Source organism: Paenibacillus endophyticus, from assembly GCF_014192395.1.
GTDB classification, from domain to species: Bacteria; Bacillota; Bacilli; order Paenibacillales; family Paenibacillaceae; genus Pristimantibacillus; species Pristimantibacillus endophyticus.
In genome coordinates this window covers 346,029-403,699 of record NZ_JACHXW010000002.1, presented here as the reverse complement: position 1 = coordinate 403,699, position 57,671 = coordinate 346,029, and the positions used below count along the sequence as shown (strand labels likewise).

Genomic DNA, 57,671 nt, shown 5'->3' with positions numbered 1-57,671 from the left:
TAATTGAGAAAGAATTTAGTGGTCTGAATATCAATTATTACGCAACTGGAGATAAAGTTGGTCGTTGTATTGTTGGGAATATTGCAATGGATAGAGCACAAGGCGAGTATTTAAATTTTCTAGATGACGATGATGTCTTATATGCCGATCATGTTGAAACGCTTTGCTATCAATTAGTTAATAATCCTGAAAAAAAAGCAGCTTATGCACATGCTTTCGAAACGCCTATTAAAGTGATTTCAAAAGAGCCATATATATATGAGGAGTTATATCATAATGTTCAACATAGACAACCATTCAATAGATTAGTGCTACTGCATCACAACTATTTTCCTATTCAATGTGTACTATTTTCAAAAGAATTGTATAGCGAGCTTGGTGGAATTGACCCCGAATTGGAAGTACTTGAGGATTGGGATCTTTGGCTGAAATTCGCCTTAAAATATGATTTTCTCTATTTAGAAAAGGTTACATCTGTTTATAGGATTCCTGCTGAAACACAGCATCATCATTCAAGGCAGTTGTTGTTTGATAAATATTTGAAGATTGTTCGTAATAAGTATGCTAGACAACAAACTGATTTGCCTATTGGTAGTTGGTTTAATGACGCTGATCATATACTGAGTAGACCACAAAATGTTATTTATAACATTCAAAAAATGGGTTTTACTATGTTCATGTTTAAAGTTAAAAATAAAATCTACAATCGAATTAAAAAAATATTGGGGTAATGTACAGGAGGATCACGAGTGACTCACTCAAAGCATAAATATAAAAACTTTCTGATTGTTTTAGGAGTGGTTTTACTTGCTGCTATTATAGTATATTGGAATTTTATAACACTGAAAAAGCTCTATATTTTTAATGATACAGGCAGCGATACTTTTGATTCTTACTGGCCTTTTTTATACGATTTAAACTTGAAAATAAAACAAGGCGAAATTCCCTTTTGGTCACATAATATGGGAATGGGAATCAATTATTATGCAACACAAATCTTCCTAGGAGATATTTTTACATATATGTTTTTACTAGTTGGTTTAGACAAACTAGCATATGCGTTTGGATTAATGGCAGTTTTCAAAATTTTGATGACATCTTTTATTTTTTATAAATACGTTAGTTATTTAAAGTTTACGGTTATTCCAATAATTATTACAACTCTAATATATGCTTTTAATGGTTATCTTGTTTTATGGGGCCAACACTATCAATTTATGAATGTTATAGTCTTTGCCCCATTGGTACTTTTAGGTTTCGAGAGGCTCATGAAGCAAAAAAAATGGGGAATATTTACGTTATCAATATTTTTCTTAGCAATTAATTCCTATTACTTTTTGTATGTTTTTTCTTTTTTTCTTTTTTTATATGGTATTTCAAGATACCTTCTAGTTAACAAATTTTCAATTAAAGGAGCAATAGTTCTCTTTTCAAAATCAGCATTCTTTTATTTACTTGGTTTAATTACGGCAAGTTTTATGTTTTTGCCCACTATTTATTACGTTTTAAGTAGTCCGCGTGTCAGTGGCTCATTAAAAATGAATATTTTTCAGCTAGCCGACATTCAGTATTATGTTAGTTTAATTATGAGAGCATTCAGTAATAATTCTATGGGAATAGCAAATAGTTTTCATGGATACATAAATTATTATGAGTCTCCAATTGTTTTCTCTAGTATCATTTGTTTTATACTAATTCCTCAAATATTTTTACATGGGTCAAGAAAAGAAAAAAAAATATATCTAATTACTTATGGGTTATTACTTTCAATGCTGCTCCTCCCATATTTTGCACTGTTATTTAATGTTTTTAGCAAAATTGATTATCGGTGGACTTTCGGAAATATTATCTTTAATATCGTGATATTGGGACATGTTCTACAAAATTGGGTTAAAAATAAGTTCACATTGAATATGCGGATAATGTATATTTCGTTTGGTTTTGTGATTGCTCTAGGCATTATATCTCTCTCAGCAGGGAAGTATTTACTTTCGTGGAGCGTTGAGCAATTCGTATATTCAAAAACATCAATATTAACTGCTATCATCTTTTGTGCATTATATGTTCTCATCTTTAGTATAATTCAATTTGCTAAAACAGATAGAAATAAACGTATTCTTACATTTGTTCTTACTAGTTTGATATTTATTGAAGTTGTTAATGTTTCTTATGTATCTGTAAATGATCGGATGTTGTTAGATTCATCTTATATTACTCAAAAACAAGGCTATTATGACGCCACACAGGAAGCTGTCCGTTCTATACAGAGCAAGGATAAAGAATTTTATCGAATAAGTAAAACCTACAATTCAAGATTTTTAAATGATGCATTAATTCAAGAGTTTAATGGGTTTAAAGAATATAATTCTCTTGTACAGCCTTCAACAATTCAGTTCTTACAAAAAATGAATGTAACTATTGGAGGCAATTATTCACTAGTTTCAGGATTAGATAATAGAGTGAGGTTAGAGACATTATTAAATAATAAATACTATATAACTAATAATGATGAAACTCCATATGGTTATGAATTTTTTCAAAATGTAAACGGATTATATGTTTATAAAAACAAGTTCGCTTTGCCTTTTGGATACACATATGATCACTATATTGAAGCAAGTGATTTTGATCAACTCGATAACATGCAAAAAGAGGAAGCTTTATTTAAAGGGTTTATCATTGAAAATGACGATCTTGAATTTGATAAGTCTGAATACAAAAAATTAGAAATTGATAGTATTAAGTTTACACCAGATGAAACTTTTAATCCTGAGTTACATGCAGTGGTAGAGGATAGTTCTATAATAGAGGCTGATATAGTTGAAACTGTGAATGGTCAGGCTTCTGTGGAGATAATAACTAAGGATTTAATTGTCGAGAATGCAACATTATATTGGAAATCTGATTTTGAAGAGTTTTCTGAAACTAAATCAGTAAAATTTGATGTTAATAAAGAACAGAATAGTACTGAAATCCCTATAGGGTTTGTTCAGAACTTAAGAAGTTTGAAAATCGCTTTACCTGGTACTGATTCTTTTAGTGAAATTATAGAAGTTAAGTTAAACCTAAAGCCTGCTCCATATAACGAAGGTGATATTCTAAAACTTGGAAAAGATAGTTTTATTGCCACATCAATTTCAAATAATAAAATCCAAGGCAATATTCAATTAGAAAAAGCTAGAATGCTTTTCTTCAGTATTCCGTATGATAAAGGTTGGATCGCTAAGATTGATGGGGTTAAACAAGAAATATTTGAATTAAATTATGGATTCATCGGAATTGCCCTAAAAGAAGGAAGCCATATTGTTGAACTAAACTATGTACCTCCAATGTTTAACGTCGGAATAATATTATCTTTAATTGGTGTAATAATTATCTGTATTCTTATTATAAGAGAATTTTATAAAAGGCGAACAGTAAAATGAATGATAAGTAGAAGTGAGGTGTAAATTATGAGAATATTTGAAACAAATTTACCGGATGTAAAACTTATTGAACCAACTATTTACTCTGATAATAGAGGATTTTTTATGGAGAGCTATAACGAACGAACAGCCAAAGAGAAAGGAGTTTTATTTTCTTTTTTACAGGATAATCATTCTTTATCAATTGAGGCAGGAGTAATACGCGGACTTCATTATCAATTAAATCCTAAAGCCCAAACAAAGTTAATAAGAGTTGTGGCAGGCGAAATTTATGATGTTGTTTTAGATATTAGGAATGGATCACCGACATTTGGTCAATGGGAAGGTTTTATATTAACCGCTGAGAATAAAAGGCAACTATTAGTGCCAAAAGGTTTTGCACACGGATTTTGTACGATTGCTAAGAACACTGAAGTTCTTTATAAGGTTGATGAGTATTACTCAGCAGAGCATGATAGGGGGATTGCTTGGGATGATCCATCTTTAGACATAGACTGGCCTATATTAAACCCAATTACATCAGATAAGGATAAAAAACATCCTGTTCTCAGAGATGCGGAAATTAATTTTATTTACTATAGAACAGAGAATAAAGTAATAACTGATTTGAAATAAAATTTAGGTAGGTGTCGACGTGAAAGGAATTATTTTAGCTGGCGGAAGTGGTACAAGATTATATCCATTGACTAAAACTGTATCAAAGCAATTGCTCCCTATATATGATAAACCAATGATATATTACCCATTATCCGTTTTAATGTTAGCTGGCATTAAAGAATTCTTAATTATATCTACGCCAGAAGACACCGAGCGCTTTGAAAAATTGCTAGGTGATGGTAGTGATATTGGAATATCAATCTGTTATGAAATTCAACCATCACCGGATGGGATAGCTCAGGCATTTATAATAGGTGAAAAATTCATTAATAATGACAACGTTGCTTTAATATTAGGAGATAACATTTTCTACGGACAAGGTTTTTCTGAACTACTTTCAAAAGTAGCACAACGTAAAACAGGTGCTACAGTATTTGGTTATCAAGTAAAGGATCCACAGAGATACGGAGTTGTAGAGTTTGATCAACATTATAAAGCAATGTCGATTGAGGAAAAACCTAATAGACCAAAATCAAACTATGCTGTAACTGGATTGTATTTTTATGATCATAATATCGTAAATATAGCTAAAAATATAAAACCATCTCCAAGAGGCGAATTAGAGATCACAGATATTAATTCTGTTTATCTAAAACAAGGTAATTTGAACGTTGAGTTACTAGGTAGAGGGTTTGCGTGGTTAGATACTGGCACTCATGAATCACTAATGCAAGCATCTCACTTTATTGAAACGATAGAGAAGCGACAAGGATTTAAAATAGCATGTATCGAAGAAATAGCTTACTTAAAAAAATATATTGATAAGGATCAATTGTTTAATCTAGGACAAAAACTATCGAAAAACGAATATGGAAAGTATTTATTAGAATTAGCTAATCTGGAGGAATAAGAGTGAATAATAACGAAACAATAAAAAATAATGAAAGCACAGTAATTGAAGTTAATGTATTAGGTGATGAAAGAGGCTTACTAACTGTAATTGAAGAAAATTTAACAATACCTTTTGAAATTAAACGGATTTTTTACATTCATGGAACACGAAAAGATGTTAGAAGAGGTTTTCATGGTCATTATAAAACGAGGCAAGCGTTGATTGCTGTCGCAGGCTCATGTAAAGTCTACTTGGATAATTTAGAGAGGAAGCAAGAAGTTATTTTAGATTCACCGCAAAAAGTGTTATTGCTTGAGCCAAATGATTGGCATGAAATGTATGATTTTTCACCTGATTGTGTGCTGCTAGTGTTAGCTTCTCATTATTACGATCCTGAAGACTATATTCGAGATTATGAGTTGTTTACGGAGGTATATTCTTCGTGTTAGTAAATATAAAACCTTTGTTTAAACTGAATAAAATAGATTGGGTAATTCTATTAATTTGTTCGGTTATCTCAGTACTACAATTTATTTATTTTGTTTCTCAAAATAGTGTTGCTAGCTTTTACGATGAAGTAAGATATTATGAAATTGCAAAAAGTATATTAGCTAATGGTTTGTTTAATATTACTGATGAATTGAGAACATATTTATATCCGTTACTCATTTCTATATTTTATATGTTCACGGATGGGCGTCATGAAAATGTTAAAATGGTTTTCAGTTTTTTTCAGTTTTCCATCTATATTTTCACAATATTACTTATTGCGAAAACAGCATATAATTATCACAATAGCAAAATAATTTACTTCTCTGTAATTGTATTAGGATTTTTAAATTCTTATTTAATACAGTCTACAACACTTTTTTTAACTGACATACTTGCTTCATGTTTTGTTGTTATATCACTATTGTATCTATTAACGACTGATTTAAATAAAATTTTCAATAGTTCAGTTGTTGCTGCTTTACTTTATTGCGCAGTCCTCATTAGACCGTCTAGTGCAGTGTTTATGATATTATTTTTTCTTATTGCACTGTGTAGATTAATAATGATAAAAGATTTTAAGCCATTGAAATTCACAATAATAGGCTTGTTATTTTTAGTTATTTTTTTACCTCAAATTTATATGAATATAACCAAGTTTAATCATTTTACTCCACTAATACATTTAAATCTATTTGAGCAACAATCAATTTGGGCTACTCAATTTTTGAAATATGCTACAGTAGTAATTGATGGAGAAGACCCTGGGCTAAGATATCTTACTCCTTGGACGATAGATAGTAACATAAGTATGCTGAAACTTATGAGCACCAACTTCATAGTATTCGTTGCAGTCTTTGTTACACATATTTTCGGTATACTCGATTGGGGTTATGTTGATACATATATAAGGAATCTTTCAGTATCATCTCGAATAATACCGTCAATATTTTTATATGTTCAATGGTTTATCATTGGTCTAGGGATACTTTGGATGAAATTGCGAAATCAATTAACATTTGTGACTGTATCCTTGTTAGTCACCGCAATAGGATATACGTTTTTTATAGCTACTACTGCAATTGAGTCAAGATTCGGTTATCCTATTTATCTGATCCTATTATTTTTTTCGGGATTCGGAATAAAATTTGTAATAGAATCTTTTAAAACCAAGAAATTAATTATCTTTATATCATTTCTGATGTTACTTGTGATTTGTTTCTCGTTATACTTTAGTTATTATATTGATATTCAATCAAATAGAATATTTTGGTTCAATTGAGATTGAAAATAGTTACTAAAATCAACGTTGTAAAAGGAGAAAATATGATTCCGTTTCTTGACCTAAAAGAAATAAATATGAGGCACGAAGAAGAAATTACACAAAGTATAAAAAGTTTTTTGGATTCAGGCTGGTATATCCTTGGAAAGCAGGTCGAGGAATTTGAAAAACAATTTGCTCAGTATTGTGGAACGAAATTTTGCATTGGTGTGGCCAATGGTTTAGATGCATTGTCTCTAATAATACGTGCTTATGGGATAGGAGAGGGTGATGAAGTAATTGTTCCTTCAAATACATATATAGCAACGATATTGGCTATTTCTGCTAATCATGCATTTCCAATTTTAGTTGAGCCAGAGTTGTTGAGCTACAATATAGACCCAAATAAAATTGAAGAAAAAATTACGCCAAAAACAAAAGCGATTATGGTTGTTCATTTGTATGGTCAGGCTTGTAATATGGATCCAATTAATGCTTTGGCTACTAAGTATAACTTAAAAGTCATAGAAGATTGCGCTCAAGCTCATGGAGCGATTTATAAAGAAAAAAAAGTTGGTAATTTAGGAGATGCTGCTGCATTTAGCTTCTATCCAGGGAAAAATTTAGGAGCATTAGGCGATGGAGGAGCTATCACTTTGAATGATGAAGAAATATATTTGCAGCTAAAAGCTCTTCGCAACTATGGTTCACATAAAAAGTATGAAAATTTATACAAAGGCGTTAATAGTAGATTAGATGAACTGCATGCTGCTGTATTAAAAGTAAAACTTAAGTATCTGGATGAAGATAATCAAATTCGTCGCAGCATAGCTGAATACTATTCTGACAATATCCATAATCCATTAATTATTCTTCCAAATGTTGAACAAGTAGACGGATTATCTCATGCATGGCATCTTTATGTAATTAGAAGTAATAATAGAGCTAATCTTCAGTCATTTCTAACCAATAAAGGTATACAGACTTTAATACATTACCCTATTCCACCTCATAAACAGCAAGCGTATAAGGAGTGGAATAATGAGGAATATCCAATTTCAGAAAAAATTCACAATGAGGTCTTAAGTTTACCAATCAGCCCCGTTATGAGATTAGAAGATGCAGTAAAAGTTGCGGAGGCATTAAATGAATACAAAGAAACTGTTTAGCATTGTCATTCCTATATATTTCAATGAATCAAACATTCCATATACTATTCCTAGATTGAAGAGACTGCAAGAAATTCTCCCTGAGTATGAAATAGAATTTATTTTTGTAGATGATGGCTCGAAAGATAAATCACTTGAGTTATTGCTACTTGAAAGAAAAATTGATAGTAGAATTAAAGTAGTCAAATTGAGTAAGAACTTTGGTTCAATGTCGGCTATTCAAGCAGGTCTCCATTATGCTAAAGGGGATTGTGTGGGTATTATATCTGCAGATTTACAAGATCCCCCGGAGCTATTTGTGAAGATGATAACAAGTTGGGAGAAAGGTAATAAAGTTGTACTAGCTACACGTTCAGGAAGAGACGAAGCATTTTCCCAAAGATTATTTTCAAACTCATATTATTTTTTAATGAGACGTTTTGCTCTTAAAGATTATCCAAATGGTGGTTTTGATTTTGTATTACTGGATAAACAAGTTGTTGTAGAAATAAACAAAATCGGTGAAAAGAATACAAATATAATGAGTTTGATTTATTGGCTTGGATATTCACAAGATACATTATCATATGTTAGACAAGAAAGAGAACATGGAAAATCAAAATGGACACTAAATAAGAAAATAAAGTTGTTTGTAGATTCCTTTGTTAGTTTTTCCTACGCACCAATAAGAGTAATGTCAGTTGTTGGTATATTTACTGCTATTCTTAGTTTTTTATATGGTTTATTTGTGATTTATAATGCGATATTCGGTTTAATACCTTTAGAAGGTTGGGCTACAATAATTGCTCTAATTACATTTTTACTTGGGTTAATAATGGTAATGTTAGGTATCATCGGTGAATATCTTTGGAGAATACTGGATGAAAGTCGCAAGAGACCTGCATTCATTATTGATCAAGCTTATAGTGAGGATGATTAGATGAGTTATTTCAAACATGAGTATGCTTTGGTAGAGACTGATAAAATAGGAGAAGAAACTAGAATTTGGGCCTTCACACACATTCTAAGTGGTGCTGAAATTGGTAGAAATTGTAACATTAATGATCATACCTTTATTGAGAATGATGTCGTACTTGGGGATAATGTTACTGTCAAATCTGGTGTATATATTTGGGATGGCGTAAGAATTAAGGATAATGTTTTTATTGGCCCCAATGTTACATTTACGAACGATCTTAATCCACGATCAAAACAATATCCTAAAGAATTTGAAAAAACAATAATTAATGAGTATGCTTCAATTGGGGCAAATGCAACAATCGTTGCAGGTAATAATGTCGGGAAATATGCAATGGTCGGGGCTGGTTCAGTGGTTACTAAGTCTATTCCAAATCATACACTATGGTACGGTAATCCTGCGAAGATGCAAGGTTATGTATGTATCTGTGGTCAAAAATTGAATAATACTTATAAATGTGTAACTTGCTTGAAAGAATATAAATTTATTGATAATCAAATATCGGAAGTTAAATAAATGAATACTACGGAAAAATCTTTTGTTAATAAAATTATGATTATTATTAAGTTTGGTTTTATAGGTGCTTTGAACACCGCTTTCACATATCTACTTTATTTGGTTCTACTAAACTTTTTTTCATATTCCATTGCATATTCAATATCCTATATTGTTGGAATTGTTTTTTCTTATTTTTTCAACTCGTATTTTGTTTTTAAAATACCAGTTTCATTAAGTAATTTTTTGAGATTTCCAATCGTTTATGTCGTTCAATACTTTTTAAATCTACTTTTGATTTTTGTTTTAGTAGACAAATTATTAATATCTGAGCAGATAGCTCTGTTGATTTCAATTGTTGTGACATTTCCAATTTCTTTTGTTCTCTCTAGATATGTTTTAAAAGGAAAAAAAAATAAATAATGTTTTCAGATGTTGTAATTTATTTAAGTAAGAGTATTATTCTGGTGCTATTTTTGAAGCTGATATTGATAGCAAGAGAGATTCAACAACATTTGGGGAATGGACTGATGTAATAATAATAAGCGTAGAAAATAGACATTAGATTTTAGTGCCAATAGGTTTGGCTCATGGATTTTGCACGTTGTATGTAAAAGACTCAAGTCCTACATAGAGTAGAGGAGAGCTATTCACCAGAGAATAATCGTGGAATATTTTGGAGTGATTCCGGCTTTTGAATTAATTGGCCAGTTTATGAACCCATACTTTCTACTTAATAACCTATTATTATCACACTTAATAAATATTTTTTGACTAAACATGAATTGTTCACCTTAGTTAATCTTTGTATTGTTCAATAGAAAGTTGACGACTTTTATTGCCCTGAGCATGATTATCACACCGTATGGAATGAATGACCACACGGAAATCAACTTTAAATATGAAGGGTGAGTTAGACTCGTGAAAATACTTATTACCGGCGGTGCCGGCTTTATTGGCAGCAACTTTGTTTTATATATGATCAAAAACTATCCGAGTTATGAAATCATAAATGTAGACGCACTGACCTATGCAGGCAACCTTGAAAACTTGCGTACGATTGAGCATCACTCAAATCATAAATTTGTGAAAGCCGACATCGCGAATAGGAGTGAATTGGAGCCGTTATTTGAGCAAGGCTTCGATGCGGTTATTAACTTCGCAGCAGAGTCGCATGTGGACCGGAGCATTCTGCATCCTGAAATTTTCGTTCAGACGAATATTCTTGGCACGCAGACGCTGCTTGATCTGTCTAAGCAATATCATGTTTTGAAGTTCGTGCAAGTATCTACAGATGAGGTATATGGCACACTCGGTGAAACAGGCCTTTTCACAGAAGACACTCCAATAGCACCGAATAGCCCTTATTCAGCTAGCAAAGCAGGAGCAGATTTGCTAGTACGCGCGTATCATGAGACTTTTGGACTTAACGTTAATATTACTCGCTGCTCGAACAACTATGGACCATATCAGTTCCCAGAGAAGCTGATCCCGCTGATGATCCAGAATGCGCTTCAGGATAAGCCGCTTCCCGTTTACGGTGACGGTCTTAATGTGCGTGATTGGCTATATGTAGAGGATCATTGCAGTGCAATTGATTTAGTACTCCATAAAGGCAGCGCCGGTGAGGTTTACAATGTTGGTGGGCGGAATGAACGGAATAACTTGCAAGTTGTCCGTACTATCCTTGAGGAACTAGGCAAGCCAGAATCTCTGATCTCCTACGTCAAGGATCGCTTAGGCCACGATCGACGTTATGCGATTGATGCCGATAAAATCCGACATGAGCTAGGCTGGCAGCCAAAGTTCAATTACGAGGATGGTATCAAAGAAACGATTCGGTGGTATCTAGGCAACACGGAGTGGATGGCGCAGGTGGCATCAGGAACATACCAGCAATACTATGAAACGCAATACAAGGATCGCCTGGAGGCGAACGAATCCAATGTCTAAAATAAAAATGATCATTACGGGCGCAAATGGGCAGCTTGGACGTGAATTGACGGAATGGAAAACGGAAACGGCTGATATCATCGGTTTCGGCCGCAATGAACTGGATATTACGAGCCTTACTGCTTGCCGCAACTTATTTTCGATTCATCGTCCTGATGTCGTCATTCATTGCGCTGCCTATACGGCAGTAGATAAAGCCGAGTCCGAGCCGGACGAGGCTTTTCGTGTGAATGCAGCAGCTACCCGCAATGTTGCGGTTGCAGCTCGCGAGGTTGGTGCGAAGCTTTGTTATATAAGCACGGACTATGTATTCGATGGAACGGGCATAACGCCATACTTTGAATATGACCGGACGAATCCACAAACTGTATATGGAAAATCCAAACTCGCAGGTGAACTTGCGGTGCAGATGCTGCATGATCGATTTTTCATCGTGCGTACTTCTTGGGTGTATGGGAAATACGGCAATAACTTTGTGAAGACGATGCTGAAGATGGCAGGCGAACGTGATCAACTCAAAGTCGTGTCAGATCAAGTCGGCTCGCCGACGTATACATATGATCTGGCTGCCTTTTTACTAGAACTTGTACACACAGATTATTTTGGCGTCTATCATGCATCTAACTCCGGCATCTGCTCCTGGTATGATTTCGCCATAGCTATCTTCGAGGATAGTGCGATTTCTATTCAAGCTGATCCTTGTGCAACGGCTGATTTTCCGAGACCGGCACCAAGGCCTGCCTACTCGGTGTTGGATCATACTGCCATTCGCAGTAACGGTTTTCAACCCCTTCGTCCGTGGAGGGAAGCGTTAAACCACTATCTCAAAGACAGTGAGTGATAATTGGATGGCTACAGCCAGCGTTTGTATCGTTACCTATAATAGTGCAAATGACATAGAAAATTGCATCGAAGCCGTTCTTAGGCAAAGCTTCCCCGTTGAAAGCATTGTCATCATCGATAATGCTTCTATTGATCATACGGCTAAGCGGGTGATGCCCTATGCGGAGCAGAAGCAGGTTCAATTTATAGCGAATAAAGTGAACAACGGGTTTGCTGGTGGCCAGAATCAGGCTATTCGGCAGACCCGTTCGGATTATGTGCTCGTTTTGAATCCGGACGTGACGCTTGACCCTAACTACCTGACTGAGATTATACGTTTTATGGAGCAAAATCCGTCGGTTGGAAGTGCAACCGGGCAGCTTGTTTTTGCGTCTAATACGGAAGTGATGGATAGCGCCGGCCTTGGAATGAAGCATACAAGAAATGCGTATGACCTGGCTGCGGGGGAGCTTGCGGTCAATTGGCAAGAAACTAAGCAGGTGTTTGGCGTTTCCGGTGCAGCGGCTGTTTACCGAAGAGCAATGATCGATGACATCTCCTATTCCGAGCGATTTTTTGACGAGCATTTTTTTGCGTATAAAGAGGATGTAGACGCTGCATGGCGTGCACGCAAGCTCGGTTGGACTGCCTTCTATGTCCCAGCAGCACATGCTCTGCATCATCGAGGCTGGAAGAAGGGCGGACGCACTAATGTGCCATTGTTCGTACGCCAGCATTCCTATCAGAACCGATTTTTTACGCTGATTAAGAATGAGACGTTAGGCTGGCATTCTTTGGTGATAGCACCGTTAATAGCAGCCACGGAAATAATGAAGCTAGGTTACATTGTTCTAAAAGAACCTGGCTTGCTTCGCTGTTGGCCAGAAATTTTTCGCAGTATGCCAAGTATGCTGGCCAAACGGAAATGGCTTATTCAAAAGGCAAAACAGAGGAATCTCCGCTAGAACCATATAAATGAATCTCTATCATCATATGGTATTAAATGGGGTTCTCCTCGCTAGTTATATTTGGTACAATGCAGGTAGAGTCGAAATTTAAGGAAATGCGGGTGAAAACGGCGAATGCTAAGGCAAAACCAACGATTTCTGACGCAATTGTATATGTTGGCGGACTTGTTCTGCACATTGGTCGTATTTATGGCCGCGTATTGGCTTAAATTTTATAGCGGTCTGCTGCCAAGCTATAATTCCGTTTCATTCTCTACCTATTTACTCTGGGGAACCATATATTCATTCTCCGCCGTACTTGTAGGATTTTATTTTCAATTCTATTCACCTAAACGCCGCAAAAACTACTCCTATGAAATATTGCGTATTTTACAGATTCAGACGATCAGCTTTCTCGGGCTGTTAAGCCTTTTCTTCTTCACCCGTGAAGTACATATTTCCCGGGAATTTCTCGCCATATTTTTCGTCATGAATTTCGTAGCCATTACGGCATACCGCTATTGGGTGAAGTCGGTACTCGCTTCGTTGCGCCGCAAAGGCTATAACAAACGCTTTGTGCTGATCGTAGGCGCGGGATCTGTTGGGCGCAGCTTCTATTCCAACTTGCAGCAGCATCCCGATCTCGGCTATGAGGTGGTTGGTTTTCTAGATGATTATCAGAAGGAGCATGCACTGGAGCACCAGAACATGAAACCGATTATCGGCATGCTTAGCGACCTGCAGATGAAGCTGGATAAGGAGCCGATTGATGAGGTCATCATTGCGCTGCCGCTTCAGGCCCATGCGAAGTATGCGGAAATTATTGAGGTATGCGAGCGGACCGGCGTTAAAACGCTGATTATACCTGACTTTTTCGATTTGCTGCCAGCAAAGCCCTTCTTTGATAATTTTGCTGGTATCCCGCTTATTAACGTAAGGGACATTCCGCTAGATGAGCTCAGCAACCGCATTCTTAAACGCTGGTTCGATATTGCTTTTTCGCTGGCAGCCGTTATCTTAACCTCTCCGATTATGTTATTTATCGTAATAGGTCTCAAGCTAACGTCTCCAGGCCCAATTTTGTTCAAGCAGGAGCGCATGGGACTTGACCGCAAAACGTTCTATATGTTCAAGTTTCGCTCGATGCATGTGTCGGATGACTCGGTGTCGAACACGCAGTGGACGGTCGAGAATGACCCGCGACGCACGAAGTTCGGCAGTTTTCTTCGGCGCACGAGCTTAGATGAGCTTCCACAGTTTTTCAATGTGCTGCTGGGACATATGAGCGTGGTTGGACCGCGTCCGGAGCGCCCTTATTTTGTTCATCAGTTCAAAGAGGAAATTCCTAAGTATATGATCAAGCATCAAATTAGGCCAGGCATTACAGGCTGGGCCCAAACGAATGGCCTTAGAGGCGACACTTCCATTAAAGACAGAATCATGTTTGACATTTTTTATATAGAGAACTGGACGTTCTTCTTCGATATCAAAATTATTCTTAAAACAGTTCTGAAGGGCTTGATTAACAAAAATGCTTACTAAGAGCAACCCGGTATGCCGCGTGTCTGTCATTATTCCTACATTAAATGCCGGCCCTGATCTGAATGAGCTGCTTAAACGGCTGAAACAGCAATCTCTGCCTCCCTGCGAATTGATCGTAATTGATTCCAGCTCGAATGATGGAACGGCTGAGCTTGCCCGTGAGGCGGGTGCGTTAGTGATCCCTGTAAAGCGAAGCGAGTTCGATCATGGCGGAACCCGTAATCATGCCGCGATGCTAGCCAAGGGCGATATCTTGATGTTTATGACGCAGGATGCGATGCCGCGCGACGAGAAGCTTATCGAGGAATTGGTTAAGCCGCTGCTAATGACGGAGAAGAACGTATATGCTTACGCCAGGCAGTTAGCGAAGCCGGAAGCAAATGTGCTGGAGCGGCTAGCTAGAGAGCATAACTACCCAGCCGAATCGAAGCTTAAATCCTATGAGGATATTGATCGGCTGGGAATAAAGACGTTTTTCTGCTCCAATGTATGTTCGGCTATTCGTCGAGAGGTTTTTGAAGCAATGGGACGTTTTCAGGAGCCGGTAATTTTTAACGAGGATCTATTTATGGCTGCCAAATGCGTGCTGAGCGGGTATAGCATTGCTTATAGCGCCGAGGCAGCCGTTTACCATTCACATGATTATTCGGCTGTCGAGCAGTTTAAAAGATATTTCGACAACGGCATCTCGATGCGCTGCAACACTTGGATTACGCCATACAGCGCAGTTGGAAAGGCTGGCTCGAATTTAGTGAAGCTGCAGCTCAAACAGCTGCATAAAGAACGTCAATGGCTGCTGGTACCGAAGCTTGCAGTTGAATCGGCAGCGAAGCTGCTCGGCTACAAGCTGGGCATGAATTATCGCTTGCTTCCCTCGTTTCTTACAAGAAAATTAAGCATGCATCGACTCATTCTCACGCATATCGAGAATCAGGCGTCAGGAGTTGCTATGAAGCAATAATTCCATTGATACTATGATTATAAGCTCCGCCGAATTTCAAACTTCGGAGGGCTTTTTTTATTTGCGCCGTATACGTTCCTAACCGACCGCTCAAACTAGACACACCTGTCAGTGCCTGCACGGATGAAGGAAAGAGGTGTTAACCCCATGTGGTCAATATGGATCGCAGCGGCGCTTGCTGTTTATATATTGCAAGTTGCGGTTGTGCTTGTTATGGAGCATCGGCGCCCGGTACAGCTGACCGCGTGGCTTCTCATTGTTCTGGCATGTCCGATCATCGGATTTATGGCTTATCTCATTCTTGGCAAGGATTATGCTAGACGCAGACGAATCCAGCACTTTAAAGAAGAGACGCTTCGCTATGCAGACCAGCTTACTGAGAGAGCTGCTGTGCCCGTAGCGAGAAGAGGCGAGCAGATGAATAAGCAGGAGCAGCTCTTTCGCATGCTGAGCGGCCTAGCTTCGTTTCCTGTTACAACGAACAATAAAACATGCGTATTGACCAATGGCGAGAGTACCTTTGAATCGATTCTAGCGCAGCTGGAGTGTGCAGAGCATCACATACATATGGACTATTATACGATTCGGGACGATGACATTGGCAGACGTTTTCTGAGTGTGCTTACTAGGAAAGCGAAGGCGGGCGTAGAGGTTCGGATTGTGTATGACGGCATAGGAAGCCTTCATTTAAGCCAAACATATATCGAGGAGCTTCACTTTGCTGGCGTGCGGACAAGCTGCTTTTTACCGCCTAAGGTAGCCTTTTTCGATCGAAAGTTGAATTATCGCAACCATCGTAAAATCGTAATTGTCGATGGAAAGGTTGGCTTTGTAGGCGGAATCAACATTGGAGATGAATATTTAGGCAAAGATCCGAAGCTCGGGTTTTGGCGAGATACGCATTTGCGGCTTGAAGGAAATTGTGTGGCCTATTTGCAGGAAGTATTCATGAATGACTGGGCTTTTGCATCCAAAGAAGAGCTTTCGGGATCACGCTATATGCCTAAGCCGCCAGACTGCGGCAAGGAGCGCGTGTTGATCGTATCAAGCAAGCCGGGACAGCATAATCATAAAATCGTTGAGGTTATGTTTGCGGCGATTACAGCAGCATCCACAAGGATCTATATAACGACGCCTTATTTCATTCCTGATCCAAGCTTGACGATGGCACTTAGGACAGCGGCACTCGGAGGCGTTGATGTTCGGTTAATCATTCCGGGTATGGGCGACTCGAAGCTCGTACTGTTGGCGACTTTATCCTACATTCAAGAAATGCTTGATGCTGGCGTTAAGGTTTACCGGTATGAGAAAGGTTTCATTCATGCCAAGGTAATGATTGTTGATCATATGCTTGCTACGGTTGGTACGGCAAATGTTGACCTGAGAAGCTTGCTCAGCAATTTCGAACTCAATGCGGTACTCTTCGAGAAACAGACGATCAATCGATTAGAAGCTGACTTTATAGAGGATTTAAAGCACAGCCGTCAGTTGCATCGCGACTCCTTCTCCAGAAGGCCAAAAGGACAGAAAATGGCGGAATCCGTGCTTCATATGCTATCGCCTTTGTTATGAGTGATGAATGGCATTGCGTATTTTCGGGCATATTTTTCGAGATGGCTGTGGAAAGAGCCAGTCAAGAAAATTGAGCGAAACGTGGGAGGGTAGAACTATGACCGAAGAGGGCAATGATGAAAAACAAGCGGCGTCGGACCCGAAACATGAGGGACGCGATGATTATTTTATGGACATTGACAGAATGGTCAATGAAGGACTTGGCGGAGGAAATGTTACGCTGCAGAACGGCCTAATTGATGAGTCAACAACGGACACGATGGAGCCGGAAAAGAAATAACGGAGCAAAGCCCAGTAATGATGTGATGGCAAAAGGAGGATATGCTTCTGATGGATAAGGCACGCGCAAAGCAAATATATGATTCGGATGAGACTTTTACGGTCCAGCTCGATGCAGATTCTGTATGGATCGAAAATGTCGATGAGGCGAACGGCATGGTAACTGTAACAGTTGGCAATAACCCGGTCAATACAAAAACGGTTTCATGTGATCGGCTGAAGGAAATTGTCAAATAAACTTTAAAAGCAAAAGCATCAAAGTAACCGTATGAGCCATGCCTTCAGCATGGGTTCATATGGTTATTTTTGTACGGAAAAAAATGAAAATTTATCATAGAATGAATCAGGGAATTATTTCTTTCATTATGTGCAAGGTCAAGGAGCCAAAATGGCTGAAGGTATACAAAAACGAGGAATCGGATTTTTTCGAGCAAACATTAACGAGGGATCAGCTTGCATTAATGCTCGTACAAATGCTTGATTACGACAAGCTATCGGTCTTTATGAATAAGGATAAGGACATCACCTCTTTAAAAGACGCTTCATCCATTCAAAATAAAGGGGCCGCTGCTCTCGCTATTAAACTTGGATTGCTGACGTCCTCAGGAGGCAAGTTTCACCCGAATGCTCCCGTGACTAAAGCTCAGGCCAGCGTACTATTGATTCGCCTCGCAAACTTACAGGACAAGCTGGATACCCCGCTTATTTAAAAACGTGGAGTCAAATAAACCTGGCTGCCAATCCGGCAGCCAGGTTTTCTTCGTAAAACACTCAGCCGCCATAAGCGTCACGGAACGCTGCACAGAGCTCAGCGCGGTTAACTTCCCACAGCTCCGCGATCTCCGCACTGACATTGTCGTCCCACCAGTCGGATTGCACCTTGCGGTTGCTTTCATTTTCAACGATCCACTTGAGATTTAGAATGACTTTTTTGAAGTAGATAGCCTCTGCCTGATCCATTTTTTCTTTGGATATCCAAAGCTTCATCCGCTTTACAGTTCGGTACAGCTCGTTGCTGCAGGCCCTGCGGATTTTACGCGCGGTCGGATAGCCGGCATTATGTTTGGGCGCATTTGTTTTCATCGATAACCGACTCCTCTCTATATCCCATATGTATGCGGATCGGGAGGAGTAGGTCACTGCGGAGCCGTTATGCTCGACTGTTAATCATTAACCGTAATATATCCGACCATCGGGCCGCCATGGCGCATATCGGTATGGGTGAGGCAAATAATCGGATAAGTGCCTGCTTTCTCAGCGGTAAAGCGAACGATCGTTGTTTTTCCTTTCGAAACCTCTCCGCGAATGCCAAGGCCTTCTACGACGAACGGATGGGAGTTGCCGTTCACTCCCGTAATGTGCAGCTCAACAGGCTCGCCTTTATTGACGACAATCGAACCGGGGTCCCAGCGGTATACCTCCAGTTCCTTGCCGTCTGCGGTTGTCGTGCTGTATTCGCCAGTTACAAGCTGGAAGATACGCGGCTCTGAAGGCTGTGCGTTAACCTCCCGAGAACGGTCCCAGCTTAAGTAAACACCCGTCAGAATGATCAAGACAGCGACGACAATAAAGAGTTGAATTTGCCGCTTGCTAACAATAAAAACCTTGGCCATGAAACGCTCACCTCATCCATTCGTATCATTTAAGGCTAGTCTATGCAGGGGCTTGTCAGCACATGACAAAAGTGGAAGGCTGTCCTTATCGTATGTTAGAATAGCTTCAGCGTAAGCGTACGACCTATTTGAAGAAGGAAGGCGGATTGAGAGCAGGAATGGATTTTATTCATGAATTATTGGATGGCGTGCTGCAATGGGTGGAGAGCTTAGGTTATTTCGGTATTTTAATTGGACTATTAATTGAAGTCATTCCAAGTGAAATCGTATTGGGCTTTGGCGGATATCTCGTATGGAAAGGAGATATTTCCTTCTGGGGCGCGGTTTTTTTCGGAACGCTCGGCGCAATCGGCCAGAACTGGATTTTGTACTGGATCGGCCGATACGGCGGACGCCCAATTGTTGAAAAGTACGGCAAGTACATTAAGATCAAGAAAAAGCATGTTGATATTTCCGAGCAATGGTTTATTAAATACGGAGCGGGCATTGTGTTCACCGCGCGTTTCGTTCCTGTAATGAGACAGGTTATTTCGATTCCTGCAGGCATGGCGCGAATGAATTTTGGCTTATTCACGCTGCTCACAGCATTGGCATCGCTGCCGTGGTCCATATTGTTTGTGTATTTGGGCAGATCACTTGGCGAGAATTGGGACAAAATCGACGAGAAAGCCGCTCCCTATGTCCAGCCGGCCATATTGATTGCGATCGCATTGCTGATCGTCTATGTGTTATTCAAATTTGTACGCTCGCGCCGTAAATCGGTATAATGAAGAGTGTAAGCATACTTTTTATTTTGCGTAACCTTAAATAATAGATGAAAGAGGGATTCTGATGAGCAAGAGCATAGCAGATAAGCTGGGCAAAGGCATTAGCCCACAGCAATTTATCGACGGCATGACTAAAAACAAGGAACAATTCCTGGATTGGTCCGAGAAGTTTGTCTGGTCCGATGAAAACGATAAGGAGTATTTCGAATCGTTGAACAACCGTGATGATCTTCGCGTATTGATTTTAATGGCAGATTGGTGCGGTGATGTGGTTCGCAACATCCCTGTCGTGTTCAAAGCGCTAGAGAATAGCGGCGTTCCAACGGAGGTTCTGATCATGGAGGAGCATTTGGATACGATGGATCAGTTTTTGACAATGGGCGGACGCTCGGTCCCAGTCGTTATCATTGCTGATACAGGCGGAGCCGTTCTTGGTCAATGGGGACCTCGCCCAACGCATGTTCAGGAAGCGATGGTCGCATTCAAGAAAGAAAATCCGGATCGCGATGCGGCTGATTACCAAGACAACCTTGCTGTGACTAGGCAAGAAATTGGTCGCCGTTATGGCGAAGGTACAGGTTACCAAAGCGTTATAGTGAAAGAGCTTCGCACTTTGCTGGAGTCATTCTAAGATCGCGATGACAACGACGATGCGAATTGAAACCTTCACACTAGGACCGATTCAAACGAACGCTTATCTCATATCCGTAACCGAGCCTGCGGCAAACGAAAACGAAAAACCGAAGGAGCGGGCGATTGTCATCGATCCAGGCATGAATCCCAAAAAGCTGCTTGAGCGGCTTGAAGGCGTACAGGTGGAAGCCATTCTGCTGACGCATGCCCACTTTGACCATATGGGCGGAGTAGACGAGCTGCGCAAAGCGGCAGGCTGTCCTGTCTACATACATGATCTGGAAGCGGATTGGCTGACAGATCCGCGTAAAAACGGTTCGATGCGATGGCAGGACGTCACGCCTCCTTTATCGACCGATCCGGCCGAATATGCGCTTGCGGAGGGACAAACCTTGAAGCTGCTCGGCTTATCCTTCCGAGTCATGCATACGCCGGGGCATTCGCCGGGAAGCGTCAGCTTTCTCTGCGATAACCATCTTTTCTCAGGAGATGTGCTGTTCAAGATGTCTGTAGGCCGTACAGACCTGCCCGGCGGGCGCGAGAGGGATTTATATGATTCCATTCGCTTGAAGCTTTACAAGCTAAGCCCGGAGGTTATCGTGTATCCAGGGCATGGCGGACGTACGACAATTGGCTTTGAAATGGCCAATAACCCTTATACGGGAGCATGATGGATAGGAAGGGGCATGACGTTTGACGGATACGAAGGTTCAGCCATATATAGAGGATGCTGAAGACGGAACAGGAAAGCAGAAGCTGACAACGGAGCAAAAGACGGCTGAGAGTCAACGTATCATAGCCGGTATTGCCGCACAGCTAGCGATTCCCACCAGTAAAGTGAAATCGGCGGTCAGCCTGTTAGATGAAGGCAATACGATACCGTTTATCGCGCGTTACCGCAAGGAAATGACTGGCGAGCTCGATGAAAATGACCTGCGGTCTATTGAAGAGAAGCTGCAGTATATGCGGAATCTTGAGGAACGCAAGCGCGAGGTCATTCGGTTGATCGATGAGCAAGGCAAGCTCACGGACACTCTCCGCGCTGATATCAACAAGTCAGTGAAGCTGCAGGAGATCGAGGATCTCTACCGGCCTTATCGGCAAAAACGTAAAACAAGGGCAAGCGTGGCAAAGGAGAGAGGTCTCGAGCCGCTGGCGGATTGGCTGTGGTCGCAGCCTCGGAGCGGTGACCCGCTCACGGAAGCAGCACGTTACGTGAATGATGAGAAGACCGTTCCTACGGCTCAAGATGCCCTTAATGGCGCAATGGACATCCTTGCAGAGAACATTGCTGATGATGCGTCAATCAGAGCCTGGGTCAGAAAGTTCACCTTCGATCAAGCCCTGCTCAAAACGGATGCCAAAAACCCCTCCGAGGAAACGGTTTACGAGATGTATTACAGCTATCAAGAGCCGGTACGCAAGCTTCCTCCCCACAGGGTGCTGGCGATTAACCGCGCAGAGCGCGAGGACGTGCTTCGCGTGAACTTTGATTTGCCGTCTGAGCGCATACATGAGCATATCCAGCGGAGGCTGCTTCGCAACGGCACCGCACAAGGCGTACGTGACGTTCTAACGGCTGTTATTGAAGACTCTTATAAACGACTGATATCCCCTTCTATCGAACGGGAGGTGCGCGGTGAGCTGACCGAGAAGGCAGAGGAGCATGCGATCTCGATTTTCTCCGAGAATCTGCGCAATTTGCTTCTGCAGCCGCCGGTTCGCGGAAATGTTGTACTAGGCGTCGATCCCGCTTTTCGGACGGGCTGCAAGCTTGCTGTCATTGACGACATTGGCAAGCTGCTGGAGGTAGCCGTATCGTACCCTACGCCTCCTAACAATAAGGTAGCTGAAGCAGAAAAATTGATTAACGGGTTAATTGACAAGTACAAGGTCGAGCTGATCGTAATCGGCAATGGCACCGCGTCCCGTGAGACCGAACAGTTTATTGCAACCTTGATTGGCAAGCGCAAAGCAGCAGGAGCAGGCGGTCCTGAGCTGAAATATATCATCGTAAATGAAGCAGGAGCTAGCGTGTATTCAGCCTCTAAGCTTGCACAAGAGGAGTTTCCGTCTCTTGACGTGGCGGAGCGGAGCGCGGTTTCGATTGCACGAAGGCTGCAGGATCCGCTCGCTGAGCTCGTGAAGATCGAGCCGAAGGCAATCGGAGTCGGCCAATACCAGCATGACGTTAGCCAGAAGCGCTTGGATGAAACGCTGGGCGGCGTAGTCGAGTCAGCGGTCAACCATGTTGGCGTTGATGTCAATACGGCATCAGCGTCGCTGCTCTCCTATGTAGCTGGAATTAATGCGACAATCGCCAAAAACATCGTAAAGTACCGCGATGAGAACGGTAGATTCGTGAAGCGTAACCAATTGCAAAAGGTGCCTAGGCTTGGCGCCAAGTCCTACGAGCAATGCATAGGCTTCTTAAGAATTGCGGAGCCTGTCAATCCATTAGACAGTACGCCGATCCATCCGGAGTCGTACGATGTGGTAGACAAGTTGTTTAATGAGCTCGGTCTTAAGCTGAAGCAGCTCGGCTCTGATGAGCTGAAAGCAAAGCTTGCGGAGCTGGACGCAGACCGCATTGCCCCTACGCTTGGCGTGGGTGTTCCGACGCTGCGCGACATCATGGACAGCTTGCTTCGGCCAGGCCGTGACCCGCGAGAGGAGCTGCCTCCACCGATCTTCCATACGGACGTGCTGAACATCGAGGATTTGTCCCCAGGGATGGAGCTGCACGGAACGGTGCGCAATGTCATCGACTTTGGCGCTTTCGTGGATATCGGCATCAAAAACGACGGACTCGTCCATATTTCCCAATTGAGCGATAAGTTTGTCAAAAGGCCGATGGACGTCGTATCCGTCGGTGATACGGTTACGGTGTGGGTGCTTAGCGTGGATCTCAAAAAAGGCCGCGTAAGCTTAACCATGCGCAAGCCTAACTAACAAAGTATAAAAAGGGTTTGCCTGATTGCTGGCAAACCCTTTATACTTTAAGGAATGCATGGGCATCGCAAACTACCCCACAAGAGGAGTGAGATGACTATGAAAGCAGACCGGCTAACCAGCTCGGCACAGCCCAAATGGTTCGGGCTGGCGCTGCAAGCACTCGTCGTTCTTTCGCATAAATCAGAGGTATACCCGAGCGCGGCGATAGCCGACCGGTTGGAATCAGAGGCTACGCTACTGCGCAAAGTTCTGGCGAAGCTGGCGGCCGCACAGCTCATTGAAACGCGGGAAGGCCGTGACGGTGGATATCGGCTTAAGCGGTCTCCAGAGCATATCTCGCTTGCTGATGTTTATAGAGCTCTTAAAGTCGGGGAACCGCTATGCAGCGGCATGTTGGACACCATTGGCTGCCGGGATTCGAATGCGCATATGCAGTCTGCATTCGTTGACATTGCAAAGGAAGTTGAAGAGAAGACCCTTGAAACCTTGCAGCAGCATACCATTGCCCAGCTTGCGCAGAGAACGCTGCTTCACTCTTCTTAATCAATTAAAATTTTACGAATTCACCTAATTGACAAATGCGTAAATTGCAACGTATACTGTGTATATAAATGTTACAGTTCATTTCGCTGTTTACTGTGCAGCAACAGACACAGTATTATTTTTGAGAATAACTGAGTAAATTGATGCACAGATAAAAATAATCCTTTGGAGGGAAACCCAATGTCTAACTCGCAAACAGCTTCACAAATAATTGCTCAAAACAATGACGGTACTACTGCTCCTAATTTTTACACCGTGCTTGACGAACGCCGTTCTGTTCGTAAATACGACAGCAGCGTAGTTATTTCCGATGCTGAAATTAATGAGATTCTAGAAATTGCAACAAAAGCTCCGTCTGGCTCGAACATGCAACCTTGGCGCTTCCTTGTCATTACGGATGCTGAGCTTAAGCAAAAGCTTCTTCCGATCGCATTCAATCAACAGCAGGTTGTTGAAGCTTCAGCGATCGTTGTAATACTTGCCGATACGGAAATGTATTCCTTGTCTGAACAAATATACGGAGCTGCAGTAAAAGCAGGCTACATGACTGAAGAAGTGGCGAACAACTTTATCACGAACTCCACCAACATGTACTCGAGCTTGCCTGCTGAGCGCTTGAAGGATATCGTTATTTTCGATACGGGCCTTGTCGCAATGCAAATTATGCTTGCTGCACGTGCTAAAGGCTACGATACCGTTCCAATGGGCGGTTACAATAAGGATCAATTGAAAGAGCTGTTCAACATCTCGGACCGTTACGTGCCAACCTTGGTTCTGCCAATCGGAAAAGCTGCCGCTGCAGGACACCCAACGACGCGTTTGCCGCTCGAAGACATCGTTTCATATAACGCCTTCAAAGCTTAATGCCGCAAGAATAGCTATGCAAATAAAAACCGGCCCTGCGATTGCGCTGAGGCCGGTTTTGCTTTGACAATATAAGCAGTTATTCGCTCACATGTATAACTTCACTTATATTTACTGCAAGCGCATATACCCTTGCTTTATGATAGGAATCGCATGCAGTTATGTGCTTCCTGTGGGATTTTTATTGGAACTCGGTGCCGTTGCTGATTTCCTTCGGACTTTGTTTATTACGGTAGAAATACCAGCAGTCATTAAGCAGCTTGATTTGTCTGCGATCCTTTTTCTGAAAAGCGCGCATGAGTTGATTGCACAGCCACTGTGGCATACGTATCGTCCTCCTCCCGGCCTAACTTGTTGTAATACTACAATATGGGGGAGGGCGAGTGTCCGTGCAGGTCCAACCTAAATGCTCTGTTCCTCTTCGTATTCCTCATACCACTGTTCGAGCTGTGCCTGCAAAGCGCGTATTTCTGTCAGCAGCGAGATGAGCGGATACGACTTTTCTTGCACGCCGGCAAAATCCTTCTCCAGACTATTGATGTAATCAAGCCCGGAAATGATTTGGATTGACGAATCATGAAGATCGACATTGCTGCATTCCGCAACCGCGTATGGCAAGATCGGAACATGATCGGCCGTCAGCTTGTCGATTTCCTTATGAAGACGAAGGTTAAGCGCGCTTAGCTGGTAAGCATGCGAATCGGGCATTTCAACAAAAAGAATGGTATCCTCTTGTTTCAATAAGACATAGCGCATCGTTGCCATAATAGTTGTTGTTCTCCCCTCGGTATGCATCCGTACGTATTTATGATCTATTTATTATTTCCTACTTGACAGTGTAGCCTATCGCGGCTTTAAAATTCAAGTAGTTGGGGGAGAATAATCGATGAACAATGAGGCTTTGCAGCAATGGGTTGAGCAAGTGTCGATCACCTATTTCGGACGTCCTTTCCTGCATATCGCGACGTTCAATGCCCGCTTGAAGGCAACGGGCGGACGTTACTTCACGCGATCGCATAATATTGAGATCAGTCCGCATCAGCTTGCCGCATTCGGGCATGAGGAAACCGAAAAAATTATTAAGCATGAGCTATGCCATTATCATTTGCATATTATGAAGCGGGGCTACCAGCATAGAGATTCGGATTTCAAAACCTTGCTGGCTCACGTTGGGGGCTCGAGATACTGTCAGACGCTTCCTGAACGAGCACAACGGAAGCAGCAGCCGTTTCGATACAAGCTCATATGCATCAAATGCGGAATGGAATATTTGCGGAAGAGAAAGATCGATCCATCCAAATACGCTTGTGGAAAATGCCGCGGAAAATTAAAGCTTAAAGTGATTGACAATCAAACTGCTACATGATATATTATTACTTGTCACTTTTACTTTTCCCTGATAGCTCAGTTGGTAGAGCACTCGACTGTTAATCGAGTTGTCACAGGTTCGAGTCCTGTTCGGGGAGCCAGATTTGGAGAGATACCCAAGTGGCTCAAGGGGACCCTCTGCTAAGGGGTTAGACTGCGTAAGTGGTGCGAGGGTTCGAATCCCTCTCTCTCCGCCACCATTTTTCACATTATTTTGCAACGGCAGGACCGTTCATCCGGTCTTTTTTATTTGCCACATAGGCTGCAGGTTTTGTGTAATGGCTTTAGAGTAGTGAATGAACGGCCCGTTGGTCAAGTGGTTAAGACACCTCCCTTTCACGGAGGTAACAGGGGTTCGAGTCCCCTACGGGTCACCAATTTTGCAAAGTGTACGAGCTCTAAGGAGTTCAAGTGCAAATAACAGCGAGAGCCATTAGCTCAGTTGGTAGAGCACCTGACTTTTAATCAGGGTGTCGAAGGTTCGAGTCCTTCATGGCTCACCATTTCTTAGCACGACTAAGCGAATGTGAGTGAAGGATAACAACATATAAATGTGCGGTAGTGGTGGAACGGCAGACACGCTATCTTGAGGGGGTAGTGTCCCATGGACGTGCAGGTTCAAATCCTGTCTACCGCACCATAACTTACTTCTTGCCGATGTATATAGGTGAACTTAGAGGGTGTCATTTCATGAGCACTTTTCTGATAGATGATGCCACTTTATATTCAGATCATAAAATCTGACTAGAGAGTGGTTTTTTCGTTATAAGTTACTCGAACCGTCCAAACAGATGCATCATTAGAGATGAGGAGCTGTAAACATGAAAATAAACTTAAACTTTACGAACAAGGGTCAAGCGGCGATTGGGAAATTTAATAATGAGGAATTGCTCGAGATTTTTGGAAGGTACAGCAACACCTTGATGAAAAAATATTCCATTGAAGTTACCGTTCCCGCTGAAGGCAATGAAGCCATTATTGAAAAAGGCGTATTGTCCGTTTATGTTGATAAAATTGAATGCGACGTAGAGACGTTCTTCAAGGAACTCGGAAGAGATGTTAAAGTTCCGCTCAAAAAGAGACTTACTCCTGAAGACAAACTGGATAACGTATTTAAAGCGGAAACGATTGAAGCTTAATCTAACTGCTTGGAATAACAGTTGAAAATAATGCTTGTACTTCAGTTGAATAGCTGATATAATCATTTTTGTTGTCTCAGATAACATTTATGATCTGTAAGAATGGCCCGTTGGTCAAGTGGTTAAGACACCTCCCTTTCACGGAGGTAACAGGGGTTCGAGTCCCCTACGGGTCACCAATAATCCTCAATGTGTATCAGCTCTAATGAGCTCGGATCACGTCACAGTGAGAGCCATTAGCTCAGTTGGTAGAGCACCTGACTTTTAATCAGGGTGTCGAAGGTTCGAGTCCTTCATGGCTCACCATTTACTCAGCTTGCAAGAGCGGGAGTAAGGGAACCTTCAACATTTCAAATGTGCGGTAGTGGTGGAACGGCAGACACGCTATCTTGAGGGGGTAGTGTCCAATGGACGTGCAGGTTCAAATCCTGTCTACCGCACCATACTTTATTAACATTGCGGCTCTAGCCATAGAGTCGCTTTTTTGCGTAAATAAGCTGTTTTCGCACAGATATAGTTAGCCAACAGAGCGAGTTATTGTTAAAAGACGGCAATATTTATAAAATGGAGGTGTGGTATGCCGGGGGTTCATAGCAACTTAAAGGAATTGATGAGAGCCAAGGACCCGACCTTGTCGATTCGTCAGCTGGCCAAGGATATCGATTATCACTTCGATTCTGTACGTAAAATGTACAAGGATGAGATGGTGCAATATCCGCGTGATCTCATATGGCGGTTATGCAAGTATTTCGATGCAACTCCAGGAGAGTTTATCGTAGTCATGCATGAGGATGCAAATGAGCATGGTCAATAAAAGGAACCCTGTACGGGAAGTACAGGGTTCCTTTGCTATCTATAGCGTATGCTTGTCAATTAAGCGACTATTTCTTCCGCATGTGTTTGTGAAACACGGATTAGCACTGCCCCTGAATCGGACAAGACCTCAATGCCTTCGTGGAAAGCCAAATCGGATACATGAAGCTGATCGCCAATTCCAAGTCCGCTTATATCTACCTCGAATGCGCTAAGCAGATTGTCAGGCATGCAGCGTACTTCTACCTCGTACATTTCTACTTGCAGAATCCCTCCTGCTTTTACTCCTGCCGGTTCGCCGGAGAAATGAATCGTTACTTTGGAGTCCAGGCTCTCATTCATGTTCAGTTGGTAGAAATCGACATGAACGATTTTGTTGCTGATCGGATCTCTTTGAATATTTTGAATCAGCACGGGTTTGTTTCCTTGTGCTGGAATCGCTGCGATGAGAATGGCACGCTGGTTATTTTTGACCGCTGCAAGGATTTCTTTCTCGTTTACAATGACGGAGATGCTGCCTACATCCTTGCCATACACGATTGCAGGGATTTGACCTTGCTTTCTAAGTACATTAATTTGAGATTTGGTAAGATTGACCCGTTCGTTTAACTGGATAGAGTTGCTCATTTTTGTTGCCTCCTAATCGAATGGGTTGCTATGAAACGAAAATAAAAAAAGACGGATTAGCAATAGAATGTCTAATCAGTCCGCTAACGACCATATTTTCTTGTCATATGTTAATTTTATCACAAGTTTCCTCGTTGTCAAATAAGAGGCAGTTTCCGTTCAATTGACAAGAAAATATGGTCGTGTTAAGGTTTAAGCAGCAGACAGGAGCGGATTATCAAGCAAGGGCTGTAACTAGAAGCAGCCAAATACCGATAACGGAATGACCACAAGCCAATAACATAGGGACGGATAGGGGAATAAAGATATCTTTATTTCTTTTTTTTGTACCCATATGGAATAAAATTAAAATTATGGGAGTGATTTCTACGAAGAATGCATTGGTAAAGCATAACGTGGCTTTCCTTGGAACAAGTTTGCCAAGAGAATGCGGTTTGGCTACCTTCTCGCAGGATATGATGAATGAACTCGAACGGATTCAAGACTTCAATAAACCGAGAATGATTGCGGTCAACAATAACAAAACGTATGCCTATTCCAATCAAGTAATGGGGCAAATCGAGCAGAAAAACCGTGCGGATTACAGCAGGACAGCGGTGGGGCTCAATCAATCGAACATCGAGCTTCTGACCATCCAGCATGAATTCGGCATATATGGCGGAGAAAGCGGAGAATACATTCTCGATTTGGCTGAGAAACTAACTATCCCCTTTATCGTTATCTTCCATACCGTATTAGTTGAGCCAAGTATGAAGCAGCTCGCGATTATGAAGCGGCTTGCAGAGCTGAGCATCAAGGTTGTTACAATGGCCCAGACTAAAATCATAGATTTGCAAGAGGTTTATGGCATTGCGATGAATAAAATCGAAATGTTTCATCATGGCGTGCCTGTCGTAGCTACGGCGACCCGATTGGAGTTGAAAGCTACATTTGGCTACGAGAATCGGCAAATTTTATCCACGTTCGGCTTTTTGAGCCCGGGAAAAGGCATTGAATACGCGATAAAGGCGATGAAAGGCGTTGTCGCGAAGCATCCGAATGCCCTATACATGATTTGGGGGAAGACGCATCCCGTTGTGAAGCAAGAGTCAGGCGAAGTGTATCGGCAGCAGCTGATTGATCTTGTCGCAAGCCTTGGCCTCGATAAGCATGTTGCGTTTGTCGATAAGCATCTGACGCAAGAGGAAGTCGTGCAATCACTGGTGCTCTCGGATATCTACATGACCCCTTACCTTGGAAAAGACCAAGCGGTGAGCGGAACGCTTGCTTTTGGCATCGGTTATGGCAGGGTCATTATCTCAACCCCTTACCGTTATGCCGTTGAGATGCTTGCAGATGGAAGAGGATTGCTTGCGGAGTTCCGCGATGCGGATTCGCTTGAAACGCATATCGTAAACGTGCTTGATGATCCGGGATTGAAAGCTGAGATGGAAAACAAGACGCTTGCTCTTGGAAGCACGATGATGTGGGACGAAGTGGCGAAGTCCTACGCGGTTCTTTTCCGCAAGATTATAGCTCAAAGCTATGCGCTAAAAGGGAGTGCCGTGTAATGCAGAAATCAGTGGCACGCCCGCTCATTATGGACTATTTGAAAAGCCTGACGGATGATACAGGCATATTCCAGCATACGAAATTCGGCATTCCAGACAGAAGCCATGGATATACGTCGGACGATAATGCCCGGGCGCTTATCGCTGCTGTCATGCTTTACAAAAGCAGCAAGGATCAGGGATCGCTTGCGCTGGTTAGGACATATTTGGCATTTATCTATCATGCTCAGAATGACGATGGCGGCTTTCGCAATTTCATGGGCTACAACCGCGAATTTCTGGAGAATACGGGCTCCGAGGATTGCTTGGGACGATGCATGTGGGCGCTTGGCTATATGCTTGCGGAGCCAGCCATTCCTCAAAACTTGCGGAACACATGCAGGTATATGATCAACCAAGCCCTTCCGAGAATGCGGGAGCTGAGCTCGCCGCGAGCTATCGCTTATGGGTTGATCGGATTCACCGCTATGCTGGAATCTGGGGAAGCATTGAGCTATAGCTTGCCATTTTCGAATAAAGAGGATGTAGACCCGGGTTTTCTGCCCCGGGCAGAAATGGAAGCAATAATAGAAGAATTGGCATTGCGTCTGCACATGCAGTATGAAAGCAACAAAGGAACGGGCTGGCATTGGTTTGAGAATAGCATCACGTACGGCAACGCGATGCTTCCATGGGCGATGCTGGAAGCTTCCGCGTTGTCGCATACGGAGATGTTTCGGCAAACGGCTAAGGAAAGCCTCGACTTTTTGGCAGCGGCCACATTCTCGAAGGAAGGTTTTTATAAGCCGATTGGAAGCCATGGCTGGTTAGAGAGGGGAGGAGCCGCTGCATTGTTCGACGAGCAGCCAATCGAAGCCTGCGAGATGCTGCTGGCATGCATGTCTGCTTACAAAAGGTTCGGAAATCATACGTATCTCGTCTATGCATCTTCCTGTTATGATTGGTTTCATGGTCGAAATTCGCTTTCGGTATCGCTTATCGACGAACAGACAGGTGCATGCTACGATGGCATACACGCCACAGGCCTTAATTTAAACCAGGGCTCCGAAAATATCGTTTCGTATTGCATGGCGCATATGGTGATGCAAAATGAATAAATTCGCGACGATATTAGCTGGCGGCGGCGGGACGCGATTCTGGCCGCTATCGAGGCAGGAGCTGCCGAAGCAGCTCATCAATATTAGCGGCAACGATATCATGCTTAACGATACCGTCCAGCGTTTCAATGGCGTTATACCCATGGAGAACACCATCGTTGTAACGAACCGCTCGCAGGCCGTGCTGCTGGAGAGCATGATGCACAAAAGCGTTCAGCCTATTAATATTTTGGTAGAGCCCGTTGCTAAAAATACGGCAGCAAGCATACTGCTGGCAGCGTTATTCATTGAGAAAAACCACGGCGACTCCTTGATGGCTGTATTCCCTTCCGACCACCATATTACGGAGGAGGATACGTTCAAGCAGACATTGGAGCATGCATGCGAAGTGGCGATGAAGACCGACAAAATCGTTACGATCGGCATCAAGCCTACGTTTCCATCTACTGGATACGGCTATATTTCATGCAAAAGCGAGCCGTTGCTAACCGTGCCTTGCGGCGTGTTTGAAGTGGCTGAATTCGTGGAGAAGCCCAACTTCTTGAAGGCGCAATCCTACTTGCAATCGGGCCATTACTTATGGAACAGCGGCATGTTTATATGGAAAACGTCCTGTATTATCGATAATTTCAAAAGATTTCTTCCTAGGCTGTATAAAACGATGTTTCCTTTGATGGCCTATATAGGCACGGCGCTTGAAGAAGAGATGATAAATGAAATCTATCCACAGCTGCAGAACATTTCGATCGATTACGGCATTTTGGAGCGCTGCGACGAGGTAGTCGTGCTGGAGGGCGATTTCGGCTGGAACGATATAGGCAGCTGGGATGCGCTTGGCGCTATATTTCCCCCCGATGAGCATGGCAATATCGTCAAGGCCAATTACGTCGGCATGGATACGATCAATTCTATTATTTATGGGGAAGACCGGCTCATTACGACGATTGGGATTGATGGGCTCATCATAGCGGATACTAAAGATGCGCTGCTCATCTGCGCGAAGGACAAAGCGCAGGAGGTCAAGGAGATCGTTAGGATGCTGAAGGATAAGGGTATGCAGGAATACGCGTAGGGAAGGCAGAATGGACCTCATGATGAAGCTGGAATGGACAACAAAGACGTGCAGGGAGCTGCTGCTAGACTATGAGCCGGCCTCTGTTAAAGGTTCAAAACTGAAGTTTGATGGCGTTGGCGAACGAGATGTATATAATATTACAGCACCTTTCTGGGACGAAGGGGAGCTGTATATCGCGGGACGCGTCGAGGAGCGGCATTCGGAGGACTCTGAAATTATTTTTTTCACATGCGTGGACGGCACTTGGCTGCCTAAGCCGGGCTTGCCCCAATTTCAGCTTCAGGATCCCTTTATAACGAGGATAAATGGGGAGTGGTTGTTCGGCGGCGTTCATCTTTATTTCGCATCAGAAGAAGCGGAAGCGTCTAAGGTGATCATCGGCTGGAAAACGGTGCTGTATCGCGGAGCAAATCTACAAAACCTTGTGCATGCGGCTACAGGCCCATGGAATATGAAGGATATTCGGTTAGCGGAACTCTCCGACGGCAAGCTGGGCGTTTTCTCCCGGCCATTTGGAATTGAAGGGACTAGAGCGGTTATCGGATTTAGTATACTCGATTCTTTCGATGACCTGTCGGAAACAGCGATTATAAAGGCTCCGCTGTTTCGCGATCAGTTTCTGAAGGACGAGTGGGGCGGTGCTAACGAGATTCATTTGCTGAAGAATGGGTTTCTTGGCGTTCTAGGCCACATTTCTTATACTGATGAGGCCAATCAGCTGCATTATCATGCGATGTCCTTTGTGCTCAATCCGTTGACTAGGGAGAAATCGCCGATTAAAATTATCGCAACGAGAGGCGACTTTCCCGTTGGCCCCGCGAAGCGGCCGGATTTAAAGGATGTCATTTTCAGCGGGGGATTGCTGCGGGAAGCAAACAATCGTGCAGTGCTGTATGTCGGTGCGAGCGACGCGGAAGCGTATTGTTTGCCAATTGCGGATCCGTTCTCGGAATATGAAGATATCGCTTAAGCTAAATACGCGCAAATCCGAATGGGATAAAGAACTCCAGATATGCTGGAGTTCTTTTTTTTGGCTATCAAAACCGCAAAGTAGCGTTATTTTTGCACAAACTATGCATACATTTGGCAGCGCTTCCTTGGTAAGCTGATCTTATGAACGAAAAGGAGGTAGAAGCTTTGCTTAAAGTAGCCATTATTGGATCAGGAGCTATATCGAATGCCCATATCGAGGCATATTTGATGTTTCCGGAACGCTGCCAGGTCGTCGCCATCAGTGACATTTATACGGATAAAGCGGAGGATCGCATCAGACAGCATCAATTAGACGCACGAGCCGTATCTGATTATAAGGAACTTCTGCAGCAGGGGCTGGATATCGTTTCGATTTGCACACCGCCTTACACCCATGCGGAGATTGCTGTCGCTTTTCTTGAGGCAGGCGTACACGTACTCGTTGAGAAACCGATGGCTTCGTCGCTAGAGGAGTGCGATGCCATGAACGAGGCGTCTCGAAAAAGCGGGAAGCTGCTGTCGATCGTAGCTCAGAACCGCTTCAAGACACCGATGATGAAGCTGAAATCGGTGATCGACAGCGGATTAGCCGGTACAATTGTACATGCCCAGATTGATTCGCATTGGTGGCGCGGTCACAGCTATTATGATTTGTGGTGGCGGGGAACGTGGGAGAAGGAAGGCGGCGGCTGTACGCTTAACCATGCTGTTCATCATATCGATGCATTGATATGGATGATGGGCCGGCCAGCCGAGGTGCAGGCATTTATGACGAACGGGGCGCATGACAATGCGGAGGTAGAGGATTTGTCGATCGGCATATTGCGATACGGAGAAGGTGCTCTCGCTCAGGTTACGAGCTCGGTCGTGCATCATGGAGAGGATCAGCAGCTTGTTTTCCAAGGGACGAAAGCCCGAATCTCGGCACCTTGGCGAGTGATTGCGTCCACCTCGCGCGAGAATGGTTTTCCTGAGCCTAATACGCAGCTTGAAGAAGAACTGGAGCAGCTATACGAGGCTTTGCCTGAGGTTTCTTATGAGGGGCATGCGGGACAGATCGATAATGTACTGGCCGCCATCGAAAGCGGGACTCCGCTGCTCATAGACGGCGAGTGCGGGCGACAGACGTTAGAGGTCATCGTTGGCATTTACAAGGCGGCAAGTACAAGGCAGCTTGTCTCCTTCCCGATCGAGGCGGACGATCCGTTTTATTCGCGAAGCGGCATGCAAGCAAACGCAACTCATTTCTATGAGAAAACCGGCTCGGTAGAGAGCTTCACGGATATGCCAATAACGGTAGGCAGCAATTACAAGACGCCAAGCTAACGTGGCATCGGATAACGCTTGCTTCGGAATTGCTTCCGATATTGATGCGGCGTGATACCGAGCTGTGCTTTAAATAACTTGCAGAAGTAAGAGCTGTTTGTTAGTCCAATCTCTTCACCGATGCGAGAGATGGAATAATCGGATGCGGTTAGCAGCAGGATGGCTTGCTGTATTTTTTTTGCGGCAACGTAGTCGGTTATGCTGCTCCCCGTACACGCCTTGAACAAATGAGAGAGATGGTGGGGAGACAAGTGCAGCTCGCTCGCCATTTGTTCCAGCCGCAGCGGCTCTTTGTAATGCTCCTGGAGCCATTCCAGCATTCTCTCGGCTTGGTGAGGCACTCTCGAAGCCGATTGGGAGGCAGAAGGCTTTTGCTTCTGCTCCCAAAGATGCTTGAAGATTCGAAGGAAGGCAACAAGAAATAAGGAGTACTCCTCGTAGATATCGCTTTTAGACAATAACGGCAAAGTCCGCTCCCAGTTACCGAGCAAGCTATCAAGAGGTTCCGCAGCCCCTGTATCATACACGCACTGCTCTCCTAGGCTTCCCATATGAATATGTTTATAGAAAGATTGAAGACTTGGCCATTTCTCCATATAAGCTTCGAATAAAGTAGGCTCGTAATGTACAATGGAGCGAATAAAAGGTGTGCTCTCGCTCAAATCGACTTGAATATGATGGAGCTGATAAGGCTGGAAAATGCATAACATGCCTGGCGCAAGCTTATAGCTTTTTTGCTCGATGATTAGGGTGCCTGTGCCCTCGTGTACGATTAGGATCTCAACGCCTTGGTGGGCATGAAAAGTCCCTTGATAATGGTCGGCTTTATCGTTTATGCGTTTGTATGTGAAGTAAAGAGGGAGGTCTCGTAGGTTGAGGCTATGAATATCTGACACGGCAGGCACATCCTCGCTTCAAGAAATAGCTTTGTCTCATTAGTGTATCATAATAAGCCTTGTCTATTGAGGCGGAATTATCAACTATGGCCTAATGGTAACACGCGTATTAATCGGTACAATTCTGGAGAGGGCGACGACATCCTCATTGTACATACGTATGCATCCATGCGATACCAAATGGCCGATGGATGCGGGATCGTTGGTGCCATGAATGCCGTAATGCGGCTTCGATAGTCCCATCCAGAAGGCGCCGAACGGACCTCCGGGGTTGGCTTGTTTATTGATGATAAAAAATTCGCCGGTAGGGGTTTGTGTTACCATTCGTCCAATGCCTACCGGAAACGAGCGGATAACGATGTTGCTGTCAAGCAGGTGAAGCATCCGGTCAGAAAGATCGACAATTATGCGGTAGTCAGGCATAGGATTCACTCCTTTTCCTTATCGTATGATGCGGGACAGGCGATGGTTTCATCGAGGATGAAAAAAGGATAAGCCGCAGCGGCGGATTTCAGAAGTAAGTTGGAGCGATTTTATTAAAACCGGCTTGAAGATATGATAAGCTGGTGATGACACCTCCTAATTAAATAGTGGGAAGTATAATAGAAAATAGTTGTTTTTTATCGTTAGAGTGTGAATCAGGTGAATGAGTGTCAGTTTAAAGTACATGGAGATAGCGGTATTTAGGGGGAAACAGCAGTCCAAGTTGGGGTCGCGCAATAGTGAATCCGAAGAATACAAGCAAGGTTTTACCTACTGGAAGAGGCTATTATTTATGGCTGCAAAAGCGGCGAATGTTATACAAGAAGCTGGTGATCGGCCGATCGGTTTCGTGCATGATCATATTATGTAGGAATAAGAAACGCATTCTGGCGAGAAAAGAGGTGCAGTCGATGATCGTCGTAAGTGCTTGTCTCGCTGGATTCGAGGTGAGATATAACGGAACGCACAGCTTGAATGAAACCGTGCGGGAATTGCTGGAGCAGAAAAAAGCGGTTTCGGTATGCCCGGAATTGCTTGGAGGCTTTATAACGCCGAGAGAGCCGGCAGAGATCATTGGCGGCGACGGGGATGATGTGCTTGATGGTGCTGCTAAGGTTGTCGAGATATCGGGTCGGGATGTGACGGAGCTTTATGTGAACGGTGCTCATTTGACGCTTATGAAAGCCCAAGAAGTGGGAGCAGCGGTGGTCGTTTTGAAAGAATACAGTCCATCCTGCGGAAGCGCTATGATCTATAATGGCGAATTCAAAGGAGTGAAGGCGGTTGGGAACGGCGTAACCACCGCTTTGCTAAGAAAAAACGGCATAAAGGTGATTTCGGAGGAAGAGCTGGGCGATTATTTGGCACTGGCACAGATCAAAGTTTGAGGATATTGCGTTAATGAACAAAGGGTGCTTGCATATTATGCAGGCACCCTTTACTCCGTTAATGACCAGAGGATTCAAAGTCATTGGACAGTTTCATAACTTCAAATAGCTTAAACAGCAGGCTGAGCACAATCGCGACGACGGTGGCAAGCGCCATGCCTGTCAGTGAGAAGTCGCCAATCGTTAGTTTTACTCCGCTAAGTCCCGTTACAAGCACAACAGTCGTCAGAAACAAGTTGGTCGGCTTGCTGTAATCGACCTTGGATTCCACGAGCATCCGGAAGCCTGATGCAGCGATAACACCGAACAGCAGCAGCGATACGCCTCCCATAACAGGAGCGGGAATACCGGAGATCAGGGCTGAGAACTTGCCCGAGAACGAGAGCACGATCGCAATTACAGCGGCGCCGCCGATTACAAAGGTGGAATAAACCTTCGTAATGGCGAGTACGCCGATATTTTCACCGTAGGTCGTATTAGGCGTTGAACCGGCGAAGCCCGACAAGATGGTGGAAATGCCGTTTCCTAGCATGGAGCGATGCAGCCCTGGGTCTTTGGACAGATCCTTGTCCACGATGTTGCCTGTCACGACGAGGTGACCGATATGCTCGGCGATTACGACTAACGAAGCAGGCGCTATCGCGATGATCGCCGTCCATTCGAAAGCAGGGAAGGTGAAGTGCGGCAATTGAATGAAGCCGTTCTCCGCAAGCTTGCTGAAATCGGTAAAGCCCATGAAATAAGCGAGCACATATCCTGTAGCGATCCCGATTAGAATCGGAATGATGCGCATGAAGCCGCGGAACAGCACGGAGCCAAGCACGGTAACGGCGAGCGTTACGGTGGAGAGCGTAACGATTTGGGGATCCATGGACCACGCGGCAGCGGCAGCGGGCTCCAAATCTGTCGGCATGATCCAGCCGGCCATGCGTGCGGCAACAGGGATAAGCTCTAGGCCGATAATCGCGACAATGGCTCCCATTGCGGCCGGAGGAAATACGACGTTAATCCAGCCCGTGCCTGCAGCTTGGATAATGAGCGCGACGATTGTGAATATAACGCCGGATATAATAAAGCCGCCAAGCGCAGCTGCGTAATTACCGCCTCCGGCAGCATGATCGCCAATGACGGCGCCAGCGGGTGCAAGGAAAGCAAAGCTGGAGCCAAGGTACGCCGGGATTTTATTTTGGCATATCCATAGGTAAAGCAAGGTGCCGATTCCGTTCATTAGCAGGCAGATCGCCGGATCGACGCCGAGAATATTCGGAACGAGCACGGTTGAACCGAACATAGCGAATAGATGCTGTAAACTGAGCAGAAAGCTTTGCAACGCTGGCGGCCGATCTAAGACCCCAATTGCATTTTTCATGATGTAATTGCCTCCAATTATATGTAGTTTGAAAAAAGACCCTTGATGATTCTACATATTCAGTATCGGTTTGGCAAGTGTTTTCTTAATCATAGGATGGATCTAGACGAATATATTAAGGAAGAAGGGCGGTGACGGCATGGAGCTTTGGGCTATCTGGCTTGTGCTTGCAGGTATTTTGCTGGTCGTTGAAATGCTTACGCTTACTTTTTATTTGCTATGGCTGGGCATTGGCGCCGTAGTAGCAGCGGTCATTGATTGGATATGGCCCGGCTCGCTGGAGCTGGAACTGGTGGCGGGCTGCCTGGTGGTGCTCGTGCTGACAATTTTTACGAAGCCGCTGACTCGTCGTTTTCATGCCGTTGCGGAGTATAAGGATGCCGTTGACGACTTGGTCGGGAAACATGGGCTTGTGCTGGAGGCTGTGGGAGCCGATTCGCCGGGCATCGTGAGGGTAGGCAACGAAACATGGAGCGCGCTGTCTACGGCAAGGCTGGAAAAGGGTGAAACGGTTGTTGTCGTGAGTCGCGGGAGCGCGGTGCTCCATGTGCAAAAATGGGGAGGTTAGCGGCATATGGGTATAATCGTTGCGATTATATTATTGGTTATCGTCATCGTATTTGTGGCTTTATCGGTCAAAATCGTACCGCAGCAAAGGATAGGCGTAGTGGAACGCCTCGGGAAGTTCAATCGTCTGCTGACGCCTGGTGTCAATATTCTAATTCCGATCATCGATCATGTACGCACGTATCACGACCTGCGTATTCAGCAGGCTAATGTACCGCCGCAAACGGTCATCACGAAGGATAACGTTCAGGTGAAAATCGACACGATCATCTTCTATCAGGTGACGGGCCCTGAGCAGGCTACATACGGCATCTCCGATTATGTGTACGGTGTGCGCAACATCAGTACGGCGACGATGCGGCAAATTATCGGTAAAATGGAGCTGGATGAGACGTTGTCTGGACGGGAAAAAATATCGTCGGACATTCGGAATGCACTCGATGAAGCGACGGAGAAATGGGGCGTGCGCATCGAGCGGGTAGAGGTGATCGATATTCAGCCGCCGGTTGATATTCAGGATGCGATGGATAAACAGATGAAAGCCGAGCGAAGCAAGCGGGCAATGGTGCTTGATGCGGAAGCGGCGAAGCAGGATATGATCCTGCGGGCGGAAGGCGACAAGCAGAGCAAAATATTGAAGGCCGAAGGGGATAAGGAAGCACGTATTCGCCAAGCGGAAGGCCAGCGCCACGCACAGGAGCTTGAGGCGCTTGGGGAGGCGAAAGCGATCCAGTCGATTGCCGAGGCGGAGAAAAGCCGGATTGAGCTCATCCGATCAGCTGGGTTGGACGACAATATTCTCACATACCGTTCGCTAGAAGCGCTTGCAGAAATAGCCAAAGGACCGGCAAACAAAATATTCATACCTACCCGGGCAGTAGATACGCTGGGCAGCATCGGCGCGATGGGAGAGATGCTGAAGGCAAGCAAGGAGTAAGCGGCTGGCATATCCGATAGTAGAGAACAGCGGGACAGAGGGAAACCTCTTTGTCCCGCTGTTCTTTTGTTTGAAGCGGGGACGAACCATCGGGAGATGATTGTTTGTATCCAGCTAAATTCAATATTTGGATGGGATTGACATCATTAGCGTATTACGTGCATAATACACTTATGATGTATTAACCGCTTGGTACGTACAAACGTTCGGAATGGGAGGGAATGCGATGAACACAATTGAAGGCTGGTCGGAAGTCGCTTTCAACAATAGGGATCCCGTGTACTTGCAGGTAGTTAGGCATTTCAAGGAGCGGATCGCAACGGGCCGCTCCTCGGCAGGACAGATTATTCCATCACGCAGAGAGCTTGGCGCATTCATGAAGATTAACCCGAATACGGTGCAGAAAGCTTATAAGGAAATGGAGGACCAGCAATTGATTATTACGGAGGGCAATTCTCCCAGTAGGATTACGAACGATACGCGATTATTGAACCAAATCCGAGAGGAGCTGCTTGGCGATGCGGTTCGGGATTTCTGGGGAAAAGTAAAAAATATCGATGTCCCGATCGAAGAACTGCTGCTCCTGGTAGAGCGCCATTTCAGAGAAGAGGGGGAAAAGAAGTGATTGAAGTAACCGGTATCCGTAAACGCTACCGCGGCAGAGATGTGCTGAATGACGTTTCCTTTACGGCAGAGAAGGGAGAGCTCACCTGTCTTATCGGCGTGAACGGGGCAGGAAAGTCGACTATTCTGAAGCTGATCATGGGGCTGACTCCGTTAACTGGCGGGACGATTCGAATAGACGGACAAGCGTTGGAGCCGAAGCTGTACGAGAAGATCGCTTTCGTGCCGGATCACTTGACGATGCCCTCCGGCATGAGGCTGTCGGAGGCGCTCCGATTTATGGCTGATTTCTATGAAAGCTGGAATGAGAAACGGGCAGACGAGCTGATGCGGTTTTTCCAGCTGGAGCATTCGGCGAGAATCGGCAGCCTGTCGAAAGGAATAGCGGCTAAGTTTAATTTATTGCTCGGTTTTGCCCAGGATTCCGATTATCTGCTGCTGGACGAGCCATTCTCCGGCATTGATCTGTTCAGCAGGGAAGCCATTACGGAGGTGTTCACCAGTGATTTGATGGAGCATCGCGGCGTCCTGCTTACGACGCATGAAATTGGGGAAATGGAGCATCTCGTTGACAAAGCGGTTTTATTGAAGGGTGGCAAGGTAAGCCTTTCATTTCATTGCGAGGAGATGCGCAGTGAGAAAGGAAAATCAGTCATTGATGTCATGAGAGAGGTGTACGGGGCATGAACCGTTATTTAAAGCTGGTCCATATGGAGATTTATCGCTTTCGCATCGTGCTCTTGGTATTGATGGGGATAACGGCGCTTTGCCAGATGAGCGCTTTAATCTGGATGCTGAAGAAGGCGCTTAGCGATTTGCGAGGCGAGCATCCGGAAGCGGGCGCTTATTTCTCGCCGATTCCTCTTCGAATTTCGTTTGAATGGGCCATGTTTAATACGCAAATGTGGTTTATTATACCGGTGCTGCTTTGTATTTCCGTGCTCTCATTGTATGTTTTCTTTATATGGTATCGGGATTGGATCGGACGCAATGCCTTTATTTATCGGTTGTTAATGCTTCCTACGGCAAGGCGAAATATTTATCTGGCGAAAATAACCGCGTTGCTGCTGTTCGTTTTGTCGATTGTCTCTTTCCAGCTCGCATTGCTCCCTGTACTTGAGCTTGTCATCAGGCTTGTCGTGCCTGCAGAGCTGAGGGCTGACTCCCATATCATAGATATCATCAGCAGCAATCAAGCGCTAGTCGAGCTTATCCCTCGTCAGTTCGAGCAGTTTTTTTATATGTATGGCGCAGGGGCAGTCATTGTAGCCGCTGTGTTTACGGCTATTTTGCTGGAACGCAGCTATCGCCGTCTGGGCATTTTGTATGGGCTGCTTTATTTGTCAGGCTGCGGGTTGGTAGTGGCATCTCCAATACTGTTATTTGGCACTAATGAGAGCGTGATTTATTTGTACCCTACGGAAATCTACCTGATGTTATTGCTGCTATTCTTGCTCGTAGCCAGCGCATCCGTGTGGCTTGGCATGAGACTGATCGCCAAAAAGATTACGGTGTAAGGAGAATGTACATGAGGCGTTACTGGTTTTCCATACTGATCGTTCTGCTTGCAGCGGGCGGTATCGGCACTTATTACTTGATTGGCATTCGAGGCCATTTGCCCGAATATATCATCGAAACCGTCCAGGGCGATACCAAGGAAGGCGCGGCGGTCGTATTGTCAGGTTCCCATTATGGAGCGATGCGGTCAGAGCCTTTAGACGTTACTACAGAAGGCAGCAATTATTTGGGGAGAAACTTACATTTGCGAGAACGCTTGGCGGATGCAGGTACATGGTTTTATCAAGATCTAAACATACAACAGCTACTGAAGGACCATAAAGCCTTTATGCGAGGCAAAAATAATAGCGGTGGTTTTTACCGCGACGCGGAAATGGTGATTTATGCCGAGCTGTCCACAAGCACGCGTCATACGAATGCGCCTTACGCCAAGCTGGAGCTGTCCATGCTCGACGAGGAAACGGGGAAAGTCGCCACGTTCAAGTCGATTGCGCTCGATGAGCCGGAACAGATCTATAACATCATGAACGTGCAGCGCCTCGATAACGAGGTGCACATTCTATTCCGTAAATATGAGAGCCATACATCCAATCTAGCGGTATACGCCTTTGATAGCGGCACCGGGAAACAGCTTCGCCGGATTGATTTGAAAAACCAGCTAAAGAGCAAGGCAACGGAATATAATCTGAACTTGATCGCTAACGAGAGCGTGAGCAAACCGAGTGATTTGATCTATTTTACTTATAGCGAAGGCAGCGAGGCGCTTAACCGAAAGAATTATGCCTACTCCTATCGGACAGGGAAGCTGTCCGAATTAAGCGAGACGTTGTGGGGACCGGACATCGGCGGCTTTTTTACGTACAGCTTGCAGCAGGATCAATTTTATTATGCGGAAATTGCGCCGGACGAGGTGGTCCTGTCTTTGTATCATACGAAGACGAAAGCGAGAAAGCGCGCATATGCCACAGTAACCGCGAAGCAGCTTGGCGTGGATGAGATCCAATCCGCACAGATTCAAAAGGATCGAGTATACCTTGGATTAGAGAAGGCGGGCGTGAAGGGAGCTGCAGTGCTTCGGCTTGAAGACGGCAAGCTGCTGTTCGAGGGGTTCGCCGTACAAGCAAGCGGGAATGGGCAGACGGACGAGGAAATGAAGAGAAGGCTTCATTTGAATAATTTAGTAATTGAACATAAGCTCAAAGACTAAGGATATCGGAGAGTATGATGACAAATGCTATTTCTTTTCAACAAAGATTGCAGAAGCTTAGAGCATTGGAGCCGTATGCCTATCAGGTTGCGCATTATCTATTGCAAGATGATGCCGCTGCGGCTGAGGCTTCTCAAACGGCATTATTGGAAATTAGCCAACAGGATTCATTTCAGACCGAAACGCCAGAGCAGCTACGCAGCCTCATGAAAAAACTCGTTATTCGCACGTCGTTAGCTAAGTCGCCGCGAATGGCGCAGATTTGATTGAAACGTCCATTCTATTCGGCATAGATTCCGTATAAAGGAATACATGCCATCTGCATGCTGCTCTACATGCAGAGAGCTGCCCCAATAGCTGTACAACCTAGCCTTTAATTCCGCCTAAAAGCGGCGTTAAAGGCTTGTTATTGCGTTGTGCAATAATGGCGGAGGAAGCAAAGTGTGTTATTTTCGAGTACGAATCGTAACATTCTTGGCTAGTACGGCAGAGGCTACAGCTTTACACTTAGAAAAGTAAGCGCTTTATAAATTAGTGCGAAGAGGAGGAATAAATGATGAACAAAATGAAATATGGAAGAGGCATTGGCATGCTTGTGGCATTGCTGCTCCTGTTTCAAACCGCTGCATTTGCTCCAATGGCGATTGCGGAAGCGGATGCAGCGGTCTCGAGTGAAACGGTCTATGCCTTTGAAGCGGAGGCGGCAATCAACACGCTTACCGGCAAGGCAGAGGTGAAACCATGCGAGGCGGGAGCCGGCTGCTCAGGCAATCAACTGGTTGGAAGCCTATGGGGCGGCTCAACCCTTCAATTCAATGATGTGAATGTACCGTCCGCAGGCGTGTATAAGATGACGGTGCATTACATATCAGGCGATCCAAGATCGTTTGCTGTTAGCGTGAACGGCGGACCAAGCGACCTCTATGCGCTGCCCAAAACAGCGGATTGGAATACAATCGGCACTTACGAGCTTGAGCTTGAGCTTGCGCAAGGCGCAAACACAATCCTATTCGATGACGAAGGCGGCTACTCGCCGGATATTGATCTCATTGAGCTACAGGCTGCTGAACCCGGAACGGATCCGAATGAGCCGCCGGGAAGCGGACAAGTATATGAGGCGGAAGCGAGCGTCAATGCTTTAACCGGAAATGCGGGCATCCGTGCTTGCAAAGCGGAAACGGCATGCTCAGGCAATCAAAAGGTAGGCGATATTTGGGGCGGCTCGAAGCTGCAATTCAACCAGATTGAAGCCGCAGCTGAAGGCAACTACAAGCTTGTAGTCAGCTACATCTCGGGAGATCCCCGTTCCGTATCGATTAAAGTAAACGATGGCGAGCCTGAGCCTTATTCACTCCCGGCAACGTCGAGCTGGGACACGCTTGGCGTGTTCGCAATGGATGTGAAACTGCAAGCAGGCAGCAATACGATCACGTTCGACGATAACGGAGGATGGTCGCCGGATGTGGACAAAATTGAGCTCATTCGTTCAGAGGCGCCGGGAGAAAATCCGGATGACGTGGATGGAATCGCTAATATTGGAGCGCAAGTTGCCGCAGCCAAATTCGGTTCGATAAAAGTAGCGCAGCACAAGGCAGGCTTGACGTTGTCGAACGGCACCTATCAAATTACGTATAATACCGATTCCGGGCTTGCCGCTTACGATTGGAACGGAAAGACGGTTGCCAAGGGCATATACAGCAGCATTCAACTTGACTCGCAGCTTGATAGCAAAAAATACGCAGAGCATGTATTCACCATGAAAAGTGTAGAGAAGATCAAGGATGGTCATGGCAAAGGCGTACGAGTGACGATTGAGAACCGTCAAAGCGGACTGCCGACGATGACGCAGATGTATCAAATCTATGAAGGCAAGCCTTATTTTCTGATTAGCCAGCAGGTGAAGGGTCAGCAGACGCTGACCACGAATGAAATGTCTCCACTCGTGCTAAACGCTGTTGGGGGAATCGATATCGGCAGTTATGGCGACAACCGCGTACTGGTTGCTCCATTCGATAACGATGCATGGTCCAGATACCAAGCTCGAACGATCAACACGAATTTGAACACGAATAATTATATCAGCTCGGAGCTGACCGCGATTTATGACAATACGAGCCGCGGAGGTTTGGTCATCGGTTCGGTAACCCATGACCAGTGGAAAACGGGTGTGTCTTGGAGCGGCTCGAATGACCGCTTGAACAAGCTGAAGGTTTACGGCGGCTTTACTTCGCCAAGCTCGACGCATGATACGCTTCCGCATGGGAAAATAACGGGCATGACTTTGACATCGCCGCAAATTCTGGTGGGCTATTATGCGGATTACCGCGATGGTCTCGAGAGTTTCGGGGGAGCGAATGCGGTCGTTGCGCCGCCGCTGGCCTTTAAGCATGACGTTCCGAAAGGCGTGCCCGTAGGCTGGAACAGCTGGGGCGCTTACGAGAGCAGCTTGAGCTATGACAAGGTTGTTGCCGTTTCCGACTTCTTTAAGGAAAATTTGCAGAAATCCTCTTTTGCAAACAAAGGCAATGTTTATATTAATATGGACTCCTACTGGGACAATCTATCCGAGCAGCAATTGAAGCAGGCTGTAAAGGTCATCAACAAAAATGGTCAAAAAGCAGGCATCTACTACGGACCATTCGTATATTGGGGAGAAAATATGGAGCAGCCCGTAGAGGGCACGAATGGGAAATATACGTATGGCGATATTATTCTGCGGGACGGTAGCGGCAATCCGCTGCCTAAAGTGGACGGCGCCTACGCCGTAGACCCGACCCATCCGGGCGCCAAGCAAAGAATGGACTATTACTTCAAGCGTTTCTTAGATTACGGCTTCGAATATATTAAGATTGATTTCTTGAGCCACGGCTCATTCGAAGGCGTTCATTATGATCCAAAGGTACAGACAGGCATTCAAGCTTACAATCAAGGCATGGCGTACATGAACAAGTCGCTAGGCGGCAAAATGTTTATCAGCGCATCGATCGCGCCGTTATTCCCGAGCCAATACGCGCATGCTAGGCGGATATCCTGCGATATCGACGGTACGCTTGGCAGAACTGAATACCAATTGAACAATTTGACTTACGGCTGGTGGCAGAACGGAACGATCTATCCATATACCGATCCGGATTATATGTCTCTTGTAAAAGGCGGCTCTTATGCGGCATCGCAGAGCAGAGTCAATTCGGCCGTCATCTCGGGTACGGTATTCCTAAACTCGGATGACGTTAACGATCCGGCAGCCCAGGAGCTGATGAAGCAGCTGCTGACGAATAAGCAGGTGAACGAGGTTGCGCTGAAGGGCAAAGCCTTTAAACCGGTCGAAGGCAATACGGGAACGGCATCAGCAGATGTATTCGTCTTGAAGGACGGCAAGGACTATTATGTCGCCGTATTCAACTTTACGAACGAAGCTGCCGTCAAATCCGTTGATTTCGCGCGTGCCGGCCTGCCGCATGCATCGAAAGTAAAAGTGACGGATCTTTGGACCAATGAGACCACTCAAGCGACGGGATCCTTGCAAGTGGATTTGCTAGGCGCACAGTCCAAGCTATTCAAAATAACGGTGAAATAGCAAGAATTATGCACCGCCATTAAACGAACAACCCCCTTCGGCAGTTGTATGCCGAAGGGGGTTGTTTGGTTATTTTGGTCATCGCATCCATGCCTACCGCCCTGGAATACGGATCGTTACAGTAGTGCCGATGCCGAGCCTGCTGTATACCGATACGCCATAGGAATCGCCGTACAGCAACTTGATTCGGTTATCGACATTGCGGATGCCGTAGCCCGATAATGCGTCGCCTCTTGCCGGAAATTCCTGAGGAGGGCATTCCTGCATGCGCATGCCCATCCCGTCATCAATGACCTTGAGTATGATATCCGAGCCTTCCCGGTAAGCTTTGATCATAATGCTGATGCCGAGCTTATCGTCCCAAATGGCATGGTTCATCGCATTCTCTACGAAGGGCTGCAGCGTCAGCTTGACGATCGGGCAGGGCAAGACGGAATCGTCGATCTGATAATGAACGCGAATAAGCTCGGCGAAGCGAATCTGCTGAATCGCTACGTAATAGCGGGTAAGCTGCACCTCCTCGTGAATCGATATTGTGTTTTTCCCTTTGTTCAAGGAGATCCGGTAAAACTTAGCGAGATCGGTTACCATCTTATTCATTCTAGGATCTGAATTGCGGATGGCAAGCGATGAGATGGAAGCGAGCGTGTTGTATAGGAAATGCGGGTTTATCTGGGCTTGCAGCACATTCATCTCCGCTTCCTTTTTATCGATTTCCTTCTTGTAGACATCAGAGATGAGATTGCTCAGCCGCTGGGACATTTTGCGCAGCACATTTCCCAGCTGTCCAATCTCGTCGCGGCCGAGCGGACGGATGTCAATATGCTCGAATTCTTCCCGTTCGATGCGGCGAATGATGCCGACTAAATATTCGACGCGCTTGGTGAACAATCTGGCTGTGACATAGATAAGGAGTGCCATGACGCTGAAGCTAATTAGCGCATAAAGCAGTATTCGCTTTGCCGTGTTGTTGGCTTTGGATAGGAAGCTGCTATAGGGAACGAGTGAGACGCTTTTCCAGCCGAACTTGGTCGTGTTGTAGACGACCAGCATTTTCTCGCCGTTGAAGGTGCTGTCGAAGCGGCCTTCCGCGCTGTCCGGGAATTCAGTCGTTATAAATTGCTGCAAAGGACGGTTCAGCATTTTTTTGTCCTTTGTGGACATTATGATGCCTCGCTCGTTAACGATCAGTACGGTTTTGTCCGCAGACTCCTTCTCCATCAATCGGAAAATATCCGATTCCAGGATGTTGATCGTTAAAATGCCGTATACCGTATCGAGCTTGCCGATATTCAGCATGCGCGAGAGCGTGAACATCGACGGCTGGTCGATGACTGGCGGCGTGGATATGAACCGAACGTTTCCATAGGTGTTGAGCAGCGAGCGGTAAATGCTCGTTTTGCGGAAATCATCATCCATTCTTCGGATATATATATCATCCGTTGGAAGCGAGTCGTTGTTAATATAAACCGAAATCGATTTGATATCCGGATTGGTTGTCAGCATGTTGGAGAAGGTGCTGTTGATGTATTGATAGGCATCCACGTACAAAGAAGGGTCCATGGAATAATCGTTCGTCAAGTAAGCACGGAGTGTGCTATTTAAATACAGCGTCGCCGACAGCTTCGTGTAGGTATCCAGCTTGTTCTCTAAGTTTGAGTTGATCTGGGCGACTGACGATACGGAATTCGTGTACATCTGGTCAGAAAGCTCGCTTTTGACCGTTTGATAGGAATAGGAAACAAAAAAGAGCATGGGAATGATTGCACCGAGTAAAAACATGAGAAACAGCTTTTCTCTTAGCCGTAAATTATTAAAGGGCTTGGTCAGCCAGCTCGTTAGACGTTTCATGGTTGCTCACTCCAGCCTAGAAATACATTTTCCGAAATTCGTTTGGGGTACTGCCCTTATGCTTGTGGAAGACCGAGCAAAAATAGGAGACATTCTCATATCCGACGCTATGAGCCACCTCGCGCACCTTTAGCGCTTTATCCTTCAGCAGCTCGGCAGCGTGGTTTATCCTGATCTTCGTCAAATAATCAAGAATGGTCTCGCCCATCTTTTCTTTGAAAATCGTGCGGATATAGTTCGGCGAGAGGTATACCTCCTTGGCAATCTCTTCAACCGTTAGCGGCAAATGATGCCGTTCGGCGATGATCCTGACGATTTGCTCGGCGATCGCTTGATTGCGGTCGATCTCCCTTTCACTGGAGGCCTTTCTCATCTCATCGCAGAAATGAAGAACATAGGCCTGGATATGCGCCGCAGTGGGCATCATTGAAATCGCTTTCCAATGATCCGCCAGCAGCAGCTCCTTAAGCGAGCCTGCAAGCAGCATCGAGAAATGCTGCTCCAATGCGGTCAATAAACGAATAACTGCACGTATAGCAAAATTCCGATCCATCCGTTCTTTTTGAATGCGTGCTAATAAAGAGTCAAGCTCTATTCGAATTTGTTCCATGTCGCCACCCTGAATAAAAGAAGCCAGCTTCGCGGCGGTCTGCTCGACATCCTCATCGGTTTGCACGGTTGGTTTAAGATCATTAGGGACTATAATTCCGCCGCCTGTTCGGTAAAACTTCTCTTCATTGCAGGAGCGGGCCTGCACATAGGCATCCCAAATCCGATCAAGCTCCGACATCGGCGAAGACAAGCCAATCGTGACCTCAAATCCGAGGGAGACGGACAGCTGCGCTTGAAAGCTATCCCAGAAGTCAGCGCTCCATTCGGGTGTGCGTTGTTCTTCCTTCCATTGATGAAGTATAAACAACGCATGCGGCGCAGCCTCCACGATTGTATAAGATGCCCATGATTGACTAGCAAAGGCCCGAACGAATTCGGTTCGGTCGGCGGGTACAGCTGCAGATGCTTGAGGGGCGGGATAGGCCGCTGGCGAGTCAAAGGTCACATAGGCGGCTGTAAACGGCCTGCCATGCACAAAGTCTGCCGCACTTTGCTCCCACCGCCTGATCCATTCCGACCGGGCAGCCGGATCCGGCTCGCTAATCATTCGCATCATCAGCTTCTCGCGAACCCAATCTCCGCTTTGATCCGCCAATTGATCCTCTTCGCACTTTTTCTTCACCTTCTCAAGAAGAGCAAGCAGCTCTTCCATATCAATCGGCTTCAATAAGTAGCCAGTCGCTTCAATATTGAGCGCAGCCTTAATATATTGAAACTCGTTATGGCCGCTTAGATAGATGATCTTGACGTTTTTGTCGATTTGCTTCGCCCTTCTGCCGAACTCAAGACCGTCCATGATCGGCATGCGGACATCCGTCAAAATAATATCGGGCTTCAGCTCGGCCAGCTTGCCAAGCGCTTCCTTGCCGTTGCGCGCGGTACCGGCCACGGTTATGCCGATTTTGTCCCACGGGACATAATGCTCAATCGTCTCGAGCTCTATCGCTTCGTCATCCACTAATAAAATACTAAACATGCCTGTCCCCACCTTTATCTCATGTAACGGGATGTTTAACTAGTTTATCCGCTATGACGCATTTCAACAATGGAGCATTTGGAAGTGTGTCGCTTTGGGTTACAAATCGGTAAATGCTTGTATAGAATGAGCCGTCCGTCAGACCTATAATGAAAACACAAAGCAACGCAAGACTGGCAGGAGGCTACCACATGGAATCAATAATGAAAGCGGAACCAAGCAAATCCGTACCCCCTAAAGGGAAACGCGGCATAAGTAAGACAAGTGTATGGGCGAGACTGAAGGAGCAGCGGCTGTTGTATGTGCTCATGCTGCCGGCTTTAATCGTCACACTGTTATTCTCGTACGTCCCGATGTTCGGTTTGTACATGGCATTTATCAATTATTCGCCTGGCGGAGGTTCCTTCTTCGGACAGTTTTTCACGACAGAATTCGTCGGACTGGAATGGTTCAATTATTTCTTTACGAATGGCGACTTCTACCGAGTTATGCGGAACACGCTGGCTCAAAGCTTCCTATCCTTGCTGTTTGGCTTTCCGATGCCGATCATACTGGCTCTGATGATCAACGAGCTGAGGAACGGCTGGTTTAAGAAAACCTTTCAAACGGTGTCCTATATGCCTCACTTTATTTCGTGGGTAATCGCAGCAAATATCATCATTACAGTACTCTCTTCCGGAGGCGTCCTCAATAATATACTGACAGGTCTCGGATTTATTGATGAACCGATACAATTTATGCAGAAGGGACCTTTGTTCTGGTGGATTATAGCGATATCGAACACCTGGAAGGATATGGGCTTTAACGCCATTATGTACTTGGCCGCCATATCGGCTATCAACCCAGAGCTATATGAAGTAGCAAGGGTTGACGGAGCAAGCCGCTTGAAGCAGATACTTCACATTACTTTGCCATCGATAAAACCTACGGTCATCATTCTTGCTATTTTGGCTGTTGGAGGCATTTTGAACGCAGGTTTCGATCAACAATTTTTGCTGCAAAACAATACCGTGCTCCAATATTCCGAAGTTATCGATACGTATACGTATAAATACGGTTTGCAAAACGGGATGTTCTCTTACGGTGCAGCTGTCGGTTTGTTCAAATCGGTCGTCGCTTTCATCCTGGTCCTAAGCGTCAATACGATGGCCAAAAAAATGAATGAGCAGTCGTTGTTCTAGTAAAAAAGAAAGAGGAGATCACGCTATGATCAAGTCCAAAAATGACTTTCTGTTTATGTCCGGCGTTTACTTATTCATCATCGCCGTATTTATCGTAACCTTCTATCCGTTTTGGAATATTTTCATTATTTCATTGAATAGCGCCGAGGATACGCTGCGAGGCAATTTGTATCTGTGGCCGAGAGACTTCAGCTTGGCGAGCTATAAGCAAATTTTATCCGACAGCGAGATCTGGACGGCCATTAAAGTAACCGTGCTGCGAACGGTCGTCGGTACGCCGCTGGCAGTCGTCGTCATCAGCATGCTGGCCTTCTCGCTCAGCAAGAAAGAGCTGGTCGGCAATCGCTTCTGGTCCTTGTACTTTGTATTTACGATGTATTTTGGCGGCGGGCTGATTCCTTATTACATGGTGCTTAAGAGCTTGCACCTGATCGACAATTTTATGGTCTTTATATTGCCAAGCATGATGAACGTCTTCTACATGATTATCGTGCGGACCTTCATGCAGCAGCTTCCTCAGGAGCTCGACGAGTCGGCCAAAATGGATGGCGCCAATTATATGCAAATTTTCTTTAAAATCATTTTGCCGCTGACGACGCCCGTGCTTGCAACCATCGGGATGTTCACGGCGATCATGCACTGGAATTCGTGGTTCGATTCCTATGTCTTCACCTACAGCTCAGATCTGAAAACGCTGCAGGCGGTGCTTGTTAAAATTCTGAATCAATACCAGACGGGGGCCATGGTTGGCGATGCGCAGCAGCTTGCCGATGCATCCAAACGGATGGCGGTATCGCCGGATACGATTCGGATGGCCGCGACTATGGTTGCAACACTGCCGATCTTGATGGTTTATCCATTCCTTCAAAAGTATTTCGTGAAAGGCATGACGCTGGGCGCTGTTAAGAGCTAGCCATGCGAAGCACTATTAGTGGAGGTGATGCGATCGCTAAGGCGCAATGTTTTTTATTGAAAATGTACTATAATAAGATCACGAACAAGGGGGATTTATACGATGAAAATGAAAAAATGGCTAGTTATGTTTCTAAGCGCTATCGTTGTGATTTCGGTGTTATCCGCTTGCGGCTCCAATAATAATTCAAAAAATAACGGCAATTCTCCGGCCGAGGGGAATGCTGCTTCTGGGAATGCGGATGCTAATGAGCCGTTGACCATTACTTTTTTCGATAAAAATACGGGCGATAAATTCAGCAATGCCGTTGCGGCGGAAATTACGAAGCGTACGGGCATTACGGTTGAAATCCAGCAGCCGACGGGCAATCCAGCGGAGAAGCTTAACCTGATGCTGGCGAGCGACGATTTGCCGGACATGATTTTGTTTGACCGCAGAAGCGATCTCGTTAATAAATATATCGAATCAGGCGCCATTATCCCATTAAATGATCTTATCGATGAGTATGGCCCTGACGTAACGACGATGTATGGCGATGTATTGAACAAAACACGCTACAAGGACGGGAAAAACTACTACCTATCCAATTGGTACGGCGTGGAAAATGAACCGGTTTACAGCTTCAATATCCGTAAAGATATTTTGAAGGAGCTTGCTCCGGATAAGGCAGAGGGCGGCGTGCCGTTCACCGCTTCCGAGTTCAAGCAGCTGCTGCAAGATTTTAAAGCAAAATACCCGACGATCGAAGGCAAGGAAACGACAGCGCTTACGATGGATGGCGAAAACTTTGGCGGATCGTTCGGCACGTTCAAGGGAATGTTTGGCTTGAAACAATTCTACGAAAACAACGGCCAAATCCAATTTGATGTCAAAGATCCTAAATACCGCGACATGGTTATGTATATGAATGACTTGTACCGCAGCGGCCTGCTCGACAAGGAATGGGCGATTAACAAGAAGCAGGTATGGGAGCAAAAGCTAGCTACGGGCAACGTTTTCTCAACGACCGGCTCCTACTGGGATCCAGGCGCGGCAAATACGATCTTATTGAAGGATCGCGGCGAGCAGTCGCAGCTATTCCCGTATAAAGTGGTTGCCGATGGCGTAGATCCGGGCAAAACGACGTACGGCGGACGCAGCTCGCTGGGCTGGGACGCGATTACGATCACGAAGAAAAACAAAAATCCAGAGCGCACGATGAAATTTATGAACTTCCTTGCTAGCGAGGAAGGGCAGTACCTCTTGATGTGGGGCGTCGAAGGCGTTCACTGGGATATGAAGGATGGCAAACGCACGCCTCGCCCTGAAGTACTGGCAGGCTTTAAAAATGATTTCAACAACTATGCGAAGTCTACTGGTATCCGCAAATGGACTTGGTTTATCAAGAACGGCAAAGGCACAGACGGAACGCCTTATGACCTTGCTGGCCGTTACGAGCGTGGAGTTGTCGACCAAATGGCGATCAAGAACTTGTCTGATTCCGTTTACGATACCGTCCTCTATGACGCATTGGGGCCGCAGGGCGGAACACCCGAAGCATTGAATGAGCAGAAGGTGAACGACATTACGAAACAAGCATTGACGAAAGCGATTATGGCTAAGACCGCTGAGGATGCAGGCACGATCTATGACAAAATGCTGAGCGACATGAAAGCAGCCGGCGACGAGAAGGTTGAAGCTATCTTTACGACAAACTACAAAGAACGCGTGGAGCTTTGGAAATAATCCAAACGGCGCAAAGGGGGCCGGCTCAGCCGGCCTCCTTTCATTTTATTAGAGGAGCTGATGAAGATGGAAATCGGAACATTCAAAATCGAGCACGGACAAGGTGAATTTATAGTGGCTAATGGGGTTGTTCAGGCAACCGCAAACCTCGCGAGCGGCGAGCTTACGCTGAACTGGAGCAGCGGCGAAGCCTTGAACGGCCTTTATGCAGAAGCACGCTATGGGCTGGCGCAGCTGCGTACTGCCTTTTACAGCAAACATCTCGTTCATGAGTCCAAGATTCAACCAATCGAGGACGGGTTTGGCAAAGGCTTGCGCTGGAGCTTTGAACATGAGGAACCTGGCAAGCCGACGCTGCGCCAGCATTTCCGGATGTACGAGCAGCTGCCGTATTTGCTGACAGAGCTTGAGGCCGAAAGTGAATTCGAATGGGAGACGAATGAACTGACGCCGCTTGCCGCTTATTTGAACGATGGAAGCGTAGCTGAATTCGGCGATAGCACGGGGCCGGTTGAGGAGATCAGAACGCTGTTCATTCCCTTCGATAACGATAAATGGGTGCGCTTTGCTTCCCACGCGATACCTTGCAGCGTCCAGAGCTACGAGACGACAGCGATATACCGTTCGCAAAGCAGGAACGGTTTTGTCATTGGATCGGTTACGCATGACAGCTGGAAAACGGGTATCGTCGTAGAAGGCACCTTTGCAGAAGCAGTCGGACGGCTGCGCGTCTTTGGCGGCGCAGCCGACATGCAGACGAGAGACACATTGGCGCACGGGGCTCTTCGCGGGAAAAGCATCGTATCGCCGACGATCTTCGTAGGCGCGTTCGCCGATTATCGCGACGGGCTTGAGCAATACGGCAAGGCCAATGCTGTGCTTACACCGGCACTTCCTTGGGTAGGCGGAATTCCGATGGGCTGGAACAGCTGGTCGGCCGTTATGAGCAAGCTGGATTACGACGTGTACACGCATACCTCCGATTTCTTTGCCAAGGAGCTGCAGCAAAACGGCTTCGCCGACGACAATGACAGCTTGTACGTGAATTTTGACGCATTTTGGAACAGCCTGCCCGAGGAACAGCTTAGAGATGCCGTTCGAAGGGTGAAAGGGAACGGTCAGAAGCCAGGCATCTATTATACGCCGTTCGCGTTCTGGGGGAGCAACCCGGATTCACCTGTGGAAGGAACGGATGGCCGCGTGCTCTACCGTGATATTCTCATCAAGGACCAGGCTGGGCAGCCGCTTCCGAAGCTGGATGGCGCGTTCCCGATCGATCCGACGCATCCGGAAGCGCAGGAGCGGATCAAGAGAAGCCTGGACAGCTTCGTAGAGCTCGGATTTGACTACGTGAAGCTCGACTTCCTGACGCATGGCGCAATGGAAGGAATTTTCCATGATGAGAGCGTTCGGACGGGTATTCAGGCCTATAACATAGGGATGGCGATTGTTAGGGATACGCTTGCCCCAGAGCGGGTCGGTCGTCCGTTCTTGATCAATTTGTCCATCGCTCCGCTGTTCCCGCATGGCTATGCGCACAGCCGCCGCGTATCCTGCGACGCTTTCGGAATGATTAGCGATACCGAATATATGCTTAATGCGTTAACTTACGGATGGTGGATTAACGACAACCTCTATCGGTACAACGACCCGGATCACGTGGTGCTGTACAAGAGCGACAACCAGCGCGCAACCACCGAGCATGAGGGTAGAAGCCGCTTGAACAGCGCCGTAATTGCAGGCACGTCCTTGCTGCTCGGCGATGATTACCGCGAGCCGGAGGCGGCAAGGCGGGCGAAGGAATGGATGACGAACCGCGAGGTTATGGCACTTGCGCGCAGGGGGCAAACCTTTAAGCCCGTTGAGGGAAGAAGCGGCAGCAAGGGAGAGAATTTGTTCGCGCTTCATACCGAGAACGGCGTGTATGCGGCCGCATTTAACTTCGACGGAGATGCGGGAAGCACAATCCTTGCATCATTTGCGAGACTTGGCATAGATTCCTCTAAGGGGATAGTTGTTCGAGATTTGTGGAGCGGGCAAGAGCTTAATTTGGAAGCGGGAATCGGCGAGCATGGCATCGAGCTGGCGCCTGCCGAGTCGAGGCTGCTGCTGTTTAAACAAGCTTAATCGAAGGATAAGCAGCTTAAATCGTAGAAAAACGAAGAGAAATGATTGTTTATTCATAAAAACCATACAATTTGCGAAAAATCCGTGACCTTTGGCTTACTTTCCCGTATTATCCCCTATAGCGATTTCTGATCGCATATCTAAGAGATGCTTGAAAGGGGAGAGATGTCATTGAGTTTCATGGATCAGAACCAGAACCAGCCGCAGAATCATAGCATGGGCGGCGGACGGCGGCCGCCAGAGCTGAAACCGGGTACATTAAAGAAAATTATATTCGGAGCAGTTGCCGCAGTCGTCGTTATTTACGTAGGATCAACTTCCTTCTACACGGTGCAGGAGCAGGAGAGAGCAGCTATCCTTACGTTCGGGAAGTATTCCAACGAAACTTCAGCGGGGCTGCATTTCAAATGGCCTTATCCGATTCAGCAGGTCATCACCGTTCCGGCGGAGCTGACGCAGCGCATTCATATCGGCTACCGGCAAGAGGGCTCGGAATCCATCCCAGTGGATGAGGAAGCGATGATGATTACGGGCGATGAGAATATCGTGTCGGCAGATGCGGTTGTGCAGTGGAAAATTAGCAATATTCATGATTACTTATACAATATCTCGGATGCAGAGCAGTTTTTGCGCAATGCGGCCAGCTCTTCGATCCGTGCAGTAATCGGTTCGGAGAAGCTGGATTATGCGATTACCGATGGTAAAACGGTCATTCAGGATAAAGTTAGGGAAAAGCTGATCGAGCTGCAGGCCAAGTATAAAACGGGCATTCAAATTATCGATATTAAATTTCAGGATATCGAGCCTCCGAGCGGCCAAGTAGCGGAAGCGTTCCGCGAAGTAACGAATGCTCGCGAGGAAAAGAATACCAAGATCAACAATGCCGCGAAGTATGAGAACGACCGCATACCGAAAGCGCGCGGTGAAGCGCAGGCTCTACTTGAGAACGCGGAAGGCCAGAAGAAATCGCGTATCCTGAACGCGGAGGGCGATGTCGCCAAATTCAATGCGATATTCGGCGAATACAAAAACAACCCGAACGTTACCCAAAGCCGCTTGGTGCTGGAGACGCTCGAGAAAATATTGCCGAGCGCCAAAATTTTCATTACGAATTCAAACAGCGATACCGTCAACTACCTTCCTTTGAATGAGCTGCTGAAGAGCGGCAGTGGCAGCACAGTTTCGCCGCCTGCCACAACGCCGCCTGCCACAACGCCGCCTGCTTCGGAAGCTCCCCAAGGAGGTGACGCGCAATGAAAAGAAACCATTGGATAACCATAATCATTGTGCTGGCCGTCGTTATTCTAGGCTCAGGCTCGATGTTTATCGTGAAGGAAGGCGAATACAAGGTTGTGCTGCGGTTCGGAGAAGCGATGCGAGCCGTTCCCGATCCAGGCTTGAAGTTCAAGCTGCCGTTCATTGAAAACGTGTCGACGCTGCCGAAATATCAAATGACCTATGAGAGCAGCCCGACGACCATACTGACTAAGGACCAGAAGCCAATCGTGGTAGATAAC

Annotated in this window: 58 protein-coding genes and 8 tRNA genes (2 of these 66 cut by a window edge); 56 read left to right on the top strand and 10 right to left on the bottom strand. The window is 45.4% G+C overall.

Annotated features, from left to right (window positions below):
* The 19 genes from FHS16_RS04520 to FHS16_RS04430 form a co-directional block, all read left to right on the top strand.
* A protein-coding gene (locus tag FHS16_RS04520; protein ID WP_183559266.1) for a glycosyltransferase family 2 protein crosses the window boundary here: on the top strand, nucleotides 1-731 show its 3' end. The gene continues 1,084 nt to the left of window position 1, outside the view; the window shows 731 of its 1,815 coding nt (coding positions 1,085-1,815); its start codon lies off the left edge, out of view; the stop codon is at nucleotides 729-731.
* An 18-nt stretch (nucleotides 732-749) separates the two neighbouring features.
* On the top strand, nucleotides 750-3,425 hold the full coding sequence (locus FHS16_RS04515; protein WP_183559264.1) for a YfhO family protein: 2,676 nt from the start codon (nucleotides 750-752) through the stop codon (nucleotides 3,423-3,425).
* Between the two features lie 27 nt (nucleotides 3,426-3,452).
* Nucleotides 3,453-4,040, top strand: a complete 588-nt coding sequence (gene rfbC, locus FHS16_RS04510; protein WP_183559262.1) for a dTDP-4-dehydrorhamnose 3,5-epimerase — start codon at nucleotides 3,453-3,455, stop codon at nucleotides 4,038-4,040.
* Nucleotides 4,041-4,059: 19 nt separating this feature from the next.
* Nucleotides 4,060-4,932: a glucose-1-phosphate thymidylyltransferase RfbA gene (gene rfbA, locus FHS16_RS04505; RefSeq protein WP_183559260.1), complete on the top strand. Its 873-nt coding sequence runs from the start codon at nucleotides 4,060-4,062 to the stop codon at nucleotides 4,930-4,932.
* A gap of 2 nt (nucleotides 4,933-4,934) precedes the next feature.
* Nucleotides 4,935-5,363 carry a sugar 3,4-ketoisomerase gene (locus FHS16_RS04500; RefSeq protein WP_312890772.1) on the top strand — a complete coding sequence of 143 codons (429 nt, stop codon included), beginning with the start codon at nucleotides 4,935-4,937 and terminating at the stop codon, nucleotides 5,361-5,363.
* Nucleotides 5,357-6,685: a hypothetical protein gene (locus tag FHS16_RS04495; protein WP_183559257.1), complete on the top strand. Its 1,329-nt coding sequence runs from the start codon at nucleotides 5,357-5,359 to the stop codon at nucleotides 6,683-6,685. Before FHS16_RS04500 ends, FHS16_RS04495 begins: the two co-directional genes overlap by 7 nt.
* Nucleotides 6,686-6,729: 44 nt before the next feature.
* Nucleotides 6,730-7,833 (top strand): DegT/DnrJ/EryC1/StrS family aminotransferase, encoded by a 1,104-nt coding sequence (locus FHS16_RS04490; RefSeq protein WP_183559255.1) that lies wholly within the window; start codon nucleotides 6,730-6,732, stop codon nucleotides 7,831-7,833.
* Nucleotides 7,811-8,752 (top strand): glycosyltransferase family 2 protein, encoded by a 942-nt coding sequence (locus FHS16_RS04485; protein WP_183559253.1) that lies wholly within the window; start codon nucleotides 7,811-7,813, stop codon nucleotides 8,750-8,752. The genes FHS16_RS04490 and FHS16_RS04485 overlap by 23 nt, the downstream gene beginning before the upstream one ends.
* Nucleotides 8,753-9,307 (top strand): acyltransferase, encoded by a 555-nt coding sequence (locus tag FHS16_RS04480; RefSeq protein WP_183559251.1) that lies wholly within the window; start codon nucleotides 8,753-8,755, stop codon nucleotides 9,305-9,307.
* On the top strand, nucleotides 9,308-9,709 hold the full coding sequence (locus tag FHS16_RS32580) for a GtrA family protein (protein ID WP_183559249.1): 402 nt from the start codon (nucleotides 9,308-9,310) through the stop codon (nucleotides 9,707-9,709).
* 498 nt (nucleotides 9,710-10,207) lie between these two features.
* Nucleotides 10,208-11,239: a dTDP-glucose 4,6-dehydratase gene (gene rfbB, locus FHS16_RS04470; protein WP_183559247.1), complete on the top strand. Its 1,032-nt coding sequence runs from the start codon at nucleotides 10,208-10,210 to the stop codon at nucleotides 11,237-11,239.
* 1 nt (nucleotide 11,240) lies between these two features.
* Nucleotides 11,241-12,080: a dTDP-4-dehydrorhamnose reductase gene (gene rfbD / locus FHS16_RS04465; RefSeq protein WP_183559711.1), complete on the top strand. Its 840-nt coding sequence runs from the start codon at nucleotides 11,241-11,243 to the stop codon at nucleotides 12,078-12,080.
* 7 nt (nucleotides 12,081-12,087) lie between these two features.
* Nucleotides 12,088-13,026, top strand: a complete 939-nt coding sequence (locus tag FHS16_RS04460; protein WP_183559245.1) for a glycosyltransferase family 2 protein — start codon at nucleotides 12,088-12,090, stop codon at nucleotides 13,024-13,026.
* 117 nt (nucleotides 13,027-13,143) lie between these two features.
* Nucleotides 13,144-14,550: an undecaprenyl-phosphate glucose phosphotransferase gene (locus FHS16_RS04455; protein ID WP_183559243.1), complete on the top strand. Its 1,407-nt coding sequence runs from the start codon at nucleotides 13,144-13,146 to the stop codon at nucleotides 14,548-14,550.
* Entirely contained in the window at nucleotides 14,540-15,511 is a 972-nt protein-coding gene (locus FHS16_RS04450; protein ID WP_221226254.1) for a glycosyltransferase family 2 protein, read from the top strand. Before FHS16_RS04455 ends, FHS16_RS04450 begins: the two co-directional genes overlap by 11 nt.
* A 147-nt stretch (nucleotides 15,512-15,658) precedes the next feature.
* Entirely contained in the window at nucleotides 15,659-17,083 is a 1,425-nt protein-coding gene (gene cls / locus FHS16_RS04445; protein ID WP_183559241.1) for a cardiolipin synthase, read from the top strand.
* 97 nt (nucleotides 17,084-17,180) lie between these two features.
* A complete protein-coding gene (locus FHS16_RS04440) occupies nucleotides 17,181-17,363 on the top strand; it encodes a hypothetical protein (protein ID WP_183559239.1) in 183 nt (60 codons plus the stop codon).
* Between the two features lie 50 nt (nucleotides 17,364-17,413).
* The gene (locus tag FHS16_RS04435; protein ID WP_183559238.1) at nucleotides 17,414-17,599 is read left to right on the top strand and encodes an H-type small acid-soluble spore protein; all 186 of its coding nucleotides are present in this window, start codon (nucleotides 17,414-17,416) and stop codon (nucleotides 17,597-17,599) included.
* A 128-nt stretch (nucleotides 17,600-17,727) separates the two neighbouring features.
* Entirely contained in the window at nucleotides 17,728-18,072 is a 345-nt protein-coding gene (locus tag FHS16_RS04430; RefSeq protein ID WP_183559236.1) for an S-layer homology domain-containing protein, read from the top strand.
* A gap of 61 nt (nucleotides 18,073-18,133) precedes the next feature.
* Here FHS16_RS04430 and FHS16_RS04425 read toward each other — a convergent pair whose 3' ends face one another.
* Nucleotides 18,134-18,445: a dehydrogenase gene (locus tag FHS16_RS04425; protein WP_183559234.1), complete on the bottom strand. Its 312-nt coding sequence runs from the start codon at nucleotides 18,443-18,445 to the stop codon at nucleotides 18,134-18,136.
* 80 nt (nucleotides 18,446-18,525) lie between these two features.
* On the bottom strand, nucleotides 18,526-18,975 hold the full coding sequence (locus FHS16_RS04420; RefSeq protein ID WP_183559232.1) for a cupredoxin domain-containing protein: 450 nt from the start codon (nucleotides 18,973-18,975) through the stop codon (nucleotides 18,526-18,528).
* A 158-nt stretch (nucleotides 18,976-19,133) separates the two neighbouring features.
* Here FHS16_RS04420 and uptA point away from each other — a divergent pair, with 158 nt between their 5' ends.
* The 6 genes from uptA to FHS16_RS04390 all read left to right on the top strand — a co-directional run bounded on the left by uptA (nucleotide 19,134) and on the right by FHS16_RS04390 (nucleotide 24,737).
* Nucleotides 19,134-19,742 (top strand): undecaprenyl phosphate transporter UptA, encoded by a 609-nt coding sequence (gene uptA, locus FHS16_RS04415; RefSeq protein WP_183559707.1) that lies wholly within the window; start codon nucleotides 19,134-19,136, stop codon nucleotides 19,740-19,742.
* A gap of 64 nt (nucleotides 19,743-19,806) precedes the next feature.
* Nucleotides 19,807-20,373 (top strand): thioredoxin family protein, encoded by a 567-nt coding sequence (locus FHS16_RS04410; protein WP_183559230.1) that lies wholly within the window; start codon nucleotides 19,807-19,809, stop codon nucleotides 20,371-20,373.
* A 7-nt stretch (nucleotides 20,374-20,380) separates the two neighbouring features.
* Complete coding sequence (locus tag FHS16_RS04405) at nucleotides 20,381-21,046, top strand: MBL fold metallo-hydrolase (RefSeq protein WP_246431590.1); 666 nt, start codon at nucleotides 20,381-20,383, stop codon at nucleotides 21,044-21,046.
* Between the two features lie 22 nt (nucleotides 21,047-21,068).
* On the top strand, nucleotides 21,069-23,327 hold the full coding sequence (locus FHS16_RS04400) for a Tex family protein (RefSeq protein ID WP_183559225.1): 2,259 nt from the start codon (nucleotides 21,069-21,071) through the stop codon (nucleotides 23,325-23,327).
* A gap of 93 nt (nucleotides 23,328-23,420) precedes the next feature.
* Nucleotides 23,421-23,873, top strand: a complete 453-nt coding sequence (locus FHS16_RS04395; RefSeq protein WP_246431589.1) for an RrF2 family transcriptional regulator — start codon at nucleotides 23,421-23,423, stop codon at nucleotides 23,871-23,873.
* Between the two features lie 180 nt (nucleotides 23,874-24,053).
* The gene (locus tag FHS16_RS04390) at nucleotides 24,054-24,737 is read left to right on the top strand and encodes a nitroreductase family protein (RefSeq protein WP_183559223.1); all 684 of its coding nucleotides are present in this window, start codon (nucleotides 24,054-24,056) and stop codon (nucleotides 24,735-24,737) included.
* Between the two features lie 181 nt (nucleotides 24,738-24,918).
* On the opposite strand, the gene cmpA is transcribed toward FHS16_RS04390, so the two are convergent.
* On the bottom strand, nucleotides 24,919-25,062 hold the full coding sequence (gene cmpA, locus FHS16_RS04385) for a cortex morphogenetic protein CmpA (RefSeq protein WP_138755216.1): 144 nt from the start codon (nucleotides 25,060-25,062) through the stop codon (nucleotides 24,919-24,921).
* A gap of 77 nt (nucleotides 25,063-25,139) precedes the next feature.
* Nucleotides 25,140-25,502: a hydrolase/acyltransferase gene (locus FHS16_RS04380; protein WP_183559221.1), complete on the bottom strand. Its 363-nt coding sequence runs from the start codon at nucleotides 25,500-25,502 to the stop codon at nucleotides 25,140-25,142.
* Nucleotides 25,503-25,623: 121 nt separating this feature from the next.
* On the opposite strand from FHS16_RS04380, the gene FHS16_RS04375 reads away from it, so the two are divergent.
* From FHS16_RS04375 to FHS16_RS04325, 11 genes are all read left to right on the top strand, one after another.
* Entirely contained in the window at nucleotides 25,624-26,103 is a 480-nt protein-coding gene (locus FHS16_RS04375) for a SprT family protein (protein WP_183559219.1), read from the top strand.
* Nucleotides 26,104-26,130: 27 nt separating this feature from the next.
* Nucleotides 26,131-26,206: transfer RNA gene (locus tag FHS16_RS04370), tRNA-Asn, on the top strand.
* Nucleotides 26,207-26,211: 5 nt separating this feature from the next.
* Nucleotides 26,212-26,302: transfer RNA gene (locus FHS16_RS04365), tRNA-Ser, on the top strand.
* 105 nt (nucleotides 26,303-26,407) lie between these two features.
* Nucleotides 26,408-26,482, top strand: a tRNA-Glu gene (locus FHS16_RS04360).
* A 50-nt stretch (nucleotides 26,483-26,532) separates the two neighbouring features.
* Nucleotides 26,533-26,608: transfer RNA gene (locus tag FHS16_RS04355), tRNA-Lys, on the top strand.
* 52 nt (nucleotides 26,609-26,660) lie between these two features.
* Nucleotides 26,661-26,745 (top strand) — tRNA-Leu (locus FHS16_RS04350).
* A gap of 181 nt (nucleotides 26,746-26,926) precedes the next feature.
* The gene (locus FHS16_RS04345; protein WP_183559217.1) at nucleotides 26,927-27,244 is read left to right on the top strand and encodes a hypothetical protein; all 318 of its coding nucleotides are present in this window, start codon (nucleotides 26,927-26,929) and stop codon (nucleotides 27,242-27,244) included.
* A 104-nt stretch (nucleotides 27,245-27,348) separates the two neighbouring features.
* Nucleotides 27,349-27,423: transfer RNA gene (locus FHS16_RS04340), tRNA-Glu, on the top strand.
* Nucleotides 27,424-27,474: 51 nt separating this feature from the next.
* Nucleotides 27,475-27,550 (top strand) — tRNA-Lys (locus tag FHS16_RS04335).
* 52 nt (nucleotides 27,551-27,602) lie between these two features.
* Nucleotides 27,603-27,687 (top strand) — tRNA-Leu (locus tag FHS16_RS04330).
* 134 nt (nucleotides 27,688-27,821) lie between these two features.
* Entirely contained in the window at nucleotides 27,822-28,058 is a 237-nt protein-coding gene (locus tag FHS16_RS04325) for a helix-turn-helix domain-containing protein (protein ID WP_183559215.1), read from the top strand.
* 59 nt (nucleotides 28,059-28,117) lie between these two features.
* On the opposite strand, the gene FHS16_RS04320 is transcribed toward FHS16_RS04325, so the two are convergent.
* Entirely contained in the window at nucleotides 28,118-28,684 is a 567-nt protein-coding gene (locus FHS16_RS04320) for a 50S ribosomal protein L25 (RefSeq protein WP_183559212.1), read from the bottom strand.
* Between the two features lie 434 nt (nucleotides 28,685-29,118).
* Here FHS16_RS04320 and FHS16_RS04315 point away from each other — a divergent pair, with 434 nt between their 5' ends.
* From FHS16_RS04315 to FHS16_RS04295, 5 genes are all read left to right on the top strand, one after another.
* Nucleotides 29,119-30,234: a glycosyltransferase family 4 protein gene (locus FHS16_RS04315; RefSeq protein WP_246431588.1), complete on the top strand. Its 1,116-nt coding sequence runs from the start codon at nucleotides 29,119-29,121 to the stop codon at nucleotides 30,232-30,234.
* Nucleotides 30,234-31,331, top strand: a complete 1,098-nt coding sequence (locus tag FHS16_RS04310) for a glycosyltransferase (RefSeq protein ID WP_183559208.1) — start codon at nucleotides 30,234-30,236, stop codon at nucleotides 31,329-31,331. Before FHS16_RS04315 ends, FHS16_RS04310 begins: the two co-directional genes overlap by 1 nt.
* Nucleotides 31,324-32,403, top strand: coding sequence for a mannose-1-phosphate guanylyltransferase (locus tag FHS16_RS04305; RefSeq protein WP_183559206.1), 1,080 nt, complete (start codon nucleotides 31,324-31,326; stop codon nucleotides 32,401-32,403). The genes FHS16_RS04310 and FHS16_RS04305 overlap by 8 nt, the downstream gene beginning before the upstream one ends.
* A 19-nt stretch (nucleotides 32,404-32,422) precedes the next feature.
* Nucleotides 32,423-33,376 carry a DUF1861 family protein gene (locus FHS16_RS04300; RefSeq protein WP_183559703.1) on the top strand — a complete coding sequence of 318 codons (954 nt, stop codon included), beginning with the start codon at nucleotides 32,423-32,425 and terminating at the stop codon, nucleotides 33,374-33,376.
* A gap of 167 nt (nucleotides 33,377-33,543) precedes the next feature.
* Nucleotides 33,544-34,704: a Gfo/Idh/MocA family protein gene (locus FHS16_RS04295; protein WP_183559204.1), complete on the top strand. Its 1,161-nt coding sequence runs from the start codon at nucleotides 33,544-33,546 to the stop codon at nucleotides 34,702-34,704.
* Here the strand turns inward: FHS16_RS04295 and FHS16_RS32395 are convergent.
* A complete protein-coding gene (locus FHS16_RS32395) occupies nucleotides 34,701-35,600 on the bottom strand; it encodes an AraC family transcriptional regulator (protein ID WP_312890771.1) in 900 nt (299 codons plus the stop codon). The genes FHS16_RS04295 and FHS16_RS32395 overlap by 4 nt on opposite strands.
* An 84-nt stretch (nucleotides 35,601-35,684) precedes the next feature.
* On the bottom strand, nucleotides 35,685-36,023 hold the full coding sequence (locus tag FHS16_RS04285) for a L,D-transpeptidase (protein WP_183559202.1): 339 nt from the start codon (nucleotides 36,021-36,023) through the stop codon (nucleotides 35,685-35,687).
* Between the two features lie 470 nt (nucleotides 36,024-36,493).
* Here FHS16_RS04285 and FHS16_RS04280 point away from each other — a divergent pair, with 470 nt between their 5' ends.
* Nucleotides 36,494-36,970: a 2-thiouracil desulfurase family protein gene (locus tag FHS16_RS04280; protein WP_183559699.1), complete on the top strand. Its 477-nt coding sequence runs from the start codon at nucleotides 36,494-36,496 to the stop codon at nucleotides 36,968-36,970.
* A gap of 58 nt (nucleotides 36,971-37,028) precedes the next feature.
* Here the strand turns inward: FHS16_RS04280 and uraA are convergent, their stop codons facing one another.
* Nucleotides 37,029-38,339, bottom strand: a complete 1,311-nt coding sequence (gene uraA, locus FHS16_RS04275) for a uracil permease (protein WP_183559200.1) — start codon at nucleotides 38,337-38,339, stop codon at nucleotides 37,029-37,031.
* Nucleotides 38,340-38,478: 139 nt separating this feature from the next.
* Here uraA and FHS16_RS04270 point away from each other — a divergent pair, with 139 nt between their 5' ends.
* The 8 genes from FHS16_RS04270 to FHS16_RS04235 all read left to right on the top strand — a co-directional run bounded on the left by FHS16_RS04270 (nucleotide 38,479) and on the right by FHS16_RS04235 (nucleotide 46,769).
* Complete coding sequence (locus tag FHS16_RS04270) at nucleotides 38,479-38,907, top strand: NfeD family protein (protein ID WP_183559198.1); 429 nt, start codon at nucleotides 38,479-38,481, stop codon at nucleotides 38,905-38,907.
* 6 nt (nucleotides 38,908-38,913) lie between these two features.
* Nucleotides 38,914-39,843, top strand: a complete 930-nt coding sequence (locus tag FHS16_RS04265; RefSeq protein ID WP_183559196.1) for an SPFH domain-containing protein — start codon at nucleotides 38,914-38,916, stop codon at nucleotides 39,841-39,843.
* 226 nt (nucleotides 39,844-40,069) lie between these two features.
* A complete protein-coding gene (locus FHS16_RS04260; protein WP_183559194.1) occupies nucleotides 40,070-40,468 on the top strand; it encodes a GntR family transcriptional regulator in 399 nt (132 codons plus the stop codon).
* Nucleotides 40,465-41,154 (top strand): ABC transporter ATP-binding protein, encoded by a 690-nt coding sequence (locus FHS16_RS04255; protein ID WP_183559192.1) that lies wholly within the window; start codon nucleotides 40,465-40,467, stop codon nucleotides 41,152-41,154. The genes FHS16_RS04260 and FHS16_RS04255 overlap by 4 nt, the downstream gene beginning before the upstream one ends.
* A complete protein-coding gene (locus FHS16_RS04250) occupies nucleotides 41,151-41,984 on the top strand; it encodes a hypothetical protein (RefSeq protein WP_183559190.1) in 834 nt (277 codons plus the stop codon). The genes FHS16_RS04255 and FHS16_RS04250 overlap by 4 nt, the downstream gene beginning before the upstream one ends.
* A gap of 11 nt (nucleotides 41,985-41,995) precedes the next feature.
* Complete coding sequence (locus tag FHS16_RS04245) at nucleotides 41,996-43,192, top strand: hypothetical protein (RefSeq protein ID WP_183559188.1); 1,197 nt, start codon at nucleotides 41,996-41,998, stop codon at nucleotides 43,190-43,192.
* Nucleotides 43,193-43,206: 14 nt separating this feature from the next.
* A complete protein-coding gene (locus tag FHS16_RS04240) occupies nucleotides 43,207-43,458 on the top strand; it encodes a hypothetical protein (RefSeq protein WP_183559186.1) in 252 nt (83 codons plus the stop codon).
* A gap of 287 nt (nucleotides 43,459-43,745) precedes the next feature.
* A complete protein-coding gene (locus tag FHS16_RS04235) occupies nucleotides 43,746-46,769 on the top strand; it encodes a carbohydrate-binding protein (RefSeq protein WP_246431587.1) in 3,024 nt (1,007 codons plus the stop codon).
* Nucleotides 46,770-46,862: 93 nt separating this feature from the next.
* Here the strand turns inward: FHS16_RS04235 and FHS16_RS04230 are convergent, their stop codons facing one another.
* Nucleotides 46,863-48,620 carry a sensor histidine kinase gene (locus FHS16_RS04230; protein ID WP_183559184.1) on the bottom strand — a complete coding sequence of 586 codons (1,758 nt, stop codon included), beginning with the start codon at nucleotides 48,618-48,620 and terminating at the stop codon, nucleotides 46,863-46,865.
* Between the two features lie 16 nt (nucleotides 48,621-48,636).
* Entirely contained in the window at nucleotides 48,637-50,208 is a 1,572-nt protein-coding gene (locus FHS16_RS04225) for a response regulator (RefSeq protein WP_183559182.1), read from the bottom strand.
* 191 nt (nucleotides 50,209-50,399) lie between these two features.
* Between FHS16_RS04225 and FHS16_RS04220 the strand changes: the two genes are divergently transcribed.
* From FHS16_RS04220 to hflC, 6 genes are all read left to right on the top strand, one after another.
* A complete protein-coding gene (locus FHS16_RS04220; RefSeq protein ID WP_246431586.1) occupies nucleotides 50,400-51,389 on the top strand; it encodes an ABC transporter permease in 990 nt (329 codons plus the stop codon).
* A 25-nt stretch (nucleotides 51,390-51,414) separates the two neighbouring features.
* Nucleotides 51,415-52,302, top strand: a complete 888-nt coding sequence (locus FHS16_RS04215) for a carbohydrate ABC transporter permease (protein ID WP_183559180.1) — start codon at nucleotides 51,415-51,417, stop codon at nucleotides 52,300-52,302.
* 102 nt (nucleotides 52,303-52,404) lie between these two features.
* Nucleotides 52,405-54,027, top strand: a complete 1,623-nt coding sequence (locus tag FHS16_RS04210) for an extracellular solute-binding protein (protein WP_312890769.1) — start codon at nucleotides 52,405-52,407, stop codon at nucleotides 54,025-54,027.
* Nucleotides 54,028-54,093: 66 nt separating this feature from the next.
* A complete protein-coding gene (locus FHS16_RS04205) occupies nucleotides 54,094-56,154 on the top strand; it encodes an alpha-galactosidase (protein ID WP_183559177.1) in 2,061 nt (686 codons plus the stop codon).
* Between the two features lie 180 nt (nucleotides 56,155-56,334).
* On the top strand, nucleotides 56,335-57,411 hold the full coding sequence (gene hflK, locus FHS16_RS04200) for an FtsH protease activity modulator HflK (protein WP_246431611.1): 1,077 nt from the start codon (nucleotides 56,335-56,337) through the stop codon (nucleotides 57,409-57,411).
* On the top strand, nucleotides 57,408-57,671 hold the 5' portion of the coding sequence (gene hflC, locus FHS16_RS04195) for a protease modulator HflC (RefSeq protein ID WP_183559175.1). Its footprint extends 603 nt past the window's final position; the window shows 264 of its 867 coding nt (coding positions 1-264); the start codon lies at nucleotides 57,408-57,410; its stop codon lies beyond the right edge, outside the window. The genes hflK and hflC overlap by 4 nt, the downstream gene beginning before the upstream one ends.

Bases quoted from the DNA above. Each gene is read 5' to 3' on its own strand.
- FHS16_RS04270 (WP_183559198.1), top strand. From the start codon at position 38,479: ATGGAGCTTTGGGCTATCTGGCTTGTGCTTGCAGGTATTTTGCTGGTC.
- FHS16_RS04485 (WP_183559253.1), top strand. From the start codon at position 7,811: ATGAATACAAAGAAACTGTTTAGCATTGTCATTCCTATATATTTCAAT.
- FHS16_RS04310 (WP_183559208.1), top strand. From the start codon at position 30,234: ATGCAGAAATCAGTGGCACGCCCGCTCATTATGGACTATTTGAAAAGC.
- FHS16_RS04405 (WP_246431590.1), top strand. From the start codon at position 20,381: ATGACAACGACGATGCGAATTGAAACCTTCACACTAGGACCGATTCAA.
- FHS16_RS04460 (WP_183559245.1), top strand. From the start codon at position 12,088: ATGGCTACAGCCAGCGTTTGTATCGTTACCTATAATAGTGCAAATGAC.
- FHS16_RS04205 (WP_183559177.1), top strand. From the start codon at position 54,094: ATGGAAATCGGAACATTCAAAATCGAGCACGGACAAGGTGAATTTATA.
- uraA (WP_183559200.1), bottom strand. From the start codon at position 38,339: ATGAAAAATGCAATTGGGGTCTTAGATCGGCCGCCAGCGTTGCAAAGC.
- FHS16_RS04320 (WP_183559212.1), bottom strand. From the start codon at position 28,684: ATGAGCAACTCTATCCAGTTAAACGAACGGGTCAATCTTACCAAATCT.
- FHS16_RS04375 (WP_183559219.1), top strand. From the start codon at position 25,624: ATGAACAATGAGGCTTTGCAGCAATGGGTTGAGCAAGTGTCGATCACC.
- FHS16_RS04390 (WP_183559223.1), top strand. From the start codon at position 24,054: ATGTCTAACTCGCAAACAGCTTCACAAATAATTGCTCAAAACAATGAC.
- FHS16_RS04440 (WP_183559239.1), top strand. From the start codon at position 17,181: ATGACCGAAGAGGGCAATGATGAAAAACAAGCGGCGTCGGACCCGAAA.
- FHS16_RS04395 (WP_246431589.1), top strand. From the start codon at position 23,421: ATGACTATGAAAGCAGACCGGCTAACCAGCTCGGCACAGCCCAAATGG.
- FHS16_RS04280 (WP_183559699.1), top strand. From the start codon at position 36,494: ATGATCGTCGTAAGTGCTTGTCTCGCTGGATTCGAGGTGAGATATAAC.
- FHS16_RS04265 (WP_183559196.1), top strand. From the start codon at position 38,914: ATGGGTATAATCGTTGCGATTATATTATTGGTTATCGTCATCGTATTT.
- FHS16_RS04410 (WP_183559230.1), top strand. From the start codon at position 19,807: ATGAGCAAGAGCATAGCAGATAAGCTGGGCAAAGGCATTAGCCCACAG.
- FHS16_RS04455 (WP_183559243.1), top strand. From the start codon at position 13,144: ATGCTAAGGCAAAACCAACGATTTCTGACGCAATTGTATATGTTGGCG.
- FHS16_RS04435 (WP_183559238.1), top strand. From the start codon at position 17,414: ATGGATAAGGCACGCGCAAAGCAAATATATGATTCGGATGAGACTTTT.
- FHS16_RS04215 (WP_183559180.1), top strand. From the start codon at position 51,415: ATGATCAAGTCCAAAAATGACTTTCTGTTTATGTCCGGCGTTTACTTA.
- FHS16_RS04300 (WP_183559703.1), top strand. From the start codon at position 32,423: ATGATGAAGCTGGAATGGACAACAAAGACGTGCAGGGAGCTGCTGCTA.
- FHS16_RS04260 (WP_183559194.1), top strand. From the start codon at position 40,070: ATGAACACAATTGAAGGCTGGTCGGAAGTCGCTTTCAACAATAGGGAT.
- hflK (WP_246431611.1), top strand. From the start codon at position 56,335: ATGGATCAGAACCAGAACCAGCCGCAGAATCATAGCATGGGCGGCGGA.
- cmpA (WP_138755216.1), bottom strand. From the start codon at position 25,062: ATGCCACAGTGGCTGTGCAATCAACTCATGCGCGCTTTTCAGAAAAAG.
- uptA (WP_183559707.1), top strand. From the start codon at position 19,134: ATGGATTTTATTCATGAATTATTGGATGGCGTGCTGCAATGGGTGGAG.
- FHS16_RS04285 (WP_183559202.1), bottom strand. From the start codon at position 36,023: ATGCCTGACTACCGCATAATTGTCGATCTTTCTGACCGGATGCTTCAC.
- FHS16_RS04225 (WP_183559182.1), bottom strand. From the start codon at position 50,208: ATGTTTAGTATTTTATTAGTGGATGACGAAGCGATAGAGCTCGAGACG.
- FHS16_RS04250 (WP_183559190.1), top strand. From the start codon at position 41,151: ATGAACCGTTATTTAAAGCTGGTCCATATGGAGATTTATCGCTTTCGC.
- FHS16_RS32580 (WP_183559249.1), top strand. From the start codon at position 9,308: ATGAATACTACGGAAAAATCTTTTGTTAATAAAATTATGATTATTATT.
- FHS16_RS04305 (WP_183559206.1), top strand. From the start codon at position 31,324: ATGAATAAATTCGCGACGATATTAGCTGGCGGCGGCGGGACGCGATTC.
- rfbC (WP_183559262.1), top strand. From the start codon at position 3,453: ATGAGAATATTTGAAACAAATTTACCGGATGTAAAACTTATTGAACCA.
- FHS16_RS04425 (WP_183559234.1), bottom strand. From the start codon at position 18,445: ATGAAAACAAATGCGCCCAAACATAATGCCGGCTATCCGACCGCGCGT.
- FHS16_RS04490 (WP_183559255.1), top strand. From the start codon at position 6,730: ATGATTCCGTTTCTTGACCTAAAAGAAATAAATATGAGGCACGAAGAA.
- FHS16_RS04450 (WP_221226254.1), top strand. From the start codon at position 14,540: ATGCTTACTAAGAGCAACCCGGTATGCCGCGTGTCTGTCATTATTCCT.
- FHS16_RS04325 (WP_183559215.1), top strand. From the start codon at position 27,822: ATGCCGGGGGTTCATAGCAACTTAAAGGAATTGATGAGAGCCAAGGAC.
- FHS16_RS04480 (WP_183559251.1), top strand. From the start codon at position 8,753: ATGAGTTATTTCAAACATGAGTATGCTTTGGTAGAGACTGATAAAATA.
- FHS16_RS04220 (WP_246431586.1), top strand. From the start codon at position 50,400: ATGGAATCAATAATGAAAGCGGAACCAAGCAAATCCGTACCCCCTAAA.
- FHS16_RS04235 (WP_246431587.1), top strand. From the start codon at position 43,746: ATGATGAACAAAATGAAATATGGAAGAGGCATTGGCATGCTTGTGGCA.
- cls (WP_183559241.1), top strand. From the start codon at position 15,659: ATGTGGTCAATATGGATCGCAGCGGCGCTTGCTGTTTATATATTGCAA.
- FHS16_RS04245 (WP_183559188.1), top strand. From the start codon at position 41,996: ATGAGGCGTTACTGGTTTTCCATACTGATCGTTCTGCTTGCAGCGGGC.
- FHS16_RS04430 (WP_183559236.1), top strand. From the start codon at position 17,728: ATGTGCAAGGTCAAGGAGCCAAAATGGCTGAAGGTATACAAAAACGAG.
- FHS16_RS04230 (WP_183559184.1), bottom strand. From the start codon at position 48,620: ATGAAACGTCTAACGAGCTGGCTGACCAAGCCCTTTAATAATTTACGG.
- FHS16_RS04240 (WP_183559186.1), top strand. From the start codon at position 43,207: ATGATGACAAATGCTATTTCTTTTCAACAAAGATTGCAGAAGCTTAGA.
- FHS16_RS04210 (WP_312890769.1), top strand. From the start codon at position 52,405: ATGAAAATGAAAAAATGGCTAGTTATGTTTCTAAGCGCTATCGTTGTG.
- FHS16_RS04345 (WP_183559217.1), top strand. From the start codon at position 26,927: ATGAAAATAAACTTAAACTTTACGAACAAGGGTCAAGCGGCGATTGGG.
- FHS16_RS04420 (WP_183559232.1), bottom strand. From the start codon at position 18,975: ATGGCCAAGGTTTTTATTGTTAGCAAGCGGCAAATTCAACTCTTTATT.
- FHS16_RS04380 (WP_183559221.1), bottom strand. From the start codon at position 25,502: ATGGCAACGATGCGCTATGTCTTATTGAAACAAGAGGATACCATTCTT.